Below are 42721 nucleotides of genomic sequence, written 5' to 3'. Positions count from 1 at the left end.
CCGTGTAATCCGCGTAATCCGTGCCTTAAAGATCGTGATAAAGGAGTTTTGACACACTTCCTTTTTTATGAATAGTCTGTCTCTTAGTTCTGCTCCTTCAAAATCACATCATGCGCCCCGCCTTCCACGATACTGGTTGAGGAAACCAGTGTGATTTTGGCGTTCTTCTGCAGATCGGGGATGGTGATGGCACCGCAACTGCACATCGTGGCGATTATTTTGCCCAGTGTGAGGTTGAGGTTGTCTTTCATTTTTCCTGCGTATGGCACATAGCTGTCGACGCCCTCTTCGAACTTAAGCGCTTCGCTGCCGCCCATGTCATAACGTTGCCAGTTCTTGGCACGGTTCGAACCTTCGCCCCAGTATTCCTTGACGAAATTGTTTCCGATCTTCATCTTCTTTGTGGGTGATTCGTCGAAACGGGCGAAATAACGTCCCATCATCAGGAAGTCCGCACCCATTGCCAAGGCAAGGACCATGTGGTAGTCATGCACCAGACCGCCGTCACTGCAAATAGGCACATAGATGCCCGTCTTTTTCATATATTCGTCGCGTGCCTGAGCCACGTCGATCAATGCGGTAGCCTGTCCGCGACCGATACCTTTCTGTTCACGGGTGATACAGATGGAACCGCCACCGATACCCACCTTGATGAAATCGGCTCCGGCTTCGACCAGGTAGTCGAATCCTTCCTTGTCGACGACATTACCGGCGCCGACCAGCACCTTGTCACCATAGTTCTGCTTGATCCATTGCAATGTCTGCTGTTGCCATTCGGAATAGCCGTCGGACGAGTCGATACACAAGACGTCGACACCCGCTTCAACCAGCGCAGGAACACGTTCCATATAGTCGCGCGTGTTGATCCCCGCGCCGACGAGCAACTTCTTGTCGCTGCCGGACAGCTCTTTCGGATTGTCGCGGTGGCTGTCGTAGTCTTTGCGGAAGACGAAATATTGCAGGTTCTGTTCCTTGTCGATGATCGGCAACGTGTTCAGTTTGTGATCCCAGATGATCTGGTTGGCTTCACTCAGCGTCATGCCCAGTTCGCCGACGATCAGTTTGGAGAACGGTGTCATGAATTCTTTTACTTTCTTGTCGGGAGAATCCTTTTCAGCACGATAGTCGCGGCTGGTTACCATTCCCAGCAATTTACCGTTAGGAGTACCGTCGTCCGTCACACCGATCGTAGAGTGTTCGGTGCGCTGAACCAGAGCGATTACATCTGCCAGCGTGTTATCGGGAGTCAGATTGGAGTCGCTGATTACAAAACCGGCTTTGAACTTCTTTACTCTCCGGACCATTTCAGCCTGGCTTTCGATAGGTTGCGAACCGAAGATGAAAGACAATCCTCCGTTGCGGGCCAGTTCGATGGCCAGCTTGGGACCGGACACGGATTGCATGATCGCTGAAACGAAAGGAATGTTTAGCTCGATTGCAGGCTTTTCACCTACTTTGTGTTTCACAAGCGGGGTTTTCAGCGAAACGTTGGTTGGCACACATTGTTTGGTGGTTAAACCGGGAATAAGCAAGTATTCACCGAATGTTCTTGATACATCGTTTAAGTAAACTGCCATAGTGTTTATATTTACTGGATGATTTTATTAGGGCACAAAAGTACTAAAAACTTTTCTTCCATCCATAATGTTCTATAGACGTAATTAACAATGGAGGTTTATTTATGAAAACAGTAGTGGATAAAGCCAATACTCGCGGGTATGCAAATCATGGATGGCTGAAGACCCATCATACTTTCAGTTTTGCCAATTACTACAATCCGAAGCGGGTTCATTTCGGTATGCTTCGTGTCTTGAACGACGACTCTGTCGCTCCGGGAGAAGGGTTCGATACACATCCGCACAAGAATATGGAGGTAATCTCTATCCCGTTGAAGGGATATCTGCGCCACGGCGACAGTATCCGGAACAGCGAAGTGATTACTCCGGGCGATATCCAGGTGATGAGTGCCGGTACGGGCATTTTCCATAGCGAGTTCAACGATAGCGGTGAAGAGCAGTTGGATTTCCTCCAGATCTGGGTGTTCCCGCGTGAGGAGAATACAGAACCTTATTATAAGAGCTATGATATCCGTCCCGTTCTGAAGAAGAATGAGTTGGGGCTGATGATTGCGCCGGACGGTTCCGCCCCGGCTTCCATCAACCAGGATGCCTGGTTCTCAATGGGTACGTTGGATGCGGGACTGGTGAAGGAATACAAATTGCATGGCAAGAAGAACGGCGTTTACCTGTTCGTGATCGAAGGTGAAGTGGAGGTGGCCAACACAGTCCTTTCCAAACGTGACGGAGCCGGCTTCTGGGACACCGACAGCATTGCCATCGAGGTTCTGAAGCATGCGACCGTGCTTTTGATGGAGGTTCCGATGGAGTGACCTTTGTCTGCCTGTCCCATTCAGGAAAGGTCAGTTGTGGGAGCAAACTTGCGTTTCTTTTTTCCTTTGTTTTGGTGTGTCCAGCAAGATGATCTGAAGATTACGCTGAGTACTTGGAGAACTACGTCCTTTTATATAATGCGTAAAGCATTAGAAATGAATATTTATTAAAAACACATCCAAATGTCTTAACATAAAATGTACCTTTCTTAAAGAATACCTTATGTCGGTTGTAAAAGTAAACAAAAAATATCAATATCAAACAAAAAATATCATAACAATAAGATCCTTGAAAGTAACAGATTCGAATAAGGCATTAATAAACAACTACTTGCTGCATTTGAAAAAATAATATAACCATCCGTTTTTATCAATGTCCATAGGCTGGCATCTTTCTGCGAATTTATCGAAAGGAACTTTGAATAGACGTAGTTCTCCAAGTACTATAGTCTTTTTGATAAAGGGAGTTTATTTACGAATTATATGGACAATTTAAATCTGTAAGCCTATGACGTAAAATGTGAAATATTTTAAATGAGGTTTTGAAACCTTTGCATTGATCTGATAAAGATTATGGCTTAAATCTATTTATTATTAACCTTTTTATAATAATACAATAAAAATGCGACAAAAACAGAATTGTGACCTTCCCATAGGCTGGAATGGTTCAATATCTCGAATGACAAAAATCACTTGCGGATTGCTCTTTTGTTTGACAACAGGAGTATTTGCTGCCGGTGAAAATGTAGAGTTGTTAACCTCGAATCGGGTAGAAAATGCGGCGCCGAATCAAGTAGGAAAGACTGTAACGATTATGGTTCAGGACGAAATGGGGCCGATAGCGGGAGCCAATGTAGTTGTGAAAGGAACTACAAACGGAAATATCTCGGACATGGACGGGAAAGTCGTTTTGCAGAATGTTCCCAATAACTCGACTTTAGTGATTTCCTTTATTGGTTATATAACCCAGGAAGTGAAAGTAAACAATCAGGCGACTATCCATGTGAAGCTGGTTGAAGACGCCAAAGCGTTGGAAGAAGTCGTGGTGATCGGCTATGGTTCTTTGGACAAGAAGCAGGTGACCAGTGCAATCACTTCCATAAAAGCGGATGATTTGATGGTCGGTGTGAGTGGTGCGGATATTACCTCTTCCTTGCAAGGCAAGATCGGTGGTTTGGTGATGAACAATTTGGGTAGTGCCAACTCAGGGACGACAATCCAGTTGCGTGGTATGACCTCCATCAATTCAGGTAAAGCACCGCTTATTGTAATCGATGGTTTCCCTGGTGGTGATATCCGTTCATTGACACAGGAAGATATCAAGTCTATTGACGTGTTGAAAGACGGTTCGGCTGCTGCTATCTATGGTACACGCGCAGCTTCCGGTGTGATCTTGATCACGACAAAGAGTGGTTCGGATACAAGCGGGAAAGTGAAATTGACTTATAGCAACGAGTTCACAAAGAAACAAAATTACAATGCTCCGGAAATGTTGACCGGTCGTGAATATGCTGAACATAAAATAGGTACGGATTACGGATCGGATACGAACTGGTGGGATGAAATGATCAACAAAGACAATTTCTCGCAGAAGCATCACCTGGCGTTGGAAATGGGTACGGAAAAGGCTCAGCTGTACACCTCTTTCTTCTATGAAAAGAATCAGGGTATCGCCAAGCAGGATGAACGTCAAGACTATGGTGGACGTCTTAATGCCATGTTCAAATTGTTCGATGACTGGTTGGAAGTACGTCCGGCTGTAGATTACCGCCAAGCAAAACGAAACAACCACTATCCGAATTTCCAGCAAGCCATGCGTAACAACCCGACCCGTTCCCCGTATGATCCGGAGAGTGAAACAGGTTATAATGTATGGACGAACGAATCTTTGGATTATAATGTGGTGGCAGATGCGATGCTGGAAGATTATTTCGGAATGGACAAATGGTTCAAGCCGGAAGTGAATATGAAATTGAATGTCAAGCCGATCGAGGGATTATCTTATCAGCAGATCGTCGGTTATGAGAACCGCCAGTGGGAACATCATATGTATTGGCCGAGTACACACCGTGCGGAAATCGAAGAATCTCGTAAAGGACAAGCACATTTGGCTTTCAGTAAAACGGAAAACCTGACATCTGAGGGGTATTTTTCCTATGTAAAAGAATTAAAAGGTGGTCATAGTTTGAACGCGACAGCCGGTTATTCTTTTTTTGAAACAAACGGAGAGGGTTTCAATATGAGTAACTATAATTTTTCCGTCGATGGTATCAAGTATTGGGATATAGGACAAGGTAGTTACTTGTCGGACGGAAAGGCTGGCATGAGTTCCAGTAAAAATGTAACAGAACGTTTGTTTTCTCTGTTTGCGCGTGCCAATTATTCATATCAGGACAAGTACATGGCTTCGGCTGCTATCCGTCATGAAGGATCTTCTAAGTTCGCAGCCGATAACCGTTGGGCGAATTTCTGGTCTGTAACTGCCGGTTGGCGTATTTCGAACGAAGAATTCATGAAGGATTTTGACTGGCTGGATGATTTGAAAGTCCGTTTCGGTTACGGTGTGACCGGTAATAACGACTTTAGCTCGACTTACATGGCCAATATGTTAGGATCGGATACAAATTGGATGATGCCGAACGGAACATGGGCTTATTCGTATGGAAAGTCTCAAAATGTCAATCCGAACTTGGGATGGGAAGAGAAGAAAGAGTGGAACCTGGGGGCCGATTATTCTTTCTTTAATGGACGTCTGTATGGCAAGTTCGATTACTATCGTCGTAAGGTAGACAACCTGCTGTTTAGCGTGAAAGTCCCGCAGCCGCCTTTTACGCAAGGTAGCCAAATGCAGAACATCGGTTCGATGGAAAGTAAAGGTTGGGAATTCGAAGTCGGCGGCGATATCATCCGTACGAAAGACTTCACTTGGAGTTCTAACATAAACTTGAGCCACAATTCCGGAAAGATTTTGACTTTGGAAGGCGACAATTCCTATCACAATGGTAACGGTTTCGTAGCTCCGGGTTCTCCGGGCGATGCTTCTCGTATGGAAGCAGGTTCGACGATCGGTTCTTTCTATATTTGGAAGTTTGCCGGATTTGACGATGAGGGTAAATTCTTGCTTTACAACAAGGACGGTGAAGTGATTCCGGCCGCTCAAAAGACGGAAAATGACAAGCAGTTTATCGGTAACTATACTCCGAAACTGATTATTGGTTGGAGCCACACATTGACGTATAAGAACTTTGATTTGGGTATCAATATGCGTAGCTGGATTGATTTCGATGTATATAACACGATCAATATGTATTATGGTATTCAGGGACAGGGTAACTTGAACGTATTGAAAGATGCGTATGGCAAATTCAACCATATCAAGGGGGAAAAGCAGATTTGCGACTATTATCTGGAAGATGGTTCATTCTTGAAGATTGATGCTATTACATTGGGCTACACACTTCCGATGAAAAAATATACGAACAACCTGATTGATCGTATCCGCATTTATGGTACAGTCGGTAATGTTTGTACGATCACCGGTTACAGCGGCATGAACCCAGAAGTCAATATCACTGGTTGGGATCAGGGTACGGAACGCTTCTGGAGTGATTTTTATCCGGTCGTACGCACTTGGACATTAGGTATGCAGTTTAACTTCTAATACAAGATTGTAAGATGAAAAAGAAAAATATATTCCGATTGTTTTTATCCGGAGTGATCTGCCTGTTGTGCACTACTTCCTGTAGCGTTGATCCTGAGTTTTATTCGCAGGTAGTCCCGGAGACTTTCTATAGTTCACAAGATGCCGTATGGCAACGTTTCAACCGTCCTTTTACACATTGGCGTTGGTATATCGCCCATGATGAACCCCGTTGGGCGTTGCAGGAGTTAGGTACTGATGAATATTGTCTGCCGACACGTGGTAGCGACTGGTATGACGGAGCCAACTACCAGAAGTTCCACCATCATGAATACACGGAAGACATGACGCGCGTAGAAACCGGTTGGACTAACTTTGCGATGGGAGTCGCTTTGGCTTGGGATGCGTTGGAAGATTTGGAAAAAGTCGATTTCGATGCGTTAGGTTTTCCTGAAGGCACACGCGAGTCCATGTTGAACCAGCAGCGCGTGCTGGCGGCTTCATTCTATATCGACGGTTTGGATTTCTTCGGGGGAGTACCTCTCTACACAACTACGCAGAGCGAGGTGAAGGGACGTTCGACGGATGTCGAGACATTCAACTTCATCGACTCCTTGTTGAAGATTGCCGTTCCTGAACTTCCGATCAAGGAAGAGCTGGGCGGAATGGAAACAGGTTCGATCCATCGTGCCGCCGGCGCAGCTTTGCAGGCCCGCTTGTATTTCAATGCCAAGTCTTATATCGGCAAGGAGATGTTTACCGAAGCCGCCCAGATTTGCCAGGATATCATAGACGGTAAATACGGCCAATATGCCTTGGAATCGGATTGGACGAATATTTTCGGGTTCGACAACGAGCGTTGCCCTGAAATCATCTGGTCGGTGCCGAGCCAGAACGCAAAGACCGAGACGGATGCCATGTATTGGACGTGGCAGGTTCCCTACAACTATAAGAACTACTTGGGAGGCCTTGAAGGTTCCGGTTCCAATAATGGTATCGGTTTGATTCCGAGTCTGGACCCGACCGGCAAACGTTATCCGTATAAGTTGGGAGGCGCGTATGCGAAGTTCCACGACAAGGACATCCGTAAGCAGCCGTATGTATATGAAGGCAACGGCAAATACCGCGGTATGTTCATCGTCGGCAAACTGGTGAATCCGCTGAATCCCGAATGGGTTTGTACCGGTACGCGTGAATATGCAGGTGAGGTCATAACGGTCGTAGACCAGGTCGCTTATTTCTCGAAGGTAGGGAAAGACCCGCAATATCCCGATCTGGCTTCATTGCCTTCCACGATCGCAACTGCAGAAGAAAACTCCTGCGTGCGTGTGACGAAACGCAGTCCCCGTCCGAACCAGGATGAATTCAAGCGCAAAGGCGATCCCGATTGTCCGGTGATCCGTCTGGCCGAGATCTATTATATGCTGGCCGAATGCAAGATGCGTGCAGGTGACAAGCAGGGGGCAGCCGATCTGATCAATACGGTGCGCAAGCGTTATTTCGAAGGCGGAGTCGATCCCGATCCGGTAACGGCCGCCAATCTGGACAAATACCGTATGCTGGACGAATGGCAATTGGAATTCCTGGCCGAAGGACGTCGTCGTACGGACTTGGTCCGTTGGGATGCCTACGTGACGGAAGACTGGTGGGATCATAAGGCGACGAATAATCCGAACTTCAATCGTTTCCCGATCCACTACAGTCTGATCGGTGCGAACAACCTGCTGGAACAGAACCCGGGTTATGGCAGTAAATAGAAAGTGAATAACGATAAACTATAATTTTCACTCTTTAGATCAGGGAGAGAGGGAGAGTCGCCGAAAGGTGAATTCCTCTCTTCTTTCGTTTCATTTCTTTTTAACGAAAGCAATCGGATTATGAAAAAGAGGATATTCGTGTTTTGGCTGTTCGTATTTGCAGGGCTTTGTTTTTTCTTTTGGTCCTTTGGCACATCCACGTTCCAACGGCAGGAAGAGGTGCAGTTGTTTATCCCCGAATGGGAGGTAATCCGGGATATGCTGTCCGTCCCCGGTGGTTTTTGTACGGTGGTCGGGCAGGCTTTGGTCCAATATTATAACTCTTCCCTGTTCGTGTTGTGTGTCAACAGCGCATTCTTGTGTGCAGCGGGTATCTTGTGTTATCTGCTTTTGCAGGAGATCTCACCGGGCGGATATAACCTGTTGCTTGCTTTGTTTCCCGTTTTAGGATTGTTGAAAGCCCATACCAGTCCTTTTTATGTGCTTGACGGAACGGTCGCGCTTCTCCTGCTCCTGTCGTTTACTTATATCTTTATCCGTATCCGGTCGAGGGCGGTGCTTTGCGGCGTGGTGAGCGCGCTCCTCCTCTATGGTCTGGCCGGCCAGTTGGCGGCGCTTTACGGCCTGGTCGCGGTTCTTTCGGATCTTCTGTGCCGGAGGAGGAAAGGGTATGGTTCGCTTGCCCTCTGTTTGACCGGGTGGCTTCTGACTTATATCGGGATACGGTCGGCTACCGGTATTCCGTTGACAGACGGGATTTACTCCGAAAGATACCAGGAGTCCCAGTTGCAGCCGGACTCTTATCTGTATTATGTCTACATCCGTTTTACCGCCTTGCTTCTGATTCTTTTTGTAACGGCTTTCGCCATGAAAGTCCTTCCCCTTGGCAAACGTCGGGTAAAAGCGTTTGTTGCAGGAGGCTTGCTTGCCGTCCTGTTTTGTTTTTCCGCATTTTGCCTGCCCGGACCCTATGAGGTGCGGAACAGCCGTATGAACGAGCTGTCCGTTTGGGAACAAAGAGAAGACTGGGACACGATCATCCGTGAACAACCTAAGGATGGTCCCGGCCTTAACTATCTGAATATGGCACTGGCCCGAAAAGGCATTTTGGGCGACCGCTTGTTCCATTATGACCAGAAAGGGCCGCAAAGCCTTCTGGCTTCCTGGGACCGGACGTATTATATGAGCTGCCTGTTGAGCGATATCCATTATATGATCGGGGATATCAGCCTTTCGGAAGGATATGCGATGGAAGGGTTGACGCTTGCCAAACGGGGAGGAAGTCCCCGTATGCTCCAACGGTTGGTAGAGATCAGCCTGATACGTAGGGACTTTGCTTTGGCAGATAAGTATCTGGCCCTACTCGGCAGGTTGCCTGCCTATCGGCGTTGGGCGGAAAAATATGCCGGTTACGTGCGCCACCCCGAAAGGATAGGGCAGGATGAAGAGCTTGCCGAAAGGAGAATGCCTTCCTTTCAGCCGGACAATTTGCTTTGCCTCATCGACATCGACAGCCTGTGGGCGGGACATCTTTCGGAGCCGGGCACAAACCGGATCGCATGGGAATATTTGGGTTGTTCCTATCTGCTGGCAAAAGAAATGGAAAAGTTCAAGGCATTCCTCTCGCGAACCGGCGCATTTTCGCAAGGACGTCCCCTTCCGCTCCATTTCCAGGAGGCGGCATTGGTTTTGGCGGTCGAGGACCGTTCTGTCCTTGACCGTATTTCCGTCCGGCCTGAAATCGTGCAGCGGTACAAGCAATTCCGGAAGGATATTCTGAAGGTCAAGGATAGCGGCGACGGGTTGCCTTGGCTTTACCGGCAGTATGGAGACACTTTCTGGTTTTATTTTTATTGTAAGAAATTGAATGGATAGTCTATGAAATGTATATATCCCTTTTTGTGCCTTTGTGCGGTTTTCTTCCTCTCCTGCAACGACCTGATGCCCGAAGCGGAGGTCGTGGAAGAAGAAATCGGGATCTTCCCGGATTATAAGGAGGTCGCGATCCCATGCAATATCGCTCCGCTGAACTTCAAACTGAAAGAACCTTGCCGGGCGATCGCCCTTTTCTCAGGCAAAGACCGGCAGATACGCGTGGATTCGGATAACGGCTCTTTCCGTATCCCGCGGAAGAAGTGGCAGCGGTTATTGGAAGCGTCGGCAGGCGGAAACCTTACGGTCGGAATCTATATCCGTAAAGACGGCAAGTGGTTCCGGTATCCTTCTTTCTCCATTCAGGTCATCGAGGATAAAATCGATCCCTATTTGGTTTACCGGCGTATCGCGCCGGGCTATAGGATGTGGAACAGGATGGGAATCTACCAACGTTGCCTGGAGGATTTCGAAGAAGAGGCTTTTCTCGATAATAAGCAGACGAACAATAATTGTATGAACTGCCATTCCTTCTGCATGCAGGATCCGGACTTGATGCTTTTCCACCAACGGGCGCTACACGCCGGGACGTACCTGTTGACGGACGGCCGTATCGAAAAACTGGATACGAAGACCGACCGGACCCTTTCGGCTTTGGTCTATCCCGCCTGGCACCCCTCTGGACGTTATGTGGCCTTTTCGACAAACGATACGAAGCAGGATTTCCACCTCTCGGACGCGAACCGTGTGGAAGTGTTCGACAACCGGTCGGATGTAGTAGTCTATGACGTGGAGAGACACGAAATCGTAACCGTCCCCCATTTGTCTTCGGAAGGAAATATGGAGACCTTTCCGGCATTCTCGCCGGATGGCAGGCGGTTGTATTTCTGTTCCGCACAGGCGAAGCAGATGCCTGAATCCTACCGGGATATCCGCTACAACCTGCAAAGCATAGCTTTCGACCCGGAAAAACGGAGTTTCGGACGGGAGGTCGATACGCTTTACAATGCCGGGAAGGAAGGGAGGAGCGCGAAGTTTCCGCGCGTATCGCCCGATGGCCGTTTCCTGATGTACACGGTTTCGGACTATGGGAATTTCTCCATCTGGCACAAGGATGCGGACTTGCGGCTGTTGGATATGCTGACGCGCAAGACCGATACCCTCCCCCGGGTGAACAGTGACGATGTCGAGAGCTACCACTCCTGGAGCAGCAACAGCCGGTGGTTTGTTTTCAGCAGCCGCCGGGATGACGGGCTTTATACGCGCCCTTATATTTGTTATCTGGATGCGAATGGTGTTCCCGGAAAGCCTTTCCTGTTGCCGCAAAAAGAAACGGATTATTATGAACGCTCTCTCTTCTCTTTCAATATCCCCGAACTTATCCGCGGGAAAATAAAGGTTGATACTTATAAATTGATCGATATCAGCAAATACGGGGAGGCGATGCGGTTAAAATAATGAAAGTTCATGGATAAAGCTATGCTTTACGTTATCTAAAGCATAGCTTTATCTCTCCTAACCCTATGGGTTACGGTTTGCCGGGCAGACCTATGGTTTTATTCCTTATCCGTTAAGAAATCGATCATTTGAAGAATGGCTCGTGAGCAAGCCGGGCAGAACGGAGCATAATCGCGCATCATACAATGATCCATCGGTCGATAAATGCCTTTGGACAGGTAGCCGCCTCCTTCGAACACGCCGGCTTTGTCCTTATGCCCGGCATCGAGCGGGGTAGGAATAGGTGTGCCCGCGGGCAACAGGTCTTTCCATTTACGATCGAAATCGATCAAAGTCGTGATATTTGGCTCCCACGGTTCGTACTTCAGGTTATAGAAGTCCTGGTAGGCGACTTCGGAAGAGAAATACTCGTCTGCCAGACCGGCGAAGCTATGCCCGAACTCGTGCGTGAAGACGACGGGTGTCCGTGGATTGTCGGCTGTCCCGCAGGCATAGAAGTTATACATCCCGCCGCCGCCGTACATATCCGTGTTTATCAGCAGGAATATCGCGTCGCACGGTACGTTCCAGACGGCGTCGCGTATCGATTTCATATCCGGCGTTGTCAGATAACGGTCCACGCCGAATGTATAATAACCGGAATTGAGGGCTGTATTCTTGAAAACACCTTTGCCCGAAACATCCGTGCCCGATTCTTCCGACACCAGGCAGACGGCCCAGACGTTGAAGTCGTTCCGGCGCGTCGTATAGGGAGGAGTCGCGAACAGGGCTTCTGTAAAGCGTTTTGCGTCGGCTACGAATTTCTCCTGTTCGTCTGCCGTATATCCTTCGGCAATGAAAACAAGATCCACCTTTTCCGATGAGTCGCCGCTTTTCTGTATCTGGTGCACTTTGTTGTCTTTCAGCTTGCCCCGGTCGATGAAGATGCTTGCGGGATCGACCTCCTGTTTCAACAACGGATGGAATTGCATGTCCGCCTTGTCACGCGCCGTGATTTCTATATAGACAGGCGCTTTCGGGAAGGGTACGGAAGCGCTGTTGGTCCAGGACTGCGTTTCGGTCTTGGCCTGTTCCGTCGATCGCCATTCTTCGAACAACGTGTTGAATCCGCGTGAATAAATCAGTTCATTCGTCGCTTTATCATATACGTTGATATAATAGCCTCCATAATTAAACTTGTCGATCCGGTTTTTTACCGGTCCTCCCCATACCGGTTCTTCACGCAGCGCTTGGATGGCTGCCGATTGTGACTTTAAATTGCCGCTTAAGGCAAAATCCACCCGAAGGCTTTTCTTCTCGAAGTACTTGTCGAAGTCATTCTGGGCAAATCCCATTAGGTTGCAGAGCATGACAAGGAGCAAAAGTGAAATCTTAGTTCTCATATTAGTATGCGTTATTATGTGTATTTCATACTCGCAAATATAAGACTTTTTATAAATTTGCTGACCGATATCACGGAAATATGTAGCAGCATGTTTCACGAAATGAGAAAAAAGGATTGCGCTTTGGATGAAAAAGGCTTGTAAAGTTATTTTATCACAATATGTATCCTTTGTTCCCGAACTTTGACTTACTTTGCATAAAATCTTTCAAATCAAGAGATATCATGGACGAAATTTCTGTAAAACAAATACTTTTATCGGACTTCTTTACTTATTATCCGGCAGGAGGCGCTTTGTATGACGAGTCCGGCGCTTTACTGGAGATGAACAGGACTCTGTGTGAGAAGTTCGGTGTAGAAGATCAGCATGATTTTATTCTGAATAATTTGTTCGATACGGATTATTTGACTGATTTGCAAAAGAATCATTTGAAGAACGGAAGTGTCTTGGCCGATAACCATCCGATAGGATATACGATCATACCGGGATTTGATACGGAAGGAAACATTATCGGTTATACGTTGTTGCTGACCGATAGCCATTTTGCGGATCCGGATATGATCCGGTATGACAAAAAGATGCGGGAATTGAAATATATTTCGGATAAGGTCGTCCAGTCTGTGCCCGATACGATTATCCTGATAAACGATAGGCTGGTTGTCGAGCGCATCATCACCTATGCTTCCGAGACGTGCATTACCCCGGCTGCCTTGAACCGGAGGATCGATGACCTTCCCGGATTTATTTATCCCGACCCGGTTAAAAGGAGAGTGGCTTCGATGGTACAGAAAAGCTTGGATACTTCGGAAGTTTTGAATATAGAGTTTTCCATTCCCGGGCACAATGCCCCGATTGTTCATTTTAAATTGAGGCTGGTTCCGATCCGTCATAAATATGTGGTGGCCTACATCCGGAATGTTTCCGATATCGTCGAGAAAGAGAAGGAGAACCGGAGTTTGACGCATCAATTGTCCGAAAGCCGCAGCATGATGGAGCTTGCCTTGCATAATAGCCATATTGCCACCTATTCTTTCAATTTCGAGTTGTTCCGTGCGTGTGATAAGGAGCATTGTAATCATTGTTTCCAGTTCTATGGCGTGAATAATCATTTATTGGAACGCAATCGGTATATCTGCCGCTCTTTGTCTGTCTTGCGCCATCCGGAAGACCGGCAGGATTTCTTCCTCCTGTTCAACGAAATCCGGGATAAGGATTTGGAAGAATATTCGGTCAACTTCCGCTTGAAAAGCGATGATGGGAACTATCGGAGTTACGAAGTCATCGGCAAAGCGTTTGAAAAGGACAAGGAAGGCAAGACGAACCTGATTGTCGGATGCGTGATCGATAACCAGAAACATGTCGAATATGAAGAGTCGCTGATCAAGGCAAAGGAGAAAGCCGAGAATGCCGATCTCCTCAAATCCACTTTTCTTGCCAATGTGACGCATGAAATACGGACGCCGTTGAACGCGATTGTCGGTTTCTCTGATCTTTTGAGCCAGGAGGAAGATCCCGAACTTCGGGAATCGTACACGAACCTGATCAAGGCTAATAATGAGTTATTGCTGAATCTGGTCAATGATGTCCTGGATATATCCAAGATCGAGTCGGATATGCTTACGTTCAATTATGCGGATAACCATCTGCCGTCGGTCATGCACGACATATATAAGACCATGCAGTTCCGTGTGCCGGAATCTGTCACGTTGATTTTGGACCCTTGTCCCGAAATAACCCTGAATATGGATAAGAACCGGATGATGCAGGTGCTTATTAATTTGTTGACCAATGCGGCTAAATATACCGAAACGGGGAGTATCCGTTTTGGTTGTGGAATCCGGGAAGATTTTGTCCATTTTTATGTGACGGATACGGGTAGCGGAATACCTGAATCCGAATTAGGGAATATCTTCGGCCGTTTTGTCCAGTTAAAAGGGAATAAACAAGGCATCGGCTTGGGATTGGCCATCTGTAAAGGCCTGGTGACAAAGATGGGAGGGACGATTTCTGCCACTTCTAAAGTCGGAAAAGGATCTACCTTCAATTTTACCTTGCCTCTTCATCCGTAGGATAGATTGACAAACCTTGACTTTCTTTTCTGTTAATGTCTACAAAAGGTCGGTAAGGGTAGGATAGGACTGCCCTGCCTGAACCAAATCCATCTTTTCCTGTTTATTTAATAGACGCCACAAACCCGGTTCCGGGAATTACTTCTAAACATAACCGAATATAATTTTTAAGTATGACGAAAATAGAAATAAAAGACTTGTCGATTCTTTTCGGACCTGAGAAGGCTAAGGCGAAAAAGATGATCAAACAAGGTAAGAGCAAACAGGAAATATTAAAGGAAACAGGTTGTACCGTAGCTGTCCGTAATGCCAATCTGGAAATAAAGGAAGGAGAGATGTTCGTGATAATGGGGCTCTCCGGCAGTGGCAAGTCGACATTGGTGCGTTGCATTAACCGCCTGAACGAACCCTCTATGGGGGAGATATGGCTGGGTGGCAGGAATATCACCTCTCTGTCGGATAAGGAGCTGTTGCAAATACGCCGTAAAGAGATGGCGATGGTATTCCAGCATTTTGGCCTGCTGCCTCACCGGACAGTATTGAGCAATATCGCTTTCGGGCTCGAATTGCAGGGAGTGCCTAAAGAAGAGCGCGAAAAGAAAGCGCATGAAAGCATAGCCGTTGTCGGATTGAAAGGATATGAGAACCAGCGTGTGGACGAACTCTCCGGAGGGATGCAGCAACGCGTAGGGTTGGCACGTGCGCTGGCAAACAACCCGGAAGTCCTGTTGATGGACGAGGCTTTTTCGGCTCTCGACCCGCTTATCCGCGAACAGATGCAGGACGAGTTGCTGGACTTGCAGGAGAAGATGAAACGTACCATTGTCTTTATCACACATGATCTGGACGAGGCGATCAAGTTAGGCGACCGTATTGCCATTATGAAAGATGGCGAAATCGTACAAGTCGGGACACCCGAAGAGATATTGACGGATCCGGCGAACGACTATGTCACCCGTTTTACCGAGAGCGTGGATCGCGGGCGTGTCGTGACGGCTTCTTCGATCATGCTGACTCAGCCGATCGTTGTCCGTATCCGCAAGGATGGGCCGGAGGCTATTATCCGCAAGATGTGGGAAAGAAATTTGTATGTTTTGCCCGTGATCGGTCCGGACGAGCAGTTCCTCGGCGAAATATGGCTGAAAGATGTGCTGCGATTGCGTAGGGAAGGGGGACGGGACATCAGTTCGATTGTCATGAAAGAGGTCCCTTCCGTATTGGAGAATACGACAGTCGAAGATATGTTGCCCCTCTTGCCGAAAGTTCAACAGGCTTTGCCGGTGGTCGATGAGAACAACCGTTTGAAAGGTGTCGTATCGACCTCGGCCATCATTATCGAGATGACCGGAAAGGATCAGAAAGAAATAGAAGAAATCGTTCAAAATGCAATAGACTTATGATAAATATCGGGAAATATATAGAAATGGCCATTAATTGGCTGACAGAGAATTTTGCCGGCTTCTTTGATGTGATCAACCATATCGTAGGAGGCTTTATCGACGGCTTCCAGGGGATACTTATGTGGATCCCGTTCTATCTGATGATTGCGGGGATAGCCGCTTTGGCTTGGTGGAAGGCGGGGAAGGGAACCGCTGTCCTGACTTTGTTCGGTTTACTGTTGATCTGGGGAATGGGATTCTGGGTACAGACCATGCAGACCGTGGCACTCGTCTTGTCGTCGACGATCATCGCCCTGCTGTTCGGTGTCCCGCTGGGTATCTGGACCGGACGGAACGATAGGGCGGCCAAAGTGATCCGGCCGGTTCTGGACCTGATGCAGACGATGCCCGCTTTTGTCTATTTGATTCCGGCTGTCCTGTTTTTCGGGCTGGGACCTGTTCCGGGCGCTTTTGCCACAGTGATATTTGCCATGCCTCCGGTGGTTCGTCTTACCGATTTGGGAATCCGGCAGGTCCCGGAAGATATTGTGGAGGCGACGCGTTCGTTCGGGGCCACTTCGGGGCAGCTTCTTTTTAAAGTACAACTTCCGTTGGCTTTGCCGACCATTATGGCAGGGGTGAACCAGACAATCATGATGGCTCTGTCTATGGTTGTGATTGCGGCCATGATTTCGGCCGGCGGGTTAGGTGAGATCGTGTTGAAAGGGATCACACAAATGAAAATCGGACTTGGCTTTGAAGGCGGCATAGCCGTCGTGATTCTGGCGATCGTCCTGGACCGCATTACGCAGGGCTTTGTCCGCAGAAAGTAAAACAGATAAATAAATGTTTATGAGAAGATTGATTATCATTATAAATTTATCCCTTGTTGTTGCCTTCATGATGATGTTCGCGGATTGCAGCGATTCTTCGAAAGACAGGAAACAGGTCTCGATCGGTTATGTGAACTGGTCGGAGGGGATTGCCATGAGTTATCTGGCGAAAGTCATGCTTGAGAGCAAAGGATATGACGTGATGCTGCGGAATGCGGATATCGCGCCGGTCTTTGTCTCGATGGCGGCCGGCAAGGTCGATGTTTTTATGGATGCATGGCTTCCGGCTACTCATGCCGATTATATAAAGAAATATGGCGATAACCTGGAATCGTTAGGAATAGCCTATGAAAATGCCAGGATGGGGCTGGTGGTCCCTTCGTATGTCACGATCGGTTCCATAGAAGAATTGAATGAGCATAAAGATCAGTTCCGCAACGAGATCATCGGCATCGATGTGGGGGCCGGCCTGATGAACGAGACTGAACGTGTCGTCCGGGAATATCCGGTCGACTTGGCTTTAAAACCTTCGAGCGGTGCGACAATGGTCGCCTTCCTCCAGAAGTCGATCGAGAACAAGGAATGGATCGTAGTGACCGGCTGGACTCCTCACTGGATGTTCTCCCGCTACGATCTAAAGTTTCTGGATGATCCGCAGAAGCAATATGGTGATGCCGAGCACATTCAGATTATGGCTACCAAAGGTTTTTCTGATAAAGATCCGTATGCGGCCGCTTTTTTCCGGAACTTTTCTCTCGATAATGGCCAATTGAGCGAATTGATGGATTGTGTGGAGGCTTATCCGATGCACGAGGAAGAGGCAGCTAAGATTTGGTTGTCCAAACATCCCGAAGTGAATGAATTTTTTCCTACATTCGCGGAAAAGTAGAAAAGATTGAAACATGAAGGATATCCGGAAAATTATAGGCTTGTTGCTATGTATGACAATCAGTTGTTATATGATGGGAGAGGAAAAGAAAAATCTGAATATCGTATTTATCGGAAACAGTATAACGCAAGGGGCTTTGTTGGAAAATCCGAGACACGACGCGCCTCCAGTGAAAGCTGCATTGTATTTGCGCAGGCAACCGGCTGTCGGAACTGTCCGTTATTCCAACCAGGGGGTAAGCGGAAGTACGACGACCGATTTCCTGCCTCGGACAGCCTCTCTTTTTCCGAAGGTAGTCCAAGTCGCCGACCAGTTCAGGGATGAGGATTGGGCGACTTTGGTCTTTTCCATTATGCTGGGAACGAACGACAGTGCCATTACGGGGCCGAACGGGGCTCCGGTCTCGCCTGCCAAATATTATGAGAATATGAAAACGATTATCGATAAGTTGCTGGCACTCTATCCGAGATGCAAGATCGTATTGCACCGGCCGGTATGGTACAGCCCGAATACATACAACGGAGCCAAATATCTGGAGGAGGGGTTGGATCGTCTGCAAAGTTATTATCCTGAATTACAAGCATTGGTTCTCGATTATTCCAAACGTTTTCCCGGACAGGTCTTTATGGGGGATACGGATGGTTTCGATTATTTCAAGACGCATCATAAAGGTGAACTCTTCCCCGAAAAAGGAAATGCCGGAACTTTCTATCTGCACCCTAACCGGAAAGGGGCGGCTGCCTTGGGTGAGTTGTGGGGGAAAGCGATACTTGGTGCAATGGACAATTGACAATTAATAAGAATGCGTCAGCTAATTGTCAATTGTCCACTATCAATTGTCCGTTGTTTTTATCTTTTGCCCAATCTGTGGTCCAGGATACCGACGTGACATTCGCCGTAGTTCTTCAACTGTTCGACGATTTCTTTGGCTGTAGATTCTTCTTCCACCTGTTCGCGGACGAACCAGAAGAGGAAGTCTCTTGAAGCATGGTCTTTTTCTTCTTCTGCGATATCGACCATTTTGTCGATCAGTTCGGAAACGTAGCATTCGTGTTTGTAAACGTGTTCGAATAATTCTATGACGTTACCCCATGCAGTAGGAACGACATTGATCTGGCCGATTGTGATGTCACCGCCGCGGTCGATAGCGAAGTCGATCATTTTGTGGGCATGTTCCATTTCTTCTTCAGCCTGTTTTTTCATCCAGTGGGCGAAACCGTTTAATCCCAATTTCTGGAAATGCACGGACATGGACAAATACAAGTTTGAAGACCACATTTCCGCATTAATCTGCGCGTTAAAAGCTTCCGATAATTTCTTGCTTAAAATCATAATTCTGTTTTCCTTTCTTTCTATTAGATTTATAATACGATACAATACAATTTTGCAAAGGCAAAGATATAGATAAAAAAATAATGGTTTGCTTTATTCGGATATTATTTTTCCGATAAAACAAACCATCATAACCTTTAGTTTATAAAGGACGTACGGATTATTTTATTTCAATAATCTTTTCTGCTTTCTTGGCTGCTTCCTCGCTCATTTTCGGGATGATGATGTTCAGCACGCCGTTCTCGACTTTTGCTTCGATCTTTTCTTTCTCGGCATTTTCGGGAAGAACCATTGTCTGCTGGAATTTACTATAAGAGAATTCGCGTCTCAGATAGCGTCCGTCTTTCTTTTCCTCGTTCTTTTCTTCTTTCTTTTCCATCGATACGACCAAGTTGTCGTTCTCATCGATACGGATGTTGAAATCGTCTTTTGTCATGCCCGGAGCAGCAACTTCTACCCGATAGTCCTTCTCCGATTCGATCACATTGATGGCCGGAGCTGTAGAGTTTGCTTTAATCATCCAGTCGTTGTCAAATAAATCATTGAATACATACGGTAGCCAATTTTGACTTCTTCTCATCGGTGTCATAATACAGTCCTCCAATTATTTAGTTAAACATTTATGTACTTTTGCTTTCGTCTTTTCTAACCCGAAAGCACTATACTTGCTTCAAAAGACATGCCAGGGCGATCCGGTGGACGTTAATATGGATAAAGGATGATAAACGAAGCTGAAAACCTTTTCCGGAGGCAATGATTTTAGGCGAACAAACTTGTACCGGTTTATATATGTGTTTGAAAATAGGATTGTTAAGGGAAGACGTTTATAGGAAAATATGGCAGAAAGCGAACCATTTTGGCATGTAAATAGTGACAGAAAAGCAATAACGCTTATCTTTATGGCCTAATCATAATTTTCGAAGGTATGAAAAGGAAAATAGAGGCTCTTCTCAAACGTTTGCAAGTAGCGGTGCGGCACAATCCGGCGGAGGTGGTTCTGTCCGTATTGTTTTGTTGTTTCGGTTGTGCGTTGTACGAGACTTCCTGTACAAGCCTGGCGGTTGTCGTTCATTATTTCCCGGTCTTGTTCTTGGTTACTTGTACCTTGAATTCGATGACGGTAGGATCAAGCTGGCGGTTTGCCTATTATCTGTCTGTGCTGTTCTTTATCCCGTTTTTCTGGGAGGAGAATGATTTCGGGTCAATTTTCTATTGGGTGACGCTTGTCGTGGTGCAACTGCTGTATCTGGTGTGTGACTGGAGACGGGATAATGACAGGTTTGTCAGGAAAGGACTTTGTTACCTTCGGGCGGTACTTTCTGCCGGATTGCTGGCTGGGATTGCCTGGCTGCTTTCCATTTCCATCTATTATTCGATCCAGTATATTTTTGAGATATGGCAATATGGCGAACGGCGGTTCATGGCCTATTCGTCCAGCATTGCATTTATAGGAATATTGCCGTTGTTGTTTCTCCTGTTTAACCGGGAGAAGGAGGAGAGTGCGAACAAACTGTTTGAAGTCTTGCTCAATTACGTGCTTTCGCCGGCCTTGCTGATATATGCGGTTATCTTGTATCTCTATTTTATCAAGGTGATCCTGTTGTGGTCCTTGCCCAAAGGAGCGGTTGCTTATATTGTCGTCAGTTTTGTTTCGGCTACCTTCATTCTGAAAAGTTGCCAGTCGTTTTTGGAGAGAAGATATTACGATTGGTTTTACCGCCATTCCGGTTGGGCTGTACTTCCGGCGCTGGTCATGTATTGGGTGGGGGCTTTCTACCGGATTAACCAGTATGGATATACGGAAGAGAGGGTATATCTGGTGGTGGTAGGCGCTATCCTGACGGGGACTGTCCTGCTGTTTTTTTTCCGGCGTACTGCGCATTATTTGTATGCGGCTGTGCTTGCTGCCGTTTTGTTGTCCTTAGTCACGTATATACCGGGCATAACGGCGGGGGATATAGAACGGGCCTCGCAGGAAAAGCGTGACAATTATCCGATTCCGAAAAGCCCGAATAATTATTATGAATATGTGACTATTACCGATTATTCACCTTTGGATGTTACGGGATATGAAACGCTTCAGACCGTCGGACGTTATGACGAAGGCGCGGTAAACAGCATGATGCAGATGGATACTTTCTATCTGTGCGATAAAAAACAACAGATCCTTTTTGAAGCGGAGAGAGATTCTTTGCTTTTCCGTCAGATGGAAAAAGCAGGGCTGGCTCCTGCCGATTCGATACCGGAAGATTTATATCCTGCAATCCTCCGGCTGGATCTGGATTCGGCCTTGTATGTGCTCGGCGAGATTTCCGTCTACCGCAGTTCTCCGGATTCGGCCTATACGGTCTCTTATATGGGAGGAGGCTATTATCTGAAAAAAAGAGTATCTTTGCCGACTCATAACAAATAGCAAGTATGAAAAAGAAGAATCAGAAAACTTTGTTTTCCGCTCCTGACGGGAAATCTTATCTTGTCCCGTTTATATTGATCACCAGCCTGTTCTTATTGTGGGGATTTGCCCATGGGTTGCTGGATGTATTGAATAAGCATTTCCAGGGTGTCTTTACGATGACGAAGGCGGAGAGCGGCCTTGTGCAGTTCTCCACTTATATCGCTTACTTCCTGATGGCACTTCCTGCCGGTATGTTTATGAAGCGGTTCGGATATAAGAAAGGGATCATATTGGGCTTATCTTTATTTGCCGCTGGGGCGTTTGCTTTTATTCCGGCAGCTTACTTGCATTCGGCTTCGCCGTTTTTGGTGGCATTGTTCGTGATTGCTTGTGGGTTGTGTATCTTGGAGACGGCAGCCAATCCTTATTCTACGATTTTGGGACCGAAGGAGTCGGGGGCGCAACGTCTGAATCTTTCCCAATCGTTTAACGGGTTGGGCTGGATATTGGGCCCGCTGGTAGGGGGAATGCTGATTTTCGGCGGGGCGGAAGATGATCCGTTCACCTTGACGAAACCTTATATATTGGTCGGATCGATCGTCTTGCTCGTAGCTCTGCTTTTCTTCTTCACCAGACTGCCGGAAGTGCAGGTGGAGGAAGAGGATACCCATCCGGATGAGACGGAGGTCGGAGCCGGGATGGGTGTGGTTTCCATGTGGAGGCATCCGCAGTTCGTCCGGGCCATTATAGCCCAGTTTTGCTATTGCGCTGCACAGACGGGGATTTTCAGTTTCTTCATTAATTATGTGACGGAGGCCGATGTTTCAATGACGAATATCGAGGCTTCGCGTATCCTGGCTTTCGGTGGAATGGCTTTGTTTATGATCGGCCGTTTGTCCGGCAGCTTTACGATGAAATGGATGTCTCCCGCCCGTCTCCTGATGTGGTTTGCCTTGGCTGATGCTGTCTGCATGGCGTTGGTTGTGGTTTCTATCGGCACGATTTCTTTGTATGCGCTTTATCTCTCATTCTTTTTTATGTCCATCATGTTCCCGACAATCTTCGCACTGGGGCTGGAAGACATGGGCGTCCATACCAAAAAAGCCTCTTCCTATATCGTCATGGGAGTAGCCGGCGGTGCTTTCGCCCCGATGCTGATGGGCTACATCGGCGCCGATAACATGGCGATAGGTTTTGTGATTCCACTGCTGGCTTTCCTGTATATCCTGTACTTTGCGTTGAGGTGCAAAAGAACGGCATGAAAGAAAAGGAGAATGAACGTGCTAAAATGTAGGTATAACCTTCTTTTTGGGCAATTATATATTATAATCAACTGCTATTTGTAAATAAGTGCTACATTTGTCGAAACAAATAAATTTTATTATTATGAAGTTACTTCAGTATTCTATGGTCATTTTGGCATTGTTGGCCTTTTATGCTTGTTCGGATGATGATCCGGACATTCCAGAAACCTCGAGTGCAATAAACTTGAAAACATCTGCCACTTGGCTGCGATCGGAAACGCCTGTCGGTGTTTTGCTATTGGGAAAGGATGCTGCAGCAGAAAATCAAATGAATAAAAAGTATGAAGCGGAGCGGGATGAAGACACGTTCTATTTAAAACCTACGGATGTCACGAATGCTATTCTGCTGCCAGCCGATGGTTCGACATACAGTGTTTTCGCTTATTATCCGTATTCTGATCAACTGGATAAGGTTAAACAAACACTCCCAATAGATCTTACGAACCAAGGAGAATGGTATGAGATGGGATTTAAGACAAGTACTGGTGTTTTCGTATCGGCTCCTGTTGATACGGCTGTATGGGTAGACTTGAAGGATTGCCTCTCTTCGATAAGAGTATCTGTTCGCACATTAAAGGGGGATGTTACGGAAGTTGTTAAATTGACGAAAGATAATATATCTGTGTCTAATGTCGCTTTATCGGGAAGTTATTCTTTTAAAGATAATAAGTTTGTAGATAAAAATATTTCTGAGAAATATTCCTTTTCTCTGTTTGACGATGAAGGAGCAGCGAAAGGAGTTTTTTTACCGGGAGACGAGGCCATTGCGATCACTTATAAAGATGAAAACGGAAAGATATTTACTCTCACGCAGATAGATGGTATCGGTATAGATGAAAAAAAGGATATCCATTTGGTTGCCGGATACAGGCTATATATCATAATGACGGTAAAAGCCGGCCAGATGGAGGCGGTCGTTTCCGGTGAATGATCAGGATCGATTGAATTTAAAAGGAAAGGGGAGACGGGTGCTTGCAGGCAACGTTTCCCCTTTTTTATATTCTTACTGGTTCAACATTTGGTATAACTTATCCAACTTCGGAGCCATGATGATCTCCGTACGGCGGTTTTTGGCACGGCCGTCGGCAGTCTCATTGTCGTCAATCGGCATGAATTCGCCACGGCCGCACGGTTGGATCTGCAACGGATTGACACCGTAGTCTTTTGTCAGGATGCGGACGACCGAAGTGGCACGGATGACACTGAGATCCCAGTTGTCTTTGAACTGGGCGGTGTTGATCGGCTTGCTGTCGGTATGCCCTTCGATATAGACGTCGATGTCGGATTGCTTGTTGAGGACTTCAGCGAGCTTGGCCAAAGCCTCCTTTCCACGTTTGTCGACACGGGCGCTTCCCGATTCGAAAAGAAGTTTGTCCGACATGGCAACGTAGACTTTCCCGTCTTTCTCGCGAACGGTCAGCTCGTCGCTGCTGAACCCTAAGAGAGCGTCCTTCACGCTGTTGAGCAAGTTCTGTACCCGTTCGGTCTGGGCGTTGATCATGTCCTGCAGTTCGTTGATCGTACGTTCGCGTTCATCCAGTTCGCTCATCTTCTGGCTCAGGAGTGAGTTCAGCTTTTCCTGCTCCGTCATATTGGTGCTGAGCATACTTTGATAGTTGCGGATGTTCTTGCCCATGCGGGACGTGTCCCGTTCAAGTGCGGCAAGACGCGAAGTGAGGCCGTCGTTGTCATCGCGGCAGTTCACAAGCTGGTTCTGCAGGTCGTCTCCCCGGGCGATGGCTTCCAGGCGTCCGTTCTCGGCCAGCAGGTACTTTTTCTTCGTTACACAAGATGTGCAGACAAGCAGTGCGGAGACTGCTACTAATAGAACCTTTTTCATTTTGTCGATAATTTTAGCGAATGTAATATTTATTACACATTACTTGTATCGGGTTTAGGATATTTGCAAATAATTAAACTATAATTAAGGCAGTATGAAAATAAGAGAAATAATGGACACGGTACTCCCCACGCGGCGGGCGAGGTTGTTCGCTGTCGTAGCAGCGGGAGTCGTGTGTGGTCTCGGAGCCTATACCGTCTTTGCCTCCAGAGCTTGGAGTTACCTGTCGGATGATCCGTCAGGTTGTGTGAATTGCCACATCATGGCTCCTTATTACGCCACTTGGAACCACAGTTCGCATAGTCGCAACGCCACCTGCAACGATTGCCACGTACCCCACCAGAGCTTCGCCAGGAAATGGCTTTTCAAAGGTATGGACGGCCTGCGCCATGCGGCGGTTTTCACCATGCGCGGCGAGCCTCAGGCCATCCAGGCACTTGACGGTAGCGGCGAGGTCATTATGGACAACTGTATTCGTTGTCATACGCAACTGAACACCGAATTTGTCAGCACCGGCCGTATCGACCACGAGATGGCGCTCGCCGGGGAGGGGAAAGCCTGCTGGGACTGTCACCGGGACGTGCCTCACGGAGGGACGAACAGCCTGTCGTCCACCCCGAACGCCCTCGTACCCTATCCGAAGACGAACACGCCGCAATGGCTGAAAGATATGCTTACAGAATAACCGATAAATTAAAATGCAACAGATATGGAAAAAAGATTAAAATCATGGCAAGGCTGGTTATTGTTCGTCGGGACAATGGCCGTAGTTTTTGTTTTAGGCATGCTGGCCTCCTCCGTCACGGAGAGAAGGGCGGAGATTGCCAGCGTCATCAATAACAAGAAGACCGAGATAAAAGACGTTGAAGGAAGAAACGAGATGTTCGAACCGAACTATCCGCGTGAGTACCAGACCTGGACAGAGACGGCAGACACCAGTTTCAAAAGCCTCTACAACGGCAACCAGGCTGTGGATGTCCTCGGACAGCGTCCCAATATGGTCGTCCTCTGGGCCGGTTACGCGTTCTCCAAAGACTATTCGACCCCGCGCGGCCACATGCACGCGATCGAAGACATGCGTCACACCCTTCGTGTCGGTTCTCCCATGACGGAAGAAGACGGCGGTCCTCAGCCCGCCACCTGTTGGACCTGCAAAAGCCCCGACGTGCCCCGCATGATGCAGAGCATAGGAGCCGAGAACTTCTATAAAAGCAAATGGTCCGCTATGGGAAAGGAAATCGTGAACCCGATCGGTTGTGCCGACTGCCACGAGCCGGAGAACATGAACCTCCGTATCAGCCGCCCCGCCTTGGTCGAAGCTTTCCAGCGGCAGGGAAAGGATGTGACGAAAGCCACCCAGCAGGAAATGCGTTCGCTGGTCTGCGCACAATGCCACGTGGAATATTATTTCAAAGGCGACGGCAAATATCTGACCTTCCCTTGGGATAAAGGTTTCACGGTGGAAGATATGGAAGTCTATTACGATGAGGCAGGCTTTTTCGACTACAAACATAAACTCAGCCGTACCCCGATCCTGAAAGCCCAGCACCCGGATTACGAACTTTCGATGATGGGTATCCACGGACAGCGTGGTGTCTCCTGTGCCGACTGCCACATGCCTTACAAGAGCGAAGGTGGGGTGAAGTATAGCGACCACCACATCATGAGCCCGCTCGCCATGATCGACCGCACCTGCCAGGTCTGCCATCGCGAAAGCGAAGAAACCCTGCGTAACAACGTCTACGAACGCCAGAACAAGGCCCGTGAGATGCGCGACCGCCTGGAAACCGAATTGGCAAAGGCCCATATCGAAGCCAAGTTTGCATGGGATAAAGGGGCGACCGAAGAACAGATGGCCCCTGTCCTGCAGCTGATCCGCCAGGCACAGTGGCGTTGGGACTTCGGAGTCGCTTCGCATGGAGCCGCTTTCCACGCCCCTCAGGAAATCCAACGTATCTTAGGCAACGGGACAGACAAAGCCCTGCAAGCCCGCTTGGCGGTCTCGAAGGTGTTGGCGAAATTAGGTTATACGGACGACGTCCCGATGCCCGACCTGTCGACCAAAGAGAAAGCCCAGCAATACATCGGCCTGGATATACCTGCCGAACGCGCACAGAAAGAAAAATTCCTGAATACAGTCGTTCCGAAATGGCTTGAAGAAGCCAAAGCAAACAACCGTTTGGTAAAAAACAGCTGATATGTGGAATAGACCCTGGAGATATGCGGAAGGTTGCACGATAGGCGCCGGTTTATTGATCACCGGCTTCGTCCTGCAACTCACGACCGGCAAGGTGGACGCCGCCTTGTTCCGGTATCCCGTCAACCTGTTGGCAGGCGGCGCATATCTTGTTCTGATCCTCGTCCTGCATCTTCTGAGCCGGAAAAGCGCCGTCCTGCGTTGGTTCTCCGGTTTGGAAGCGAGTATAACATCATTGTGTTTTTGGTTGGTATTAGTCGTTCTGATGGGGCTTACTCCGCAAGTAGCCCCTACGGAACTCCCTTCCGGGGGACTGATCGACCGCCTGGGGTTCAACCGGATGACCACCTCCTGGCCGTTCATGCTCCTGTTCCTTTACATGCTGACGATCTTAGGACTGGTGACCTTGCGCCGGTTGTCCCGCTTCCGGCTGAAAGACCTCCCTTTCGCCCTGAACCACGCCGGCCTGTTCATCACGCTTTGGGCGGCGATCTTGGGAAACGGCGACCTGAGACGCCTGCGCATGCCCGTGACCGAAGGAGCCGCCGAATGGCGTGCGACGGACGATACCGGCGCATTGGTCGAGCTCCCGCTTGCCATCGAACTGAAATCATTCACGATCGACGAATATCCGCCTAAACTCATGGTGATCGATAACACGACGGGCAAAGCGCTACCCGAAGGACAGCCCGCCAACCTTTTGGTGGAGGAAGTCCCCCTTTCAGGCCATCTGTTGGACTGGACGCTGGAGGTGACCGATTTCATCCCGATGGCTGCTTGCATAGCAGACAAGGACACGGTGAATTTCGTCGGCTTCCAGACCGAAGGAGCGACCTCGGCCCTCTATGTGAAAGCGCTGAACCGTAAAGACGGAAGCCGCCGCGAAGGTTGGGTTAGTTGCAGGAATTACATGTTCCCTTACGTCACCCTGCCCCTTGACGACGCAGCCGTACTCGTCATGCCCGAACGCGAGCCGAAACGCTTCGCTTCGGAGGTGACCGTCTACACACAAGACAAACAAAAGAAAGACGCCCTGATCGAAGTCAACAAACCCTTCTCCGTCGCCGGCTGGAAAATCTATCAGCTCAGTTACGACGAGACGATGGGGAAATGGAGCGAAACGAGCATCTTCGAACTGGTGCGCGACCCCTGGCTACCGGTAGTTTATACCGGAATCATCCTGATGCTGGCGGGGGCTGTCTGCCTGTTCATCTATGCACCGAAGAGAAAGGAGAATTGATATGGATTGGAGTCATTTTATCTATTTTGCATTCCCCGCCCTGCTCTGTTGGGGAGCAGGCGCTTGGATGGCCTACCGTCCCGAACGCTTCGGGCGTGCCGTTGCTTTCAACCTGTTAGGGTTGGCCGTCTTTTTCGCCTTTATCGTCGGCATGTGGGTCTCGTTGGAACGTCCTCCCCTGCGCACGATGGGCGAGACGCGCCTCTGGTACTCTTTTTTTCTTCCGGTAGCCGGATTGATCACCTATGTCCGCTGGCGGTATAAATGGATCCTCTCGTTCAGTACCCTGCTTGCCGGTGTGTTCATCTGCATCAACCTACTGAAACCGGAAATACACAACAAGACGCTGATGCCCGCTTTGCAAAGCGCCTGGTTCGCCCCGCACGTCATCGTCTATATGTTCGCCTACGCTGTGTTGGGTGCTGCCGCCATCTTCGCCCTCTACCTGCTTTTCCTGCGGAAAGGAGCCGGGATCGGCTGCGACCGGATGGACCTCTGCGACAACCTCGTCTATGTGGGAACCGCTTTCCTGACTATCGGGATGCTGTTCGGTGCTCTCTGGGCGAAGGAAGCCTGGGGGCACTACTGGAGTTGGGACCCGAAAGAGACTTGGGCCGCCGCGACCTGGCTGGGCAACCTTCTGTATATCCACTTCCGGCTCCATCGGCAGGCATGCCACCGGACTGCGCTCGGATTGCTGCTTCTCTCGTTCGTCCTCCTTCAGGTCTGCTGGTTCGGAGTGAACTACCTGCCGTCCGCGCAAGGCAAAAGCGTACATACCTATAATATAGAATAGTCATTAACTTAAAAATAAATTGTATGAAGAAACTTATGTGCATACTCTCCGGGCTTGTCCTTTGGAGTTCCGGCCAACTCCGTGCCGAAGAAACAGAAAAAAGCGATGCGAAGGAGAACACCTTCTCCATGAATATCCAGATACGTCCGCGGGCGGAATATCGCAACGGCGTTCTCTTCCCCCGTCATAAGGGTGACGAGGCGACGGGCTTCATCAACAACCGCGCACGCCTCACGATGAACTACGAGCGCGACAACCTCTCGATCGGACTTTCCGCCCAGCACGTCGGCGTATGGGGGCAAGACCCGCAGATCGACAAGAACGGCCGCTTCATCCTCAACGAAGCCTGGGCACAACTCGACTTCGGGCACGGCCTGTTCGCCAAGCTCGGCCGCCAGTCTTTGGTTTACGATGACGAACGCATCCTCGGCGCACTGGACTGGAACGTGGCCGGACGCTACCACGACGCTCTCAAGTTGGGGTATCAGAATGCCGATAACCAGCTTCACCTCATCCTCTCTTTCAACCAGAACGACGAGAAAACGATAGGCGGGACCTACTACGCGCCCGGCGGACAGCCCTATAAGACGATGCAGACACTTTGGTACCAACATAAGTTCACCCGGGACTTCCGCGCCTCTTTCCTCTTTATGAACTTAGGTATCGAGCCGGTAAGTCCCGAAGAGAAAAAGGCCGATACGAAGTACATGCAGACCCTCGGAACGAACCTCTATTACCTGCCGGGCAACTGGACCTTCGGCGGAACCTTCTACTACCAGTTCGGCAAGACCGTTGCCAATCGCGACATTTCCGCCTTCATGTGGGCCGTCAATGCCGCCTGCCAGATCGATCCGCACTGGAAGATCGGCATCGGCAGCGATTACCTGAGCGGCAACGGCAACGACCCGGACGGGAAATACAAGGCTTTCGACCCTCTGTACGGAACTCATCATAAGTTCTACGGAGCGATGGACTATTTCTACGCCTCCAAATTTATCGACAGCAACATGAACCCGGGCTTGTGGGACAACCAACTGTCCGTCGCCTACAAACCGTCGAAGAAAGTAAACCTCTCGCTGGCCTACCACTACTTCTCGATCACGAGCGATGTCGAGCTTCGACACGGCGAAGATGCCGGCCGCGGCTTGGGATCGGAACTCGATTTGCAGGTGGACTGGCAGATCATGAAAGATGTGAAACTCTCCGCCGGCTACTCGACGATGCTTGCCGGGGAAACGATGGAAGTCGTGAAAGGCGGCAGCAAGTCGAGCTGGCAAGATTGGGGATGGCTGTCGTTAAATGTCAATCCGCGCGTATTTATGACGAAGTGGTGAGCCGTTTAGTTCGGGAAATGTCCTATCTTTGCCGGACAGGAACGGATCTGGTACTAAACACAAAAGATATGGACATTCACGATATATTTAAAATTCCGCTCTTCAGGGGTTTTACCCTGAAGATGCAGGAAGAACTGCTCGACAAGCTCGAATACACGATCGACCATTACCCGAAGGGGATGACGATCATACGGCAGGGAACTGCCTGCAACGCCCTGCACATCCTGTTGGAAGGAAAGCTCAATGTGGACGTGACGGACGTGTCGGGCAATATTGTCCGTGTCGAAGTCATCCAGGCACCCCGCACCTTTGCCACTCCGCATATCTTCGCCGAGAAGAACCAGTTTCCCGCTACCTTTATCGTCGAAGAAGAAGTCACCCTCGTACGTGTGGCTAAAGCCGATTTTTTTACATTGATGCACAGCATGCCGCAACTCCTGCACAATTTCCTTTGCGTCAGCACCAGTTGTAACCGTTGCACGATGACGCGCCTTCGCGTCCTTTCGTTCCGGGGCATCCGCAGCCGTTACATTTATTATCTGCTCGACCACCTGAAAGACGGTTCGGACGTTGTCGAAATGGAGCATAACCAGGTACAGCTTGCCGAATACTTCGGCGTGACGCGCCCTGCACTGTCCAAAGAGATCAACAAACTTGTCGACAGCGGCTTTATCAAGATTTCCCGCAACAAAGTCCACATCCTGAACAAGCAGGCATTGACCTGCATGTTGTGACTCTTTCATGTTTAAATCATTTCACGATCCAGCTTTCGATATTTCGTGTCTTAAAGCTGAAGTTCACGCCGATTTTATACAGTCGGCGCGAATCGCCGGCGAACGGCAGCGCGTACCCCTTTTCTTCGATCTGGCGTAATGCTTCCTCGGCGGTACCTTCCAGTTTGAATTCCATTATATATATGTAGCGGTCTGTTTGCAAGACCAGGTCGACGCGTCCTTGCGATGTGTGATATTCTGCTTTCACATAGAAACCGGCCAGCTTGAAGACGATGAAAAGCACATTCTGGTAATGCACTTCCAGATCCCGGATCAATTCGTAAGGCGTATCGGCAAAGAAGTATTGCAGGCGGCGGAAGAATGCGTCGATCTCTCCGCCCCGGATTTCCTGGACGAAACGTTGTATCTCAAATGCCGAATCTACGGCGTTTACGGATGTGTAGAAAGGCAGCAGGTAATTGATGAAACCCTCTTCCACTTCTTTGTTAGGGAAGCCTAACCGGTAGATGCCGAATTCCTTATCATATCCTTTTATTGTCAGGTAACCGCTTTGGTAAATGACCGGGATGGGGCTTAAAGAGTTGGCGTCGATGCTGTTCAACACGGCGGAGCTGGTTTGTTCGTGTGCCATTTCATATAGGTTGTAATGGCTTTTCTTCAATAACGCCACCAAATAGGAAGGCGTTCCGGTTTCGAACCAGTAGCTGCCGAACTTCATCTTGGCAAAAGTATTTAACAAGCTGAAAGGATTGTATATCCCTTCCGAGTCTTCTACAAAATGATAGCCGTCGTAACGAGCTTTCAATTCTTTGCAGGCCTGTTCATAATTAATCTTTAGATTGTCTGCAAGTTCATGTAGTTCCTCTTCGAAGTTGACATGGATTTCTTTCTCTGTAATGCCGCAAATATCGATGTACCGGTCGTCCATCGAAATATCCATCAGATTATTCAAATCGCTGAACACGCTGACTTTCCCGAACTTGGTCACCCCCGTAAGCAGGGCGAACTTGATGCACCCGTCTTTGGATTTCATCACTCCATAGAAAGGCTTCAATGTATTGCGGAATTTTTCCTGCAACTCCTGATTGGTGATGGCCTGGAGCAATGGTTTGTCGTATTCGTCGATCAATATGGCAACACGTTGGCCGGTCTGTTCGTAAGCCCGCTCTATCACACCGGCAAAACGCAACGCCAGACTTCTTTCAGCCGGATCAGCCCCGTACAGTTTTTCCCAGGCAACCAGGCTGCGGTTCAGCATATCTTCCAGATCGCTTTCCTGCTCGTATTGGGAAATATTCAAATCGATATGAAGCACCGGACGCACGATCCATTCCTTTTCCTTTTCTGCAATCGCGAGTCCATCAAACAACTCTTTCTTTCCCTGAAAGTAGGCTTCGAGTGTAGAAATCAGCAGGCTTTTCCCGAACCGTCGGGGGCGGCTCAGGAAATAATAACTTCCCGTTTTTACTAATCGGTGAATTAAATCAGTTTTGTCTACATAAAGAAAGTCATTACGTCTGATCTTTTCGAAATTCTGTATGCCGATGGGATAAAGCTTTGCCATATACTTCCGATTAAATTAATTACTACACAAAGTTAGGAAAATATGGTGTAATAACCTCTATCCCCAAAGGCTTTTTTAGAAAGAACAGCGGCTTCCGGGCATTCTGATTGGATGCGATAGAAAATCCCATAGGCATCCCTTTCCTGTTCCCTTAGTGGGAAACTACGGTTTCCTAAGTGGGAAACGGCAGTTTCCAGCTTAGGAAATTACAGTTCCCTGCCCGGGGAATTTCAGTTTCCTGGGCGAGAAACTATAGTTTCCTACCGTAGGAAACTGTAATATGTTGTAGCTTAATTAGATAAAGGCCTTTGTTTTGCCTCTCTTTTTACCAGTCGTAGCCGTCGATATAACCGTCGAAGTAATCATTCGTTTCAAGCCCAAGTTCTTTTGCCTGCTTGATGATGTATTGCTGTTCTGTAGGGTGGATCAGCCATTCCCCTTTGCGGGCAAGATAATAATTCTTGCGTCCGAAGTGGGAGATAAGCCTGCAGCGGAATGTCTGGGCGGCATTTACTTTCAGCGAGCCGATCAGGTTCAGGAAGCCCTTGGCATAGCGGATTTCTATGTTCGGGCGGTAATATTTGCAATCTCCCTTTATGCTTTTGAGTGCAGCCGGACTTAGAGTCATCAGGAATGCCGGTTTTGCCGGGGCATGTTTCAATGCCAGATGGCGGAGGCAGGTAGAGGACTTGGGGCAATTGTCCGCGGCGCATGTCCCATAATTGTAAGGGACTTGGGAATAATCGAATTTAATCATGATAGAATTACTATTTAAGATGATCTATAATATATAATGTATGCCTAAAAATGAAACAGCCGGATCAGCAGCAACCCCAACGCCACCGACACTCCGGTGGCAACCAAGCCCGGCATCATGAACGAATGGTTGAGGAGATATTTGCCGATATGCGTCGTCCCGGTCCGGTCGAAATTGATGGCGGCTACGATGGTCGGATAGTTCGGGATAAAGAAATATCCGTTTACGGCGGGGAACAGCGCGATCAGCATATAGGGAGAGATGCCGAGGGCGATTCCTAACGGCAACATCGCGCGGATGGTCGCCGCCTGGCTGAACAAGAGGATGGACATCACGAACAGGGCCAGGCCGAACAGCCACGGCATTTCCGTCACGATATGTTCGATCGAGCCTTTCAGCTCCGCCATGTTCCCGCCGATGAAGGTGTCGCCCATCCAGGCGATGCCGAAGATCGCGACGACCGCCTGCATGCCGGCGGAGAAGACGGAGCCTTGTACGGCCTTTATCCCGTCCGTCCGGGTGACGAGGAGGATAAGGGCGGCAGCCGAAAGCATCAGGATCTCGATGATATGCGCCATCTGCATCTGCCGGGTCGCCCCGTCTGCCAGGCCGAACACCGGGCGCAACGAATCCATCGAGCCGAAGAGGACGATGCCGATTGTCGCCGCAATGAATATGATCACCGACAGGAGGGCGGCGCGATGGTTCTCGACTCCTTTCGCCCTATATTTATCGCCCGTGAACTCCCCGTTTGCGATGCGGCGCAGGTATTCGGGGTCTTCCGCCAGCTCTTTTCCGACGCGCAGCGAGCAGAACGCTCCCGTCAGGACACCGGCCAACGTGCAGGGGACGGAGATCATCAGGATGTCCATCAACGATATATGTTGCCCCGACAGCATACTGAGCAATGCTACGGTCGCCGCCGAGATCGGACTGGCGGTAATGGCCTGCTGGGAGGCGATCACCGCAATCCCTAACGGCCGTTCGGGACGTATCTTCGTTTCGGTTGCAACCTCCGCTATCACGGGAAGGACCGAATAAGCCACATGTCCCGTTCCCGCAATGAAGGTGAAGATATAAGTAACCAGCGGGCTGAGGAGCGTGATCTTGGAGGGATTCTTGCGCAGCAACTTTTCCGCCCATTTCACCATCAGGTCCAGTCCGCCGGCAGCCTGCATGCAACTAGCGGCGGCGATGACGGCGACGATCATCAACATCACGTCGATGGGTGGCGAAGTAGGCTCCAGTCCGAATCCGAAAGTGAGGACCGCCAGTCCCAGGCCGCCTAATACGCCTAAACCGATACCGCCGAGGCGGGCTCCGATAATGATTGCAATTAAAACGAATAGTAATTGTAACAACATGTCTTGTAAAATGCAGATTTAGTTTGTAAAGGTTGCAAATTTAATTATTTTTGTTGCGCTAAGTACTACAAAAACAATTAATACGAATGAAAAGAATCTATTTCGCAGCTTTGGTAGGCTTGTTTGGGTGCGTGTCGGCCTTGTCGGCACAAGGGCGGAGTGAAGTCCTGTTGGAGAAAAACTGGAAGTTCACCCGCGAAGACAACAACGAGTTTATAAAACCTGCTTTCGACGACAGCAAGTGGCAGTCCGTGACTGTCCCGCACGATTGGGCGATCTACGGCCCTTTCAGTTCCCAGAACGATAAACAGGAGGTCGCCATCTCGCAGGACGGCCAGAAGGAGGCGATGGAGCATGCCGGGCGTACCGGCGGGCTGCCGTTTGTCGGTGTGGGCTGGTATCGCACCGAGTTCGACGTCCCGCAGTTCCAGGCCGGTAAGCGGGCGACGATCCTGTTCGACGGGGCGATGAGCCATGCCAATGTCTATATCAACGGACAGAAGGTCGGCTATTGGCCGTATGGTTACAACTCCTTCCACTTCGATATCACGAAATACCTGAAGCCCGGGCAGAAGAACACCCTCGCCGTCCGTTTGGAAAACCTGCCGGAATCTTCCCGCTGGTATCCCGGAGCCGGCCTTTACCGGAATGTTCACCTGATCGTTACCGAAGACGCCTATATCCCGGTTTGGGGGACATATATCACGACTCCTTCGGTCAACGAAAAATTTGCCAAAGTGAACGTGCGCACCAAAGTGGTGCTTCCCGAAGGGGCCGATCCTGCCAAATACAGCGTGGAAACCGGCGTATGGAACCCGAACAAGCAGAAGCTGACGGCTGTCCGCACTTCTCTTGCGCAGATGAAATACGACAACGGCCAGGCGGAGCAGGAGTTTATCATCCGGGATCCGTCCTTATGGTCGCCCGAAATGCCGGCTTTGTATTCGGCAGAAACCCGCCTGTATGAAGGCGACGAGCTGAAGGATGTCTATACGACTCCTTTCGGTATCCGCTCGATCGAGATCATACCGGACAAAGGCTTCTTCCTGAACGGCAAGCGGACCGTCTTCAAGGGCGTCTGCAACCATCACGATCTCGGCCCGTTGGGGGCTGCCGTCAACGACGCTGCCATCCGCCGCCAGATCCGTATCCTGAAAGACATGGGGTGTAACGCGATCCGTACTTCCCACAACATGCCTGCTCCTGAGTTGGTAAGGGCTTGTGACGAAATGGGCATGATGATCATGGCGGAGAGCTTTGACGAGTGGAACGTGGCGAAATGCAAGAACGGTTACAATCTGCTCTTCGACGAATGGGCGGAGAAAGACCTTGTGAACTTGCTTCATAACTTCCGCAACAATCCGAGCGTCGTCATGTGGTGTATCGGTAACGAAGTGCCCAACCAGTGGAACGAAGGCGATTGCAAGATTGCCAAATGGTTGCAGGATATCTGCCATCGCGAAGATCCGACACGCCCGGTAACCCAGGGAATGGATGCCCCCGATGCCGTGGTCAACAACAACTTTGCAGCCGTGATGGATGTGCCCGGTTTCAACTACCGTCCTTTCAAATACAAGATAAACTATAAGAAGTTGCCGCAGCGGATCGTCTTAGGCAGCGAAACGGCATCGACGGTCAGTTCACGCGGCGTTTATAAGTTCCCGGTCGAACGGAAGGCGATGGCGAAATACGACGATCACCAGAGTTCGGGTTATGACGTGGAACACTGCGGTTGGTCCAATTTGCCGGAAGACGACTTCATCCAGCACGAAGATTTGCCGTATTGCATCGGTGAGTTCGTGTGGACGGGATTCGACTATCTCGGTGAACCGACTCCCTACTATACGGATTGGCCAAGCCATAGTTCCCTGTTCGGCATCATCGACCTGGCAGGTATTCCAAAGGATCGCTATTTCTTGTACCGCAGCCATTGGAACAAGGCAGAGCGTACCCTGCATATCCTGCCTCATTGGACCTGGCCGGGACGTGAAGGCGAAGTGACGCCTGTCTTCGTCTATACCAATTATCCTACAGCCGAACTCTTTATCAACGGCAAGAGCCAGGGGAAACGCACGAAAGACCTGAGCATCGAACTGGACAGCAGCTATACCGAGGCCGCCCAAAAGAGTTTCGAACGACAGAAGCGCTACCGCCTGATGTGGATGGACACGAAATATGAACCGGGCACGTTGAAGGTGGTCGCTTATGACAAGGAGGGCAACCCCGTCGCCGAAGAGGAGGTGCATACTGCCGGCAAGCCTCACCATATCGAACTGGCCGCCGACCGCGACCGTCTGAAAGCCGATGGCAAGGATCTCTCTTTTATCAATGTCCGTGTTGTCGACAAGAACGGCAACCTCTGCCCTGACGCCACCCATAAGGTGAAGTTCAGCGTCCGAGGCTCCGGCTCTTACCGCGCGGCAGCCAACGGCGACCCTGCGTCGCTCGAATCTTTCCAGGCTCCGCAGATGTCCCTTTTCAAAGGACAACTGACAGCAGTCGTACAGACGGAAGAAACACCGGGCGTGATAGTCCTTGAAGCATCCGCTCCGGGTGTGAAGAGTGCGAAGATAGAACTGATCAGCGAATAGGCCGGATTGAGTGGTTATCCCGGTAAAAACGAATAGGCATCGGATTGGAAACGGACAGGCATCCGTTATGAATCCGATGCCTATCTGTTTTTTACTTGTCGGTAACGATATTCCCAAACACATCGAACTCGACCGTTACAGCCTGCCCGTTGTGGATGACATTGAATTTGTGGAAGGCGCCGTTGGCATCTATGAACATGTAAATGGACTCCACTTGGTCGCTTCCGTATTCGGAGGCCTTGAAGGCGTCCATGATGACTGTCGGGACTTCCTGTTCCGAAACTTTCCAGGTCGTACTTTTCCAGGTATATATCTGGGTCAGTTCGGCAATCTTCAGGGTCTTCCCGTCGAGGATCGCCAACTGTACACCGAAAGTCGTGTTTTCTATATCCAGCAACTCTGCTCCCTGGAAGGTCAGTTCCATCAGGCCGGCCACTTTTTCGGGGACGATGATCGGTTGGTCGACATCGTCTTTGGCATTATCGACCGCTTTGATCAGGTCGCCGTATAAAGTGTAATACAGGTCGGTCTCCTGTTCCGCCTTTTCAACTTCTACCTTATATACGGTTCCCATTCCGGCTCTGCCGATGGTATCGGCTTCCTCGATCTTCCAATCGGCATATTTGCCTTGTTTGATATCGGTCGAGATAGCCGTAGGCAACTCGTTGAGCGGCAAGTCCGTCTTGATCATGGCCCATACTCCGAGATGGTCGAACCAGGCGGTGTTATCGAGCGAGTTGTTTTCAAAGTCAATTACATAATAATCGTCATTGACTGTCCATTCTGTGTCGCGGGCATCCGGATATTTGGCATTGAAAGCGTCCAGGATGGTTTTAGGAGGTTCGATGCCGCCCGGTATGTTTTCGTCGTCTTTGCTACAGCCGGCAAAGAGCAGGGCGAAACTTGCGAAGATCGTAAAGACTGAAATTTTAGTGTTCATAATTTATCGTTTTAATTTGTTACGAATAAACAACAGCCGGGATGGAAAAGTTTTCTCAAAACCGAACACACTGTCCGATATTGAACACTTATTCCGGATCATATCTTCACGTAATCAATGATTTATGTTTTTGGCACGGAGTTTGCCTTGTAAAAGCCGTCAAGGCGGGAATGCCGGAAAAAGAAGATTTAAAACAACATTAAATATGGACAGAGAGATTTCAAAAGAAGTACAGAGAAAAGAACAACGCAAACAGTTTATCAAGATAGGAACTGTCGCCGGTGGTCTTATCGTCCTGATCGTAGTGGTGATCTCCATGCTTCAGACCAGTCTGAAACGGAAAGACCTCAACATCTCGAAGGTCGACAAGGGAGTGATCGAAGTTTCGGTCAGCGCGTCCGGCAAAGTGATCCCCGCGTTTGAGGAGATCATCAATTCGCCGATCAACTCCCGCATCGTGGAAGTGTATAAGCGGGGCGGCGATTCGGTCGATGTCGGCACGCCTATCCTGAAACTGGATTTGCAGAGCGCCGAGACCGAATATAACAAGCAGTTGGACGAAGAACAGATGAAGAACCTGCAACTGGAACAACAGCGCGTGACGAACCACAACAAACTTTCGGAAATGGAAATGAACCTGAAAGTCTCCCGCATGGAACTGGACCGCAAGGCTGTCGAACTCCGTAACGAACGCTATTTGGACAGCTTGGGCGCCGGTACGACCGACAAAGTCCGCCAGGTGGAACTCGATTATAACGTGAGTGTCCTCAAACTGAAGGAAGACGAGCAAAAATATAAGAACGAACAGGCTCTTGCCGAAGCGGATCTGAAAGTAAAAGAGTTGGAACTGAATATCTTCCGCAAAAGCCTTGCCGAGACCCGGCGTACGTTGGAAGATGCCCGGATCCGTTCGCCCCGCAAAGCGATCCTGACCTATGTGAACAACGAGATCGGTTCGCAGATAGGCCAAGGGGCGAAGGTGGCGATCGTTTCAGACCTGTCACACTTCAAGATCGAGGGCGAGATTGCCGATACCTATGGCGACCGTATTGCCGCAGGCAGCAAGGCGATTATCAAGATCGGCAGCGACAAGCTGGACGGCACGGTGAGCGATGTGACTCCGCTGTCGAAGAACGGCGTGATCTCTTTCACCGTCCAGTTGGAGGAAGACAATCATAAACGTCTCCGCTCCGGTTTAAAAACGGATGTCTATGTCATGAATGCCGTGAAAGACGACGTGCTCCGCATCGCCAACTCTTCCTATTATGTCGGAAAAGGGGAATACGAACTCTTTGTTGTCAACGGCGACCGGTTGTTGAAGCGCAAGGTGCAGTTGGGTGACAGCAACTTCGAATATGTCGAAGTGGTCAGCGGCCTGCAGGAAGGCGACGAGGTCGTTGTCTCGGATATGAACGCTTATAAGGATAAAAACAAACTGAAATTAGAAGAATAAGTAAGATAATCTGCTGTATGGTAAAACAATATTTGAAACAGGCTTTCTACATGCTGAAAGAGAATCGTCTTGTCAGCATTATCTCCATAGCGGGTACGGCAATATCGATTGCTATGATTATGATTGTGGTGCTGGTGTTCCAAATCCAGTTCGCCAACTATTATCCGGAGAACGACCGCGACCGGATGATGTATGTGGAAAGCGGCACGGAAGTACAGTCTTCCAATGGTTGGAACAGAGGGAATATGTCGGCCGAAGCGGTCAAGGAGTGTTTCTACTCGTTGGAACTTCCGGAAGCCGTATCGGGTTATGCTCTGAGTTTGAAACCGCTTTCCATTCCGGGAAAGCGCATGTATAAAGGATATGAGATCAAATACACCGACCCCGGCTTCTGGCGGGTCTTTTCTTTCCGGTTCGTGGCCGGGAAACCTTTCACGCAGGCCGACTTCGATTCCGCCATTCCGGCGGCCGTCGTTTCGGAAAGCGTGGCACGAAAGCTCTATGGCTCCACGGATGTGGTGGGGAAGGACGTGGTTATCGACCAGGCCGTTTATACGATTTGCGGCGTGGTGGAAGATGTCAGCCGCGCCGCCGACACGGCTTTCGCCTCTGTTTGGGTGCCTTATACGACCGACCGCATCCTCTTGGCCAATACGACGAAAGAGAATATGGCCGGCTCCTTTTCCGTTTGCATTTTGGCGAAGCGGAAAGGGGATTTCGATGCCATCCGACAGGAACTGGACCGTCAGATCGAACGTTATAACGGGATGAAGAAAGACTGCAAGATCAATTTCATGGGGAATCCGATTACTCGTTTGGATGTGGCGATCGGTTCTGAGGGGCAGGTGCATGTGTCGTTAAAGGACTATCTGCTGGAAACTGGATCGTTGCTGCTCTTCCTGCTGTTTGTCCCCGCCTTGAACCTGTTGGGGGTGACGCAGTCTGCCGTACAGAAGCGGCGGGCGGAGATGGGGGTCCGGAAAGCCTTTGGGGCGACCTGTGGAGTATTGATCCGTCAGGTATTGTACGAGAACGGGTTGATGACGTTGATCGGAGGAGCGTTGGGATTGATCCTTTCGCTGTTGTTCCTTCCGGTTTGCAAGGATTTCTTATTGAAGAGTGCGGATACGGCGTTAAGCGGCGATATGCTTTTCCAGCCGATAACGTTCGGGGCGGCCTTGCTGTTTTGCCTGTTGCTGAATCTGCTTTCAGCGGGCATACCGGCAGCACGGATAGCTCGCCAGAAGATCGTGGTCTCTCTGAAAGACGGTGAAGAGTTTAAAGAATAAGAGGAGGATATAGAAATGATCAAGCATATATGGACAATGATTTGGAACCAGCGGAGCAGTAATGGCTGGATATTCATGGAGCTGTTGTTGGTGTTCGGTGTACTTTGGGTTATGATGGATTCGATGTTGGTCAGCTTGTGTACTTACCAGTGTCCGCTTGGGTTTGACATCACGAACGTCTACAAGGTGAACATCGGGAAAAAGGCGGCAGGCATACCGGGTTATAAGCCTGATTCGTTGTTGAATACATCTACGGGTGAAGATCTGGTACGTCTGACAGGAAATATCCGCCGGGCCCCGGAAGTGGATGAGGTATGCATCGCAAACGCATCTTGCCCGTACACCTGGTCCAATAGCTGGACTATGTTAGTGAGGGCGGATGCCGATACCAGCATGAAGGCCGATTATTTCCAGTGTTTCCGTACGACGCTTTCCTATTTTGACGTGTTGCGTATCAAAGATCGCGAAGGCCGCCCGTTGCGTCCGATAGTGGAGAATAATATCGGCGATTTGGCGATAACGGCCGATTTGGAGGATAAGTTCTTCGAGGGAGAGTCGGGCATAGGGCAGCAAGTCAAATGGTCAGCTTGGGATACGGAATCCATAACGGTTGCTGCCGTTACTTCTCCTATCCGGCAGAATGAGTTCAGTGTGAGCACTCCTTGTTTATATCGATTGATGCGTACGGACGAAGAAGTGGTTGAAATGACCTCTTGGGCAAAGGCGGAGAATGTGGATTGTTTGGTCCGCATGAAAGACGGCTTCAAGGCGGAAGAGATGGAGGCCTTCCTAGATAAGATGGGTCAGCAGTTGGAGGTGAACAACTTATATGTGTCCTGTGTGATCCCGTTGGAAGAGCAACGTCCTGTGATCCTGAAAGGCCGGATGGACAACCTGAAGAAGAAAATCGCCTTAGTCGGTTTCATGCTGGTGAATGTCTTCTTCGGCATTGTCGGCACCTTCTGGCTCCGCACGCAATATCGTCGGGGAGAGATCGGACTGCGGTCGGCATTAGGAGCTTCGCGAGGCACGTTGAAGCGGTATCTCGATGTGGAAGGGCTTTCGCTGCTCGCTTTTACCATTCCGTTAGTGCTCATCTTCATTGCCAATACGCTTTATTTTGATCTGCCCGACACGGCAAAAATGGCTTACACCTGGTGGCGTTTCTTAGTCGCTTTCGGCGGCGCGTTCCTGTTGCTGGCCGCCATGATCTGGGTCGGTATCTGGTTCCCGGCACGTCGGATTGCGAAGATGGACCCGGCAGAGGCTTTACATTACGAATAATAAATAGTAGCTAATATGTTCAAACAGTATTTTAAACAAGCCATCCAGATGTTGAAGGAGAATCGCCTTACCAGTGTGATCTCGATTCTTGGAACGGCGCTTTCGATTGCGATGATACTGGTGGTGATTCTCCAGTTTCAAATCAGACTGGTAGGTTTCCGCCCGGAGTCTAACCGGGACAGGATGCTTTATATCCTGGGGATACGGGCGGACTCGCGTGACGACAAGAACCGCAACTCGACCGCCATGTCGGACGGTGTGGTGAAGGAATGCCTGTACGATCTTCAGACCCCTGAAGCGGTGACGGCTATGGCCGGAGGCAGTACGATCGTTTCGTTGCCGAACCGCCGGCTGTTCGAAGAATTTACGGTTCGTTACACCGATCCCGGCTTTTGGAAGGTGTTCGATTTCCATTTCCTCTCCGGGAAACCTTTTACGGAGGCCGATTTCAGTTCCGGCCTGCCCCGTGCAGTGATCACGGATCGGTTGGCACGCAAGCTCTTCGGCTCGGAAGAACCGGTAGGAAAAGAGATCCTGATGGGCTATGTGGCCTATCAGGTCACCGGTGTGGTGAAGGAACCGACGCGGGCTGCCGGGGGGGCCTATTCCGATGTCTGGGTTCCCTATACCAGTAATACC

33 protein-coding genes (1 of these 33 only partly in view) are annotated in these 42721 nt (G+C 49.3%); 24 read left to right on the top strand and 9 right to left on the bottom strand.

What is annotated here, in order from left to right:
* Positions 1-83: 83 nt before the first annotated feature.
* The gene (locus RDN79_RS03370) at positions 84-1577 is read right to left on the bottom strand and encodes an IMP dehydrogenase (protein ID WP_298551612.1); all 1494 of its coding nucleotides are present in this window, start codon (positions 1575-1577) and stop codon (positions 84-86) included.
* Positions 1578-1681: 104 nt separating this feature from the next.
* On the opposite strand from RDN79_RS03370, the gene RDN79_RS03365 reads away from it, so the two are divergent.
* The 5 genes from RDN79_RS03365 (at position 1682) to RDN79_RS03345 (ending at position 11116) form a co-directional block, all read left to right on the top strand.
* Complete coding sequence (locus tag RDN79_RS03365) at positions 1682-2389, top strand: pirin family protein (RefSeq protein ID WP_298551611.1); 708 nt, start codon at positions 1682-1684, stop codon at positions 2387-2389.
* A gap of 622 nt (positions 2390-3011) precedes the next feature.
* A complete protein-coding gene (locus RDN79_RS03360) occupies positions 3012-6050 on the top strand; it encodes a SusC/RagA family TonB-linked outer membrane protein (protein ID WP_298551610.1) in 3039 nt (1012 codons plus the stop codon).
* Between the two features lie 14 nt (positions 6051-6064).
* A complete protein-coding gene (locus RDN79_RS03355; protein WP_298551609.1) occupies positions 6065-7786 on the top strand; it encodes a RagB/SusD family nutrient uptake outer membrane protein in 1722 nt (573 codons plus the stop codon).
* A gap of 120 nt (positions 7787-7906) precedes the next feature.
* Positions 7907-9661, top strand: a complete 1755-nt coding sequence (locus tag RDN79_RS03350; RefSeq protein WP_298551608.1) for a DUF6057 family protein — start codon at positions 7907-7909, stop codon at positions 9659-9661.
* Between the two features lie 3 nt (positions 9662-9664).
* The gene (locus RDN79_RS03345) at positions 9665-11116 is read left to right on the top strand and encodes a hypothetical protein (RefSeq protein ID WP_298551607.1); all 1452 of its coding nucleotides are present in this window, start codon (positions 9665-9667) and stop codon (positions 11114-11116) included.
* A gap of 98 nt (positions 11117-11214) precedes the next feature.
* Here the strand turns inward: RDN79_RS03345 and RDN79_RS03340 are convergent, their stop codons facing one another.
* Positions 11215-12498, bottom strand: coding sequence for a M64 family metallopeptidase (locus tag RDN79_RS03340; RefSeq protein WP_298551606.1), 1284 nt, complete (start codon positions 12496-12498; stop codon positions 11215-11217).
* A gap of 224 nt (positions 12499-12722) precedes the next feature.
* On the opposite strand from RDN79_RS03340, the gene RDN79_RS03335 reads away from it, so the two are divergent.
* From RDN79_RS03335 to RDN79_RS03315, 5 genes are all read left to right on the top strand, one after another.
* Positions 12723-14567, top strand: coding sequence for a PAS domain-containing sensor histidine kinase (locus RDN79_RS03335; RefSeq protein ID WP_298551605.1), 1845 nt, complete (start codon positions 12723-12725; stop codon positions 14565-14567).
* Positions 14568-14740: 173 nt separating this feature from the next.
* On the top strand, positions 14741-15967 hold the full coding sequence (locus RDN79_RS03330) for a glycine betaine/L-proline ABC transporter ATP-binding protein (protein ID WP_298551604.1): 1227 nt from the start codon (positions 14741-14743) through the stop codon (positions 15965-15967).
* A complete protein-coding gene (locus RDN79_RS03325; protein WP_298551603.1) occupies positions 15964-16779 on the top strand; it encodes a proline/glycine betaine ABC transporter permease in 816 nt (271 codons plus the stop codon). The genes RDN79_RS03330 and RDN79_RS03325 overlap by 4 nt, the downstream gene beginning before the upstream one ends.
* Before the next feature lie 19 nt (positions 16780-16798).
* Positions 16799-17668 (top strand): glycine betaine ABC transporter substrate-binding protein, encoded by an 870-nt coding sequence (locus RDN79_RS03320; RefSeq protein ID WP_298551602.1) that lies wholly within the window; start codon positions 16799-16801, stop codon positions 17666-17668.
* Between the two features lie 13 nt (positions 17669-17681).
* Complete coding sequence (locus RDN79_RS03315) at positions 17682-18458, top strand: GDSL-type esterase/lipase family protein (RefSeq protein WP_298551601.1); 777 nt, start codon at positions 17682-17684, stop codon at positions 18456-18458.
* A 59-nt stretch (positions 18459-18517) separates the two neighbouring features.
* Here the strand turns inward: RDN79_RS03315 and RDN79_RS03310 are convergent, their stop codons facing one another.
* Entirely contained in the window at positions 18518-19000 is a 483-nt protein-coding gene (locus RDN79_RS03310) for a ferritin (protein WP_298551600.1), read from the bottom strand.
* A gap of 160 nt (positions 19001-19160) precedes the next feature.
* The gene (locus tag RDN79_RS03305; RefSeq protein ID WP_298551599.1) at positions 19161-19589 is read right to left on the bottom strand and encodes an Hsp20/alpha crystallin family protein; all 429 of its coding nucleotides are present in this window, start codon (positions 19587-19589) and stop codon (positions 19161-19163) included.
* A 336-nt stretch (positions 19590-19925) separates the two neighbouring features.
* Between RDN79_RS03305 and RDN79_RS03300 the strand changes: the two genes are divergently transcribed.
* From RDN79_RS03300 to RDN79_RS03290, 3 genes are all read left to right on the top strand, one after another.
* Entirely contained in the window at positions 19926-21413 is a 1488-nt protein-coding gene (locus RDN79_RS03300) for a DUF4153 domain-containing protein (protein ID WP_298551598.1), read from the top strand.
* Positions 21414-21418: 5 nt separating this feature from the next.
* Positions 21419-22657 (top strand): sugar MFS transporter, encoded by a 1239-nt coding sequence (locus tag RDN79_RS03295; RefSeq protein ID WP_298551597.1) that lies wholly within the window; start codon positions 21419-21421, stop codon positions 22655-22657.
* 124 nt (positions 22658-22781) lie between these two features.
* Complete coding sequence (locus RDN79_RS03290; protein ID WP_298551596.1) at positions 22782-23630, top strand: fimbrillin family protein; 849 nt, start codon at positions 22782-22784, stop codon at positions 23628-23630.
* 72 nt (positions 23631-23702) lie between these two features.
* On the opposite strand, the gene RDN79_RS03285 is transcribed toward RDN79_RS03290, so the two are convergent.
* The gene (locus tag RDN79_RS03285; protein ID WP_298551595.1) at positions 23703-24539 is read right to left on the bottom strand and encodes an OmpA family protein; all 837 of its coding nucleotides are present in this window, start codon (positions 24537-24539) and stop codon (positions 23703-23705) included.
* 94 nt (positions 24540-24633) lie between these two features.
* On the opposite strand from RDN79_RS03285, the gene nrfH reads away from it, so the two are divergent.
* The 6 genes from nrfH (at position 24634) to RDN79_RS03255 (ending at position 30840) form a co-directional block, all read left to right on the top strand.
* Complete coding sequence (gene nrfH / locus RDN79_RS03280) at positions 24634-25224, top strand: cytochrome c nitrite reductase small subunit (protein WP_298551593.1); 591 nt, start codon at positions 24634-24636, stop codon at positions 25222-25224.
* 24 nt (positions 25225-25248) lie between these two features.
* On the top strand, positions 25249-26736 hold the full coding sequence (gene nrfA / locus RDN79_RS03275) for an ammonia-forming cytochrome c nitrite reductase (RefSeq protein WP_298551591.1): 1488 nt from the start codon (positions 25249-25251) through the stop codon (positions 26734-26736).
* A gap of 1 nt (position 26737) precedes the next feature.
* The gene (locus RDN79_RS03270; RefSeq protein WP_298551589.1) at positions 26738-27976 is read left to right on the top strand and encodes a cytochrome c biogenesis protein ResB; all 1239 of its coding nucleotides are present in this window, start codon (positions 26738-26740) and stop codon (positions 27974-27976) included.
* 1 nt (position 27977) lies between these two features.
* A complete protein-coding gene (gene ccsA, locus RDN79_RS03265) occupies positions 27978-28772 on the top strand; it encodes a cytochrome c biogenesis protein CcsA (RefSeq protein ID WP_298551587.1) in 795 nt (264 codons plus the stop codon).
* A 23-nt stretch (positions 28773-28795) separates the two neighbouring features.
* Positions 28796-30106: an alginate export family protein gene (locus tag RDN79_RS03260; protein ID WP_298551585.1), complete on the top strand. Its 1311-nt coding sequence runs from the start codon at positions 28796-28798 to the stop codon at positions 30104-30106.
* A 68-nt stretch (positions 30107-30174) separates the two neighbouring features.
* Positions 30175-30840, top strand: a complete 666-nt coding sequence (locus RDN79_RS03255; RefSeq protein WP_298551583.1) for a Crp/Fnr family transcriptional regulator — start codon at positions 30175-30177, stop codon at positions 30838-30840.
* A 16-nt stretch (positions 30841-30856) separates the two neighbouring features.
* Here RDN79_RS03255 and RDN79_RS03250 read toward each other — a convergent pair whose 3' ends face one another.
* From RDN79_RS03250 to RDN79_RS03240, 3 genes are all read right to left on the bottom strand, one after another.
* Positions 30857-32404: an ATP-binding protein gene (locus RDN79_RS03250; RefSeq protein WP_298551581.1), complete on the bottom strand. Its 1548-nt coding sequence runs from the start codon at positions 32402-32404 to the stop codon at positions 30857-30859.
* Positions 32405-32729: 325 nt separating this feature from the next.
* Complete coding sequence (locus RDN79_RS03245; protein ID WP_374044474.1) at positions 32730-33161, bottom strand: DUF6078 family protein; 432 nt, start codon at positions 33159-33161, stop codon at positions 32730-32732.
* A 44-nt stretch (positions 33162-33205) separates the two neighbouring features.
* Entirely contained in the window at positions 33206-34525 is a 1320-nt protein-coding gene (locus RDN79_RS03240) for an anaerobic C4-dicarboxylate transporter family protein (protein ID WP_298551580.1), read from the bottom strand.
* An 86-nt stretch (positions 34526-34611) separates the two neighbouring features.
* On the opposite strand from RDN79_RS03240, the gene galB reads away from it, so the two are divergent.
* Positions 34612-37116 carry a beta-galactosidase GalB gene (gene galB / locus RDN79_RS03235; RefSeq protein ID WP_298551578.1) on the top strand — a complete coding sequence of 835 codons (2505 nt, stop codon included), beginning with the start codon at positions 34612-34614 and terminating at the stop codon, positions 37114-37116.
* A 91-nt stretch (positions 37117-37207) separates the two neighbouring features.
* Here the strand turns inward: galB and RDN79_RS03230 are convergent, their stop codons facing one another.
* The gene (locus RDN79_RS03230; RefSeq protein WP_298551576.1) at positions 37208-38056 is read right to left on the bottom strand and encodes a PepSY-like domain-containing protein; all 849 of its coding nucleotides are present in this window, start codon (positions 38054-38056) and stop codon (positions 37208-37210) included.
* A 205-nt stretch (positions 38057-38261) separates the two neighbouring features.
* On the opposite strand from RDN79_RS03230, the gene RDN79_RS03225 reads away from it, so the two are divergent.
* The 4 genes in view from RDN79_RS03225 to RDN79_RS03210 are tightly spaced (at most 17 nt apart) and all read left to right on the top strand, a layout consistent with a single transcriptional unit that may run on beyond the window.
* Positions 38262-39509 (top strand): efflux RND transporter periplasmic adaptor subunit, encoded by a 1248-nt coding sequence (locus RDN79_RS03225; RefSeq protein ID WP_298551574.1) that lies wholly within the window; start codon positions 38262-38264, stop codon positions 39507-39509.
* A gap of 17 nt (positions 39510-39526) precedes the next feature.
* Positions 39527-40798, top strand: coding sequence for an ABC transporter permease (locus RDN79_RS03220; RefSeq protein ID WP_298551572.1), 1272 nt, complete (start codon positions 39527-39529; stop codon positions 40796-40798).
* 15 nt (positions 40799-40813) lie between these two features.
* Positions 40814-42082 carry an ABC transporter permease gene (locus RDN79_RS03215; RefSeq protein ID WP_298551570.1) on the top strand — a complete coding sequence of 423 codons (1269 nt, stop codon included), beginning with the start codon at positions 40814-40816 and terminating at the stop codon, positions 42080-42082.
* A gap of 15 nt (positions 42083-42097) precedes the next feature.
* Positions 42098-42721, top strand: the beginning of a protein-coding gene (locus RDN79_RS03210) for an ABC transporter permease (protein ID WP_298551568.1). 639 nt of this gene lie beyond the right edge of the window; the window shows 624 of its 1263 coding nt (coding positions 1-624); it begins with the start codon at positions 42098-42100; its stop codon lies beyond the right edge, outside the window.

It is taken from the genome of uncultured Parabacteroides sp., assembly GCF_902493135.1.
GTDB lineage: Bacteria > Bacteroidota > Bacteroidia > Bacteroidales > Tannerellaceae > Parabacteroides.
This window is presented reverse-complemented; position numbering and strand designations above follow the sequence as displayed.

Bases quoted from the DNA above. Each gene is read 5' to 3' on its own strand.
- RDN79_RS03370 (WP_298551612.1), bottom strand. From the start codon at position 1,577: ATGGCAGTTTACTTAAACGATGTATCAAGAACATTCGGTGAATACTTG.
- RDN79_RS03365 (WP_298551611.1), top strand. From the start codon at position 1,682: ATGAAAACAGTAGTGGATAAAGCCAATACTCGCGGGTATGCAAATCAT.
- RDN79_RS03360 (WP_298551610.1), top strand. From the start codon at position 3,012: ATGCGACAAAAACAGAATTGTGACCTTCCCATAGGCTGGAATGGTTCA.
- RDN79_RS03355 (WP_298551609.1), top strand. From the start codon at position 6,065: ATGAAAAAGAAAAATATATTCCGATTGTTTTTATCCGGAGTGATCTGC.
- RDN79_RS03350 (WP_298551608.1), top strand. From the start codon at position 7,907: ATGAAAAAGAGGATATTCGTGTTTTGGCTGTTCGTATTTGCAGGGCTT.
- RDN79_RS03345 (WP_298551607.1), top strand. From the start codon at position 9,665: ATGAAATGTATATATCCCTTTTTGTGCCTTTGTGCGGTTTTCTTCCTC.
- RDN79_RS03340 (WP_298551606.1), bottom strand. From the start codon at position 12,498: ATGAGAACTAAGATTTCACTTTTGCTCCTTGTCATGCTCTGCAACCTA.
- RDN79_RS03335 (WP_298551605.1), top strand. From the start codon at position 12,723: ATGGACGAAATTTCTGTAAAACAAATACTTTTATCGGACTTCTTTACT.
- RDN79_RS03330 (WP_298551604.1), top strand. From the start codon at position 14,741: ATGACGAAAATAGAAATAAAAGACTTGTCGATTCTTTTCGGACCTGAG.
- RDN79_RS03325 (WP_298551603.1), top strand. From the start codon at position 15,964: ATGATAAATATCGGGAAATATATAGAAATGGCCATTAATTGGCTGACA.
- RDN79_RS03320 (WP_298551602.1), top strand. From the start codon at position 16,799: ATGAGAAGATTGATTATCATTATAAATTTATCCCTTGTTGTTGCCTTC.
- RDN79_RS03315 (WP_298551601.1), top strand. From the start codon at position 17,682: ATGAAGGATATCCGGAAAATTATAGGCTTGTTGCTATGTATGACAATC.
- RDN79_RS03310 (WP_298551600.1), bottom strand. From the start codon at position 19,000: ATGATTTTAAGCAAGAAATTATCGGAAGCTTTTAACGCGCAGATTAAT.
- RDN79_RS03305 (WP_298551599.1), bottom strand. From the start codon at position 19,589: ATGACACCGATGAGAAGAAGTCAAAATTGGCTACCGTATGTATTCAAT.
- RDN79_RS03300 (WP_298551598.1), top strand. From the start codon at position 19,926: ATGAAAAGGAAAATAGAGGCTCTTCTCAAACGTTTGCAAGTAGCGGTG.
- RDN79_RS03295 (WP_298551597.1), top strand. From the start codon at position 21,419: ATGAAAAAGAAGAATCAGAAAACTTTGTTTTCCGCTCCTGACGGGAAA.
- RDN79_RS03290 (WP_298551596.1), top strand. From the start codon at position 22,782: ATGAAGTTACTTCAGTATTCTATGGTCATTTTGGCATTGTTGGCCTTT.
- RDN79_RS03285 (WP_298551595.1), bottom strand. From the start codon at position 24,539: ATGAAAAAGGTTCTATTAGTAGCAGTCTCCGCACTGCTTGTCTGCACA.
- nrfH (WP_298551593.1), top strand. From the start codon at position 24,634: ATGAAAATAAGAGAAATAATGGACACGGTACTCCCCACGCGGCGGGCG.
- nrfA (WP_298551591.1), top strand. From the start codon at position 25,249: ATGGAAAAAAGATTAAAATCATGGCAAGGCTGGTTATTGTTCGTCGGG.
- RDN79_RS03270 (WP_298551589.1), top strand. From the start codon at position 26,738: ATGTGGAATAGACCCTGGAGATATGCGGAAGGTTGCACGATAGGCGCC.
- ccsA (WP_298551587.1), top strand. From the start codon at position 27,978: ATGGATTGGAGTCATTTTATCTATTTTGCATTCCCCGCCCTGCTCTGT.
- RDN79_RS03260 (WP_298551585.1), top strand. From the start codon at position 28,796: ATGAAGAAACTTATGTGCATACTCTCCGGGCTTGTCCTTTGGAGTTCC.
- RDN79_RS03255 (WP_298551583.1), top strand. From the start codon at position 30,175: ATGGACATTCACGATATATTTAAAATTCCGCTCTTCAGGGGTTTTACC.
- RDN79_RS03250 (WP_298551581.1), bottom strand. From the start codon at position 32,404: ATGGCAAAGCTTTATCCCATCGGCATACAGAATTTCGAAAAGATCAGA.
- RDN79_RS03245 (WP_374044474.1), bottom strand. From the start codon at position 33,161: ATGATTAAATTCGATTATTCCCAAGTCCCTTACAATTATGGGACATGC.
- RDN79_RS03240 (WP_298551580.1), bottom strand. From the start codon at position 34,525: ATGTTGTTACAATTACTATTCGTTTTAATTGCAATCATTATCGGAGCC.
- galB (WP_298551578.1), top strand. From the start codon at position 34,612: ATGAAAAGAATCTATTTCGCAGCTTTGGTAGGCTTGTTTGGGTGCGTG.
- RDN79_RS03230 (WP_298551576.1), bottom strand. From the start codon at position 38,056: ATGAACACTAAAATTTCAGTCTTTACGATCTTCGCAAGTTTCGCCCTG.
- RDN79_RS03225 (WP_298551574.1), top strand. From the start codon at position 38,262: ATGGACAGAGAGATTTCAAAAGAAGTACAGAGAAAAGAACAACGCAAA.
- RDN79_RS03220 (WP_298551572.1), top strand. From the start codon at position 39,527: ATGGTAAAACAATATTTGAAACAGGCTTTCTACATGCTGAAAGAGAAT.
- RDN79_RS03215 (WP_298551570.1), top strand. From the start codon at position 40,814: ATGATCAAGCATATATGGACAATGATTTGGAACCAGCGGAGCAGTAAT.